The following is a 54061-nucleotide window of genomic DNA, read 5'->3' as shown; positions in this document are numbered from 1 at the left end:
AGGTCGGAGATCATGTCGGCTGCCTCTTCGGGGTGAACCAGCTTTTCAGCTTTGGTTGGCCGACGCAGGTAACCGTTCATCACGTAACTGGTATCGGCACCGCTACGGCGCTCGATACGCTTCAAATCCTCGGGGCACAAACGTACTTTGTCGACGTTCTCCATGTACGGCGCGAGCGTAAAAATCCACGATTCGGATTTGTCCGCTTCGTGCCACAAGCCAGGAAAACGACCTTTGTGAACGTCCGCAAACTGGTGGATTCCCAACCCGATCTGCCGCATGTTATTGGAGCACTGGGTGCGCCGGGCAGCCGCGCGGGCGGCTTGCACCGCCGGCAACAACATGGAAACCAACACGCCGATGATGGCGATCACCACCAACAACTCGACCAGTGTAAACGCTCGGTGAGTACGCATAAAACTCGCTCTACGGTTCGCGACGATACGCTCGTCGCGATGCGCAAAAGCCCTTCAGAAATGGTGCGGAATCCCCGCTGCCAAGGCATCGGCAGCAGAGGCCAAAGACAATCAGACCAGGATGTCCGACACCGGCGGCCCACGAGGAGCGTGAATTAGCAGAAAAGTCGCAGGAACCCGCGACGAATGGAGACATTTTTCAGCCGTGCTGTGGTCGCAAAGTTCCAGCACCATCGGCCCGTCAGGACCACCCAGCTTCACCTTTGCCAGTAGGGCACATACCACGCAGGTGTGAGTGTTGTGGCCCGACTCCGGCTTGCCGAACGCGGGACTGTTGGCCGGCTCGCTGCCAGTGGTCTCCGGCTCGCTGTGGCACAGCCCGCAAGAGCAGTCGTGCGAGGTCGCCTCGGCGACGCAGTCGGGATCGCCACAAGGCAACAACGCATGCAGCCCATGCCCGCCCACGGCCACCAGGCCGTAAGAAAGCACGAGAACTGACGCGATGATTTGCCGGACGCGGGACATACGCTTCTTGCAGGGGAATTTCGACTGAATACCGTAGGTTATCAGGCTGGCAGGGTCGGGTCAATGTTGACAATTGCAACCCTGGGGCGATTCGGGGGAATTGTGCGCCGCGAGAAGCTGGCATGGCTACTCCGATGCGGGTAAGTTCTAGACGTCTCGGCACCCCGCAATGAGGGACACAACTGCCATGCGAATTGCAATTTGGCTGCTGGTGCTACCACTGATCGGATGTTCGCCTCGAGCGGCCGGGCCCGACGTGCGATTGGACCAGTCGCAGCATCAGCACTACCACGTCCACGGGGCCGAGATCGAGCACGGCCATCAGCATGCCGAATATCCCACCGGTGGTCACAGCCACCCCCACACCCACCAAGATTCCCACTCCGACGCGCCATGACCCCTTTGAAACACCCACACCGTCGATCCGCATTTACGCTTGTTGAACTATTGGTGGTGATCGCCATCATTGGCACCCTTGTCGCCTTGTTGCTGCCCGCCGTGCAGGCCGCTCGCGAGTCGGCTCGCAAGGCGTCGTGCAAGAACAACCTCCGCCAGATCGGAGTGGCGATGCACAACTACGAATCGTCCTATCGACACCTGCCACCGGGATACGACTTCGTCGCCGCTGCGGATGGCAACCAGCGCGGCTATTCGTGGGGAGCGTGGCTGCTGCCGTTCATGGAGTTGCAGTCGCTGCGGGACCAACTCGACTTCGATAAGCCCGTGTTCGACTTGGTGAACCAGGCAGCCCGCACCCGGCACATCGAAACGCTGCTCTGCCCGACCGACGATGTCTCGCCAACGGGCTTCGTCCAGATGGGAGACGAGACCTACGCCATGGCCTGCTACGTCGCCAACTTCGGCACGCCCGACCTGGATGACGATCAGGCGCAACAGCGTGGCCAATTGAATCCCCTCGGCCCGTTCGCGCGGAGTTGGGGGCCGTTCTACCGCAACAGCAAGACTAAGTTGCGCGAAATCACCGACGGGCTCTCCAGCACATTGATGATTGGCGAGCGGCAGAACGGACCGTTTCGCACCGCCGGTTCGCACGGCAACCACTTTGAGTACGAAACCACTTGGGTGGGCGCGGTACGGGACATCGACGATCCCACCGATGATCATGGGCACATGGTGCTGTTCCAAACCGGGCACACACCCAACGCCGCGGATAGCGACGACCGCGACGTCTCGGCTCCCCATTCCGGCATCGCCCAGTTCTTGATGTGCGACGGTTCGGTGCACGCCGTGGCGGAAGACATCCAACTGGTGGTCTATCAAGCCATGGGCACGATGAATGTCGGCGAGGTGACCGCCGATCTCTGAACCGGTAGTTTCAGGTATTTTCTTGGAGCCCCATCGGCCATAGTGGCACGCTGGTCCGGTGCGGCCTACACTTCCAAGATACAGACTACTCTCACCGACTCTCACCAGGCTCCAGCCATGCAACTTCACGCGGTACTAAGCTGCCTTGCCCTCTCCATCGCCATGACATCCACCTCGCTGGCAGCCCCGCCAGACACTGCCCAACGACCGGTCACCGACACCTACCATGGCACCAAGGTCGTGGACGAGTACCGCTGGTTGGAAGACTGGGACAACGACGAGGTTCGCGCGTGGAGCGACGCCCAGAACACCTACGCGCGATCGATCCTCGACGCCCTGCCTGGCACTGACGAGCTGCGCAAGCAGGTGACCGCCATCATGACCGCGAAGACCGCGCGGTATGGCGGAGTGTCGTACGCCGGGGGCAACTGGTTTGCGATGAAGAATCAGCCGCCGCTGCAGCAATCGTTCCTGATAGTCGCCGATTCGCCGATGCATGAAGACGACGTGCGGGTGCTGGTCGATCCCAACCAGCTCGACGGGTCCGGTGCGACGACCATCGAATGGTATCGGCCGTCGCACGATGGCAAGCTCGTGGCCGTGTGCCTGTCGATCGGCGGGCACGAGGTGGGCGACGTGCGTGTGTACGAGACTGCCACCGGCAAGCAACTGGCCGACGAAGTCCCGCGCGTCAACACCGGCACCGCCGGCGGCGACCTCTCCTGGGCGCCTGACGATAGCGGCTTCTACTACACACGCCATCCCCGCGAGGGCGAGCGGGCGGAAGAAGACATGAACTTTTACCAGCAGGTCTATTTCCACACGCTGGGCACGCCGACCGAGGAAGATCGCTACGAACTGGGCAAGGACTCGCCCCGCATCGCCGAGACGCGCGTCGAGGTCGACAAGGCGACCGGTCGAGTGATCGCCACCATCCAGTACGGCGACGGCGGCGAATTCGCCCACTACCTCCGCGACACCGACGGCCAGTGGCGGCAGTTCAGCGAGTTCGGCGACCGCATCATCCAAGCCGAGTTCGGCAAGCACAACGACATCTACATGGTTTCCCGCGCCGGCGCGCCGCGCGGCAAGCTGCTGCACATTCCGGTGAGCGAGCTGGGCTCTGCCGAACCCAAGGTGGTGCTGCCCGAAGGCAAAGACACGCTGGTCAGCACCTTCTGGGGCGGCGGCTCACTGCTGGCGGGCGACGACCGCATCTTCGTGGTCTACCAACTGGGCGGCCCAAGCGAGATTCGCGTGTTCGACCTGGCCGGCAAGCCACTGTCGGGCCCCGCCCAACCGCCCATCGCGTCGAGTGGTGGGCTGAGCTGGGGTCCTGATGGTTCGGTGCTGTTCTCATCGGGCTCCTACACCACGGCCAACGCCACCTACCAGTACTTCCCGGAGAGCGGAGTCACCGCGGTGACCGATTTCCGCTACGAGCTGCCAGTATCGTTCGACGACGCCGAGGTGCGGCGCGAATTCGCCACCAGCAAGGACGGCACCAAGGTGCCGGTGAACTTGATCTTCCCGAAGGGCACCAAGCTCGACGGCAAGAATCCATGCATCATCACGGGGTATGGCGGTTACGGAGTGAGCCTCACGCCGCGGGCCAATTCGCTGAATCGCATTTTGCTCGACCACGGTTTCGTGGTCGGCGTGGCTAACATCCGCGGCGGTGGCGAGTACGGCGAAGAGTGGCACCTCGAGGGCAACCTCACCAACAAGCAGAACGTGTTCAACGACTTCGCCGCTGTGCTGGGCAAGGTGATCGACCGCGGTTACACCAGCAGCGAGCACCTGGCGATCGAGGGTGGCAGCAACGGCGGCCTGCTGATGGGCGCGGTGATGACGCAATATCCCGACCTGATGAAGTGCGTGGTGTCGCACGTTGGCATCTACGACATGCTGCGCGTCGAGCTGTCGCCCAACGGGGCGTTCAACATCACCGAGTTCGGCACCGTCGAGAACCCCGAGCACTTCGAGGCGCTGTTGGCCTACTCGCCGCTGCACAACGTGAAAGACGGCACCGCCTACCCACCCGTGCTGTTCCTCACCGGCGCAAACGACCCCCGCGTCGACCCCATGCAGTCCCGCAAAATGGCCGCCAGGCTGCAAGCCGCCAGCTCCAGTGGCGCACCGACGCTCCTGCGCACCAGCAGCGACTCCGGCCACGGCGCCGGCACCCCACTCGACGAACGCATCGAACAGGAGGTGGACGTCTTGGCGTTCGTGTTCAATGAGCTAGGCGTGAAGGTGCGGGACGGAGAGTAAACGTCCGCAAAGAGTAGCCCAATAGCCGACGAGCTCCGCCTCGTCGGGAAAAGTGGCCTCACGCCCGAGCACTTCGACGCCTCCAGCGGACCACCAGGTAGACGATCGTCGCGATCACGAGCAATAGTCCTCCCAGGAAGGTCACGGCGGCTGCCAGGATTCGCTCATCGATCGTCCACGGCCGCCAGTTGGCACGATCCGGGTCGAGTTGGGGTGTGTCGTAGTACTTCGCGGCGAACTGCTCATCGAGATCCAGGCCAGCTGCGGCCCATTGCGCCTCGTCCGTCGCGATCTGCTCGGCAAGCGCTTTGCCATCTGCGATCTCTTCTTTGAGGCTCGCCTCGATCTCTTCGAGGGACCGCTCGCTTTGCAATTGCATCGCGTGCTCCGCCTTCAATCGATAGGCTTCAGCGACTGACGGATCGTCCACTTCGTACGAGGCTCGCAAGTAGGCGCGCGCGGCGAGCATCTTGGCGTCACTGAGGGGGTAGTGTCCTTGCCCTAGCAAGTCACCAAGTGCTTCGAGCAAGACAGGTGAATCGTGGTTGCCAAACCGCATCATTCCTAGCACGCCGTGCACAGCACGTTGCGATTCGCTTGCCTTGTCGTCGCTATCAGCATTCGAGAGTTGTTGTTGATCCAGGACGAAGCGGAAGAATCCGTCGCCCGAATACTCGTCTTCCGAAAGTGGAAGAGAGCTGGGGCGGCCTTCTCTCGCCGCGATCACGTACTCCACCAGCAGCTTCTGATAGATTTCGCGACCAAAGTGGGCGTCGGGATTGATCTCGATGGCCGCATTGATGTGCTCCAAGCCCTCCTCGTACCGCCCGGCGTGGATCAGGAACGTTCCCAGGTTGGCTTGCGACTCGTACTCTCCTTCGTCCGGCCAGCGCTTTATCTTCTCGCGGATGGTCTCCATGGCCGCGTCGTGCTGCCCGAGCTTCTCCTGCGCCACGGCGATGTCGTCGTAGTCGCCGGGTGTCCTGTCCGCTTCGACTTTCGCGGTACGATCCTCGATTCGCCAGCGGTAGTAGGCATCGGAATGGCGGACGAAGTACCCGGCAATCAATTCGTGCGCTTCGGGGAATCTTTGCCGTTCCATGGCCAGCGTGTCGTAGTCCCACAAACACGCCGCACTGGGACGAGCGGCGGCGAGCAACACAATGAAGATCGGAAGCAGAACTCGCATGGCAACATAAATTCAGGAGGAGTCAATTGGCACCCGTCATTGTAATGCATTCGGGTGAGCGGGTTAGACGTATTTCAAATTCGTTCCCACCCATAGAAATAGCCCCGAGCAAAGTTTGCTCGGGGCTACGGAGGTGCGTGTTGTTGGATCGTGAGGATTAGATATCCAGCGCGATCTTCTCTTCTTTGGCCGCCTGGCGGAGCTTGCTGAGCGCCCGCATTTCGATCTGGCGAATGCGTTCCTTGGTCACGCCGAGTTCCGCGCCTACTTCCTTCAGTGTTTGCGGTTCCTGACTATGATCCAGTCCGAAGCGTCCGATGATGATCTTCTGCTCGCGCTCGTCCAGCTTGCGAAGGATCTTCTCGATCTGTCGCTCGCGGTGGTTTTGAGCTGACTCCTCGATCATCGGATTCGCACGCGACTCCTCGGTGGCCGCGAACAACTCGTCGTGGCTCGTGCGGAAGCGGTCGCGGTGCTTAAACTCGCCCGGAATGGTCCGCGCGAAGTTCTTCATGATCGCCCACGTGGCGTACGTGCTGAACTTGTTGCCGCGTGAGAAATCGAACTTCTCCACCGCCCGCAGCAGCGACATGTTGCCGTCGCTCACCAGCTCGAAGAAGTTCTGGTCGGGCGTAACGTGCCGCTTAGCGATCGACACCACCAGTCGCAGGTTGGCCCGCGCGATTTCGTTCTTGGTGCTGACGATCTGGTCGTACAATTCCTCGATCTCGTCGAGCGTGGTGGCCTTGGGGTTTGTTGGGTCGAGCGAATCGCGGAGCCTGGAGGCCTTGAACTTCAAGTAGTTGTACTTGCGGAACAAGTGCGCTTCCTGCTCGCGCGTCAGCAGCGGCATCTCGTACAGGCTCGCCAGGTACGGCGGCAGACCGCTGGGGACTTTCGCCTTACGAGTGGCCTTCTCGGCCTCGGGCATTTCGCCCAGGCAGGCCGCGTCGGCGCCTTTGCGGCTGAACCGCGGGTTGGGGATGAAGTCGAGCGGCAAGTCGGCCACTTCTTCGGCCCGCACCTCGTTGATCACCCGATAGATGGTGGTCTTGGTGCGGCCGTACTGCTTGGTGAGCTTGTCGATCGGCATGCCGCGGCGGTACTGCTGGAACAGGCGCTTCTTCTGCGCTGCGGTCAGCGGGGCTTTGGCATCTGGGAAGATGGCCAGTTGCGGATGCTCTTTGTCGAACTGGCGGATGGTCGAGCGAATCGTCTCGATGCTCCGCCCGGAGCGTTCCGCGAGCCGTCGCGAGATCTCGCTTTGGCACGCACCACCGCTCGCCAGATGGCGGGCGCTGCTGATGATGTCGTTGCGCTGCTCGTCGGTCAGCTGGCTGAAGCGGGCACCGCGCGAGACGCGCTTGCCGTTGGTCTTCACAAACCGATCGACGCTGCTTCGCAGGAAGCCAACTCGCTTGCGGCCGTCGAATACAAATCGGCGGCTCACCAAACCGAGTTCGCGCCACCGCGAGATGGTCTTGGTCGAGACGTTAAACTGCCGCGCGAGTTGCTCGACGGTCAGCACCTGCTCGCCGGCTGCGTCGGCTTCCAGGTCGATGGAGTCCGATAGGTCCTCGACCAACAGGCGCAGGTCGCGCATCAGCGCTTCGCCGCTGATTTTCGCGTTGGCGTCTTCGGCGCCGGTGTCGGGCCGGTAACCGGTCACCCGGTAGCAGACGAATTCGTACGTGTACGTCTTTTCGGCGTCTACGTCGGCAATGAGCTGTTCGGCCGCCTCGACTTGCTGCAAGCGCTTGGCGCGCGGAGCGTACTTCACCTGCTGGTCGCGCAGGCGTCGAATGGCGTCGGATTCATAGTGGCGATGCATATGTCACCCCTTTCTGCTGTCGCCTCCTCGGTCCGTACTCTCCATGCGATCACTCGCAGCTAGTACCTACTTCTCTAGCCGTTGTACGTAGTTCCGATCCGGGTCTCAGGTTCCTTGTATAGGGTTGGGTCGTGGAAAAGGTTCTGGGAAAAATTGGCCACCCGTGGCACAGATGTACTTCGGCGGGGCCGTGACAATCTTGGCCAAACTTGCTCGCGTATTCCGCTAATCCGTAGCGGTCAAGGCTTGCTAGCGAAGTTCAGCCGGTACCTGTTGTACGCATTAAGACGGAATTGGGTCGAGAGAAAGTTCGCGCCATTAACGGTTTTTCTTCCCCGGTGGTTCCTCGGGTTTGCCGCAGAAAAGTCGTAAGGTCTTCTAAAATATACCTTTGCAGCGATTTCTTGGGCGAAAAACATAGTCATTTCGTGTTTGTTCCACAGGCCCCGTAGTCGTCCCATCTTTACAACCGCTCGACTGGGGTCAGGAAATTGAACTTTCTTCCGCTTATTCGTCGATGAACCCGACAGGTTTCCAATGTTCAATCTCCCACTGCCCAGGGATGTCGCAGGATGGTTCAACAACGCTTTCTCAGCTGTTTAGTGATCGCTGCCATTTCGGTAGCAGCCCAGCAGGCACGTTGCGAACAGGCGATCCGCCTCGTCGCCGCCGCACCGACTGGCGCGGTGGAGGCTGTTTCGGTTGAGCTGGAGTTGGGCGGACAGCTCCAACTTCCCTCCACCCAAGAGGAAAGCGTCGAAAACACCCCCCAAATTACAGCCAACGCCAAATTGGAATACGACGAGGCACGTCTGCCGGGCGGGGAGACCCGCAGCGTTCGGTATTACCGCACGGTCGAAGGCACAGCGACCATCGCAGGCCGCGAACGTCCGCTGGCGCTGCGAGACTCGCGGCGGTTGGTGCTCGCCAATGGCAAGTTGCTCACCGGCGTGGAAGGTCCGCTAGACCGCGAAGAACTTGAGCTGCTGCAGACCGTGGCCGACTCGCTGGCCACCGGTGGTCTACTGCCAGGTCGCCAGGTCGAGATCGGCGACACTTGGGATCACGATGTGCCGACCATGGAGGCGCTGCTGGGAGTCGATTCGGTGGGCGTGTGCGAAGTGACCAGCGTGCTGGTCGAAGCCAACGAGCACTACGCCCGCTGTCAGGTGGCTGGCACGGTGCATGGTGTGGTGGACGGTTCGAGCGTCGAACTGGAACTCGACGGCATCTACCTTTACCGCCGCGCGACTGAAGGAATCTCGCACCTGAACCTCGCCGTGCGCGAGACCCGCGCCATTGGTCCCGCCACGCCTGGCTGCACGATGGTCACCAAGGTGCGGATGAAGCGCGACCTGGCCGACGACCCGCAGCTCACCGCCGACCGGATCGCCAAGGCGCAAGCAGCCGGCGCGGGTGCGATCGAAATGGTGCAACTCGCCAGCGACCATTTGGGCTTCACCACTTCGACCGACCACCGCTGGTACGTCACCGGCAGTCTCGGCGATAGCATGACACTCCGCCGAGTGACTCCCGAGGGGCTCGTGGCGCACGGCAACCTGGTGCGGCTCGAGGCCAAGCCTCTCGACGCGCAGGCGGCGCTGGGCGAGTTTCGCCGCGACGTGATGCGGTCGTTGTCGCAGCATTCGGCCGGTCTGAAGAGCGAGTCGCAGTGGGTCAATCGCAACGGCTGCCGAGTGATGGAGATCGTGGCCACGGGAACCATTGAAGACGTCCAGGTCGAATGGCACTGCTACCAGATCGCCCCGCCCGAGGGCGACGAGCAACTGCACCGGCTGGCGTTGTCGCTGATGATCGAAAGCGGGCAACTCGAGCGACTGGCCGATCAGGATCGGGTGCTCGTCGATCAACTCACGCTCCTGCCCCGCGCGCAGCAAGCCCAGCGCCCCACGCGGCAGAAGTAGCGACCACGGCAAGCGATTCTGGTATGCTTGGAGGGAGCGAGCGCCCCTGTTTCCCTCCGCAAGAAGAGTCGCCCCCCATGCCTGGAACCACTGCTAAGAACGTGCTTGGAGAGCCGCTACTCCCCTGCTGCACCGACCCGATGACTGGCTTCTACCGCGATGGCTACTGCCACACCGGCGGCGGCGACTCCGGCGTGCACGTGGTGTGCGCCGAGATGACCGCCGAGTTCCTGGCGTTCAGCAAGAGCCGCGGCAACGACCTGTCGACGCCCATCCCGCAGTACGACTTCCCCGGCCTCGTACCTGGCGACCGCTGGTGCCTGTGCGCGGCGCGGTGGAAAGAAGCCTACGACGCCGGCATGGCCCCGCCGGTGGTCCTCGAAGCCTGCCACATCTCGTCCCTGGAATTCGCCACGCTGGCGGAACTCAGAGAGCACGCAGTCCCCAAGTAGGTCGGCCGTTCCGGCCGACGCCACGTTGTGTCGACCAAGCATCCTTCCCCTTGCAACAGCGCGAACTCAGCATGGAGATTACCTACGCGGTGGAGTCCGAGCTGACCGTCGACGAGTTCATCGACGTCTTGCACCGGTCGACGCTGGCCGAGCGCCGCCCGGTGGACGACGCCGCGCGCGTGGCGAAGATGCTCGAGCACGCCGACTTGATCGTCACCGCCCGCAACGCCGAAGGCATACTAGTCGGCGTCTCCCGGGCCATCACCGACTATAGCTACTGCACCTACCTTTCCGACTTGGCAGTCGACCAGGCGCATCAGCAGCGCGGCATTGGCCGCCGACTGGTGCAAGAGACTCATCAGCGCGCCGGTTTGGCAACGACACTAATTTTGCTCTCCGCCCCCCAGGCGGCGAGTTACTACCCGCACATTGGGATGGAGAAGCACGATTCGTGCTGGAGGGTGGTGGGGGAGTAACTTAAAGCGTACGACGCAGCCGCGTAGCGGTGACCGGCATACGCTTCATCGCTTGTCTTTCGCCTGGCTCGCAGTTGAGTCACCGTCCCACAGCCGGTTGGAACGGGGCGGGGTTAGTATCCGCCTGCTGCTCGCGGAGGAACTGCACCGGGTCGCGCCAGTCGTCGGTCGAAAGGGCGTAGCCGATGATCGGAAAACTCGGAGGCCGAACGTGCCACAGCAGGCTGGCTGGGGCAACCGGTGTTCCGTTACGATCCCGAATCGCGTAGTCCTTGCCACCGACGCGTAACCGCGTCGGGGTATGCATGGTCGGGGGCAGCTGCAGTTCGATTTCCTCTTCGCCCAGCGCTTTCAGGACAATCCCTTCCTTGGTATCGCGGCTGGTTGGCAGCAGCACGGCGCCGACTTCCGCAATCCGCCCCTTCCTTACACCGAAATGCAAGTGCGGATCGTAGTTGCCGTTGACCTGCACGTGCCGCCGCCCGATGGTGCCTATCTGTTGGCCCGCCGTGACGATGTCGCCTGGTTGAACCAGTCGCTTTGTATCGAGGTGGCCGTAGATGGTGGTAGCGTACTCGTCTTGGTCGTTGCGGTGTTCGACGACAATCAGGTTACCCCATTCCAACTGAGCTGCTGAAGATGGACGACGCGAAGGTCGTTTTTCATCGGCGTCCTTCTCCGTGTCCTCCGACTCCTCCAGTCGTGGCCCGCGAGACACCCGGACCACCCCGTCGGCCACGGCGAACACGGGCTCGCCGACCCGCCGCCAGCCAAGGTCGGCACCGACATGGATGAGATTCTTGTCGCCCACCTTGTGGACCACCTTCAAGCCGTAACCACCGTTCGGCTGGTACCGAAAACGCCGCCCGTTGACCATGCCTTGGCTATTCTGCACTTCGTGGAACGTCGACCGAACCGGCGGACAGAACTGTTTCACCTGCGGGTAGTCCAGCACGTACTTTTCAGGCGGACCCTCCGCCTGGGCCGCGGTGGTCGCCACGAGCAACAGGGAGCAGAATATCGGTTTGGTGTTCATGCCTTCCCCGGGGGCGGAACTGGGCGGATTGCAGGTCGCAGCTTAGAGGTCGCTTCGAGAATTAGCAAAGGGATTATTCGCCACGACGATTGGCTTGGTCTGTACCCACATCGCCCGCGCGGTCGACTCGGGCGAGCAAGTTGGGACAAAGCGAAAGTCACCCTCTACCGGGACGATGGCGACGTACCGCGAGCAGTCGTTCGCCATGGCCGGGGGGTTCACGGTACACCGCCGAGCATTCGGGCACCCGCATTTCGGAGCACCACCGCCTTTTGGGTGGTGCTCAAATAAGTGTGCTCCCGCTGAAGAGGGGTTAAAGTCTGCGAACCCTGTTGACCGACAAAGTGTCCTGGCATATAGTACACTTTGGTGCAGGGGGGCCTGTGCAAACAGGAGGTTTCGGTAGACCCCGTAAAAGGAAGTACAGATGCCAGACGAAGAAGCACGGCACCCCCAGGGCCGAGTCGACCTGGGGACGCTTCGTTACCCGGCGCATGTTTTCAGTCCAGAGAGTTTGCTGAATTTTACAGAGTTACGAGGCTTCCAAGCCGACTGGAGTCGCTTGGACTTGAATGTTGAGGATGATCTTGGGTGCCTTCAAGCAGAGATTATGGCCGATCCGCTTGCTGGCGACGTGATACCCGGCACGGGAGGACTTCGGAAACTGAGGTTCTCGCCTCCCAACTGGGATTGCGGCAAGCGTGGAGCGCTTCGTGTTTTGTACGTGTACTTCCCAGACTGCTGGCATGTATTGCTGGTGATGGCGTACGCGAAAAAGCACGAACGGCCATTTGGAGTCAAGGCTAGAAGTGCGATCAAAAGCCTAATCCAAGAAGAGAGGATCATTCTGAGCAAACGACATTTCAAATAATCAAAGGATGGACCTTTATGGCGAGCAACGGCCAAACAAAAACGGAACGAGACATTGAACGCGAGGTAATCGAGCGCCTCGCGGACTTCAACGAATCCTTGCGTCGCGGGGACGACATTTGCAAGGTTTACACGACAAGAAAGGTACACTTGAAGCTAGAGCCAACCCCCTATGATCCGAAGCTAGTCAAGGAAACTCGACAGCTCTTGAAAATGAGCCAGTCACTCTTTGCACAGTTTCTCGGAGTAAACAAGAAAACGGTTCAAGGTTGGGAGCAGGGAAGTCCTGTAAACCCCATGGCCTGCCGCTTCATGGATGAGATTCGCACTTATCCCGATTATTGGCGGCAGCGTCTGTCAGAACTGCTTGTTTCAACCAATGGAAATGACGACGAATAACATCCACGCCCCGCGGGCCGCTCTCTGACATGGAGAGCGGCCCGCGTCTTGGTGGCGCAGCAGTCTTATAAGCTGCCGGAGGGGTCCGGCTATACACGGGTGGGATCGTAACCCCCTCTCTCCGCTCAGCGGTTGCGCCTGCGCGCAGCCCTCAGTAGCACGTCTCTGGCCCACGTAGACGCCTTGCCGTCCGCTGCCGCGTCAATCTCGGCTCGCTCGGCTTCCGTCATTCTCACGCCCAGCAGGACGCTCTTGCGCTGTTCTGGGGGCTTCTCTGGCGCTCCCCGCTTTGGTGGTGTGGCTTTCTTCATGCCACCATTATTTGTTTTACAAAAAATTCCGTCAAGCCTATTGCACGGCGGGTATTTATTGTTTAACATTTAATCAGACACAAAAGAGCCCCGGAAGGACGGCAATCCAACCGGGGCCGACTGAAAAAGGCTTTCGCCTGATTCCAGCCTAGACACCTGAATCATACGCGAAAGCCCCAGCAAATGGGAGCGGATTCGCGATGATTTCTGCCGTATGCCAACATGAGAGACGCCGCAAAAACGGAACAACCAAAACCGGGGCCACCCGCTACCGCTGCAAAGACTGCGGCAAGAGCTGGACCGAGAAAACCGCCACGCTGGGCGGAATGCGGATCGACCTGGACACCGCCGCTATGGTCGTCGAAATGCTGTGTGAGGGCGTTAGCGTCCGTGCTACGTCCCGCATGACCAAAGTGTCCGTCCCTACTATCCTGGACCTGTTGGTCTACGTGGGCGAGCGGTGCGAAGCCTACATGGCTGAGAACATCCGCGACCAGTTCGTGGGCGACGTTCAGGTTGACGAAATCTGGCAGTACGTGTTCTGCAAGAAAGCCACCGCCAAGCAACTCAACTACGTTGGCGGCTGCGGTGACTCTTACTGCTTCACCGCTCTGGACCGCTCGACCAAACTGCTAGTCACCTGGCACATGGGCCGCCGGACTGAGGAGCATTGCCGCCAGTTCGTTACGAAACTCGACCGCGCCACTAACGGACACTTCCACATTTCGTCGGACGGCTTCAAGAGCTATCCCAGCACCATCCGCAACATCTTGGGCCACCGCGTCGATCATGGCGTGCTGGTGAAGATATACGGCAGCACGATTGATATGAACACCCGCCGCTATTCTCCCGCCCGTATACTGGGCGCGTCGAAAACCGCCGTGCATGGTGATCTCTACCAGCAAGAGCAGATATGCACTTCGCATGTGGAGCGGATGAACGGTTCTATCCGCACGTTCTGCAAGCGGATGGCCCGGCTGACCTACTGCTTCTCAAAGAAGTGGACGAACCACAAGCGGGCGCTGGGGCTGTTCTTCGCCCATTACAACTATTGCAGGAAGCATCGCAGCCTGAAGGGGCAGACTCCGGCGATGGCTCACGGGCTGGCTACTGAGGTGTGGACAGCACGTGATTTACTAGAGAGAATCTGTGAGGGCGTATAATCTCCTACTTGGCGAGCCAACGATTGCATGTGGGCCTATGTTGACGAATCCGGCTGCTTGGGAATGAAGCTCGGGCGAGGGTCGTCCCCCTTCTTCACAGTCTGTGCTGTAATCTTTGCCGATCGCAGCCAGACAACTCTATGCCATAGCAAAATCGAAGAACTAAAGAGCACTCTGCGTGTTCGGAAGGATTCAAGTTCAGCAAAACCAACCACGATCAGCGAGTTGGCTTCTTCAGAGAAATGCTGGAGTTCGATTTCAACTACTTTGGCATATCAATCGACAAGGCCAAAATTGCTGGTTTCAACCGTCCTTTTCTTCATAATGCCGAGATGACTGCTTTCTCGCTGCACGCCAGTAAAGTGCATGATGCGACAATCGTGATCGACAAAACTGGCAGCAGCAACTTCCGCAAGATGATGGCAAAGTGCCTGAAGGAGGACTTAAATAGGCAGTACGACGACGGGATGGTCAAAAAGGTAAAAAGCGAAGAGTCCCACAAGCACAACCTTCTACAGTTGGCCGACATGGCGTGTGGGGCGATTTCGCGCTCGTTTCACCCAGAAAAAAAGGGGGAAGAATACTACCGGGACCTAATTCGAAGTCGGGAATGGACTGTATCCAGCTTCCCGTGAGCGCACAAAAAAACCCGCGAAGCCTATCCCAGAAGGGAACGCACACCATTGGGTGACAGTTCGGCTAGCGGGTCATTTGCTTAAATCCTATCGACCAAAGTTGTGGCAGTCAACGACAAAAACTCCAATGCTAGCATTAAAATTGAAATTTTTGAGTTTTACATAAACACTTTACTGCATTGCACTTGCGCTTCGAGTATTGGAGTTAAATGGCCCCTTCAACCCTAAATTGCTCTTGACAACTAGCACAAGAAGCGCCGGCAAGAGCGGACGCAGGGGATATATCGGGCCGGTGGCGGCTGGGTCCACAGGCGGTATCCCCCCACTCAGGGGAGCACACTTATTTGAGCACCACCGCCTTTTGGCACGCGGTTCGCATATACAGAAATCGTCTTCGACACCTAAGGCACTAGCGACCAAGCGTCGCGGGGCCGGAACAGAGAAGAGCTAGGGGTCGGTAAGACGAAGAGGCAACGCAGCGACTTAGTTGGAACCTTCGATTTCTCAAGCACTTAGCGAACTGCTCCCTCCCCCCAATGAGCATTCGCATCCTTCGAAGGATCCAACATTGTGGGCGGGCTGAAGCGACCGGAACACTCCGCTTCAGCCCGCCTGTTGCGTTTTGAGTGTATTAGAATCGAACACGTGTTCAATTCTGCAACACTCCGCCCTCCTCCAACCCGCCTCTGGGAATAGACGATCCAACTTTCCACGAAGAATTTTTTTGCGGCTTGTGGTTGCCGCAACGCCAGGCCGACTCATATCGAGACCACCCGGTGGAAGCCCGCAGCTCAGCAAGCCACGCTAGTTGACTAACCAACCGGGTTGTGCCGAATAAATGTGGACCTTTGCCACCGCTATTGCCCGCAAAACGATACTTGCCACCGCCCAGCGCGGTTAGAATGTTGGCGGGCATCCCCCCAATCACGATGCAACTCATCCAGCGAGGAAGCATGAAGGCCTATCGCTATCTGTCCCCTGCACTATTTGTCGCCTTGGCGATGTGGCTCGTTCCGCTGGCGAGCGCGGCCGGCACTTCCCGCGGCGCGGGCGGCGATGCGGCGGTGAGCGACTTTGGTCTGAAGCAAGTGGCTGAGATCAATCGCCACATGCGCGACGGTTGGGCGGCTGCAGGCGTCTCGCCTTCGAAGCCCGCCACCGACGGCGAATGGTGCCGGCGTGTGTATCTCGACCTGGTGGGCCGCGTGCCGACGGTCGACGAGCTGCACGACTACATGGCGGATCGCGATGAGAACAAGCGCGAGTTGCTGGTCGACAAGTTGTTGGGCGACGAGTTCCTGGAAGAGTACGCACGGAACTGGACCACGCTTTGGACCAACACGCTGATCGGCCGCACCGGCGGTGTGGATCGCGACTCGCTGGCTGTGCGGAGCGGCATGCAGCAGTACCTGCGTCGGGCGTTTCAAAAAAATAAGTCGTACGATCAGCTGGCCGTAGAACTGGTGACCGCCAACGGGAGCTGCCAGCCAGGCGACTCCGATTACAACGGCGCGGCCAACTTCCTGGCCGACAAGATGGCCGAGAACGGAGTGCAAGCCACGGCCAAGACCGCCGAGATCTTCCTCGGCATGGCGGTCGGCTGCACGCAGTGCCACAACCATCCGTTCAACGAGTACAAGCAAAATCAGTTCTGGGAACTGAATGCCTTTTTCCGCCAAACCCGCGTGATGCGCGAGCAACGGCCGGGCACGAACAACCGCCGCTACGCCAAGGTGCTGGATCGCGACTTCGCCGGCGAAGGGGGCGACCCCACGAAGGCCGAGCTGTACTACGAACTTCGCAACGGCAAGCTCAAAGTCGCCTATCCCGTGTTCGTCAATGGCGAGTCGCTCGCCGAGAAGTACGTCGACAAGGGAGAAGACTTCGGCGACAGCGGCTACTTGGAGGACATCAACCGCCGGCAAGAGTTGGCCGAGTTGATTTCGAATTCCGACGAGTTCCCCGTGGCCGCGGTGAATCGCATGTGGAGCCACTTCCTGGGCTACGGATTCACCAAACCGGTGTACGACATGGGCCCGCATAACCCGCCGACGCACCCCGAGCTGCTCGCCTATCTGGCAGACGAGTTTCGCAGTTCGAGCTTCGACATGAAGGAGCTGATGCGGTGGATCGTGCTGAGCGAACCGTACAGCCTGTCGAGCCGCATGACGCGCGACAATCAAAGCGACGATCCGAATCTCGGCGCGCGGCCGATGTTCAGTCATTTCTATCTGCGGCAGATGCAGGCGGAGCAATTGTACGAGTCGCTGCTCACCGCCACGGAGGCTGACGAGACGCTGGCGTTCGACGAGCGGGAGCGGATGAAGACGCAGTGGCTCGCCCAGTTCAACACCGCGTTTGGCACCGACGACAATAGCGAAGCCACCACGTTCAACGGCTCGATCCCACAGGCGTTGATGATGATGAACGGAGGCCTCGTGAAAAAGGCCACCGAGTGCTCGCCCGGCAGCTTCCTGCACACGGTGGCCACCAGCGGCGAGCTGTCGAACCCGCAGCGGATCACCTACCTGTACCAGGCCGCCCTGGCCCGCAACCCGAAGCGGGACGAAGTGGTGATCTGCAACAAACTGCTCGCCGCCCGCGGTGGCAACACCCCCGAAGCCCTCCGCGACATCTGGTGGGCGCTGTTGAATAGTAACGAGTTTATTTTGATTCATTAGAAAAGCTATTAGCTGTCGGCTGTTAGCTATAAGCCCTTGTGTCATTTCGAAGGAGTCTAAGCGACTGAGAAATCTACGTTGCGTGGCGAGCATGCTCTGGGTACTTGGGGAGTTCGGTAATCCAAGCTCCCAGGTCAAACCAATGTCACAGTGCGGCAAACTAGATTCTTCAGTCGCTTAGACTCCTTCAGAATGACACTTAGACCCCCCACCCCGGCCCTCCCCCAAAGGGGAAGGGAGATAACGCCTCCGGAGCTCACCATGATTCCTTACCGCACGCCTGCTGGAATGAACCGCCGTCACTTTATGAGTCACTTGGCGGGTGCGAGCGCGCTGACGCTGCCGGCGATGACGCTCACCAGTAGCGTGAAGGCGGCTTCCGAGACGCTGCGGAAGAATCACAAGAGCGCGATCCTGCTGTGGATGGGCGGCGGCCCGCCAACGATCGACATCTGGGACATCAAGAGCGGTGCGCCGACCGGTGGTCCTTCGCGGGCGATGGGCACCGCGGGCAACGCACAGATCAGCGACAAGCTGCCGACGATTGCCAAGCACATGGACAAGCTGTCGGTGATTCGCTCGATGAGCACGCGCGAGGCCGACCACGAACGGGGCCGCTACTACATGCACACCGGCTATGTGCCGAACCCCAATATCCTGCACCCCAGCTACGGGGCGGTCGTGGCGCACGAGACCGAACACTTGGTGCCGAACCTCGAGATCCCGCTGTTCGTCTCGGTTGGCGGAGCGAGCGAAGGCCCGGGCTTCCTGGGTATGGCTTACGCACCGTTCCAGGTCGACTCGAACGGCCGCATCCGCAACCTCGACATGCGGATGCAGGAGCAACGCTTGGCGCAGCGGTTTGCGCTGCTCGAGACCATCGAAACGCAGTTCATCAACGAGCGTCGCGGCATGGCGGCCGAGGACCACGCCAAGGTGTTGGCCAAGACCAATTCGCTCTTGACCAGCGACCAGATGAAGGCGTTCAACGTCCAGAGTGAGCCGCAAGAGATGAAGGACATGTACGGCAACAGCGGTTTCGGCCGCGGCTGCATGCTCGCCCGCCGATTGGTCGAGTCAGGCGTGCCGTTCGTGGAAGTGAACATGGGCGGCTGGGACCTGCACCAGAACTGCTTCACTTCGCTCGATACCAAGCTGCCGGAAATGGACAAGGCGATGGGCGCACTGATGGAAGACCTCTACCAGCGCGGCTTGCTCGACAGCACCGTGGTGATCTGGATGGGCGAATTCGGCCGCACCCCCCGCATCAACGGCAACAGCGGCCGCGACCACTACGCCAGGGCCTGGAGCGCCGTGGTAGGCGGCGGCCCCATCAGGGGCGGCCTGGCCGTAGGCGAGACCAGCGCGGACGGCACGCAAGTCGAGTCGCAACCCTACTCGTCCGAAGACCTGATGGCCACCGTCTGCCAGGCGATGGGCATCTCGCTGCAAACCACGTTCACCTCCAACAACGGCCGCCCGATGAAAATCGCCAACGGCGGTCAGGTGATCAGCGAGCTGTTTGGGTAGGGGATGAAACTCTACGGCGGAGACTTAATCGCTTCGGTTGTCGCCGAAGACAATCGGCTGGTCAAACTTGTGATCAACGAAGCGGCCGCCTATCTATTCCCAGCCGACATCCAGCACCAGGATGCCACCCAACCGGGGCTCTGCTATCGAGACGACTCGGCCGGCAATGCGCTGGCCGCGACAATCAAATCCGGTCGAATCGAAATCCGCCATCACGACGCGTACTCGGACGAGCGCGTACGGTCGATCATGCGGCAACTCATGAGCTTGCCAGAGTTCAAAACGGATGATGAGCGGCCCGAAGTGTTCTATCAGGGGCGGGAGCTTTGGTAGACGCGACGCAATTTGCGTCACGCCGGTACCAGCGTCCAACGTAGCCGCATTGGCGAGCGGCTCTTGGCCATTTCCCCGGTAGTGCTCCATCGCTGCGCCGGCACCGTATAGCCGAGCGCGTCGAGTTGGAGCTTGTCGACCGTAAAGCACCACGGAGCGACTTTCACTCGCCAGGAGCCCGGCTCATCCGGCGCGCCGTCTGGTGTTACCGTGACAGGCGTGCACGCCAGGTTGCCTTCGGCCAGCGTCATCGCCTCGCAAGGCTTATCGGCTTGGCCGGCGGGGCAGTAGCAGCAGAGCCAGAGGCTGAACCAGTCGAACAGCCGCAGCCACTGAAGGCACTCCTCGGCCAGTTCCGTCGTGTGTACCGGGCGGTTAAGCGATCGCCACTCGGCCAGCCAATCGCTCCGCCAAGCTTCGACCTCTGCGAGCCACGCCTCGCTCAGCTCGCAGTGGGCTTCGTGCGACTCGCGCAGCAAATGAGCAAAATGCCCTCCGACCGCCCAGCCCGCCAGCGGACCGATGGAGTGAGCGCGGAGCACCGAGTCTCGCCACAGCGGCAACGCCTGCGAGCGATGAATCTCCATGAACGACCAAGGCCGGCCATGTTCCGGGTCGAGTGGAGGGCTGGCCTCCCACGACGCCCAACCGTCGTCGTGATGCAGGATGGCCGAAAGCATCTCTTGTCGCACTTCCAGCAGGTGCAGGTTCGAGCTATCGGGCGCACATACCACGCTCGCCAGCGAGCCACCCCACACTTCGGCCAGGTCGGCGCTCACCCGCGCGTGCTCTACTTGCGAGAGCAACAGCCACTTATCGGGCGAGTCAGTGAGGGGGATGTTCCGCCGAATCAAGGTCGTACGTCCCGGCTGGAGAATGCGATAGTGAGTTACCTGCCGACGCTGACTTCGTCGACCGCTTGCTCGCCGCCGCGGCGAGTCCAGTCGCTCCAACTGCCGTAGTAGTTGGCAACCGGCTTGCCGCTAACCAGTTCCATGGCAAACGCCATGACCGACGCCCGACCGCCGCTGCGGCAGTAAGTGACCGTGCGTGTGGTGGGATCGAATTCCACGCGGGCGAGAAGTTTTTTCAGCTCGTCCTTCGAACGTAGCTTGCCGGTCTCGGGATCGACCAGCTCTTGCCAATCGAGAAGCGTGGCCGACGGGATGTAACCCGCAGTGTTTTCGCCTTCGCTGCGAGTATCCACCAGGCATGACTCTCCGCCATTGCCGATGATCTCCTGCATCTGGTCGAACGTTACGAGCCGCTCGGGGTGTGGCTTGGCCGTAAAGTCGCTCGCGTGGTCGGAAGGCCCCCGCTCGCCGGCGACGATTATTCCACCAGCTTGCTTGTAGTCAGCAAAACCACCGTCGAGCACCCGCACGTCATTCACGCCCCAGTATTTGAGAATCCACCAAATGCGAGCGGCCGTGGGAGTGAACTTCTCGTCCAGCACCACTACCGTGGCGTCTTTGTTCTTTAGGACACCGCCAATTCGCTCGGTCCACTCCTCGGCATCCGTGCCGTCTTTGAATGCCTTCTTCCACTCGGCGGCGTCAATGGTGATGGCTCCCGGCGGTTTGACCGTGCGTTGTTTTTTGTCCGCGCGAACGTCGAGCAGCACCAGTGTTTGTGCTTCCCGCTCGTTGCCAGATTGGTCGATGGCCTGGGCATTGAGGTGCGTGACCAGCCAGGGGGCATCGGCGAGCATCGTGGTGTCGGACTTCGGCGCATTGTCGGCCAGTGCCAAAGCGGGGGCGCAGACGAGAACTACAAACAGCACCTGACGCATGGTTCACTCCGTTGTTGAGAGAGAGGATCAACCTAGCTCGCCGAATAGCTCTGTGACCGCCACTGAAAAGCCCGGCACGACGTCTTCGCCCTCCAGCGTGTGCTCTTCGGTCAGCACGCGAATGTTGTCGAGCGAGCGATATACGGCAACCGTCCGGCCTTTGGGATAGACCACCCACACGGCACGCGTGCCGGCGGCCAGCCAGCGACGGGCCTTGGAGTCGACGTCCTCTGCCGTGTCGCTGGGTGAGACTATCTCAATCGCCAGCGCGGGGGCTTCGGGGAAGTACTTGTCGGTGACTCCAACTGCTGCGATGCGATCCTTGCTAACGAACGCCACATCGGGAGCGAGCACCGTATCGGGATCGCGCCCGACGATAAAACCGACTTCCCCGGTAACGACTTGTCCCAGTGAATTCTGTTTCACAAAAGTTGACAACAGTTGAGCAATGAAGAGCTCCAAGGCTCCGTGGCCAAATCCCGTTGGACTCATGAGTAGTACTTCCCCCTCGATCAATTCGCACCGCTGGCCACGATAATCGCGCAGCAACTCGTCGGCTGTTACCAACTTGGCGGGCGCTTCGGATTGGGCTTCGGCAGTGCTCATACCCGCATTCTACCACATTGGTGTCCAAAAACAAAAAAACAGCCGGCACCCAGTGGGCGCCGGCTGTCGAGTTTTCTTGTCAGGCGGTTCGATTAGACCGCAGCGTAGAAGCTTGCGAACTTGTCGATCGAAACCGGCTTGATCTTGTCCGCGTGGCCTGCCTGGCCGAAGGCAGTCATGCGGGCGATGCAGACTTGCTTCATCGCTTCGCGGGCCGGCTTCAGGTAGTCGCGCGGGTCGAACTTCTCGGGCGTCTCGGCGAACACCTTGCGGATGGCGCCGGTGATGGCCATGCGGTTGTCGGTGTCGACGTTCACCTTACGCACACCATGCTTGATGCCCTTTTGGATTTCTTCAACAGGCACTCCGTAGGTCTGCTTCATGGCGCCGCCGTACTTGTTGATGATGTCCTGCAGTTCCTGCGGAACGCTGCTCGAACCGTGCATCACCAGGTGGCAGTTGGGCAGACGCCGGTGGATCTCTTCGATGCGATCCATGGCCAGCACTTCGCCGGTGGGCTTCTTGGTGAACTTGTAAGCACCGTGGCTGGTGCCGATGGCCACCGCCAGAGCGTCGACACCGGTCTCGGCGACGAATCGTTCGGCTTCTTCCGGATCGGTTAGCAGTTGATCGTGCGACAGAGCCTCGGTCGCTCCGTGGCCGTCTTCCTGCTCACCGCCACCGGTCTCGAGCGAGCCCAAGCAGCCGAGCTCGCCTTCGACGCTCACACCTTGCTTGTGAGCGGCTTCGGTCACGGTCTTGGTGACGCTTACGTTGTAGTCGAAGTCGGCGGGCGTACTGCCGTCTTCCTTCAAGCTGCCGTCCATCATCACGCTGGTAAAGCCGTTATCGATCGCGCTTTGGCACGTGTCGGGGCTGTTGCCGTGGTCCTGGTGCATCACGATGGGGATGTTCGGATACAACTCGGCGGCGGCCAGCATCAAGTGCTTCAGGTAATTATCCTGCGAGTACTTCCGCGCGCCGCGCGAAGCCTGCACGATCACCGGCGAGTTGGTCTCTTCGGCCGCTTCCATGATGGCCTGAATCTGTTCCATGTTGTTCACATTAAAGGCGGCCAGGCCGTAGTCGTTCTCGGCGGCGTGGTCCAGCAACAATCGCATTGGTACAAGTGGCATGATTTGGCTCCTCTGTGGAGGTAGGTTAGACGTTGGGCCTGCTGAGCATGTATTGTAGCGCGCGGATCAGACACGGGGGAGGGTCCACAGACGTGCCAGGGCGCGCGCCCATGGGCCAAACCGCACACGCCCGGACCGGCTATTTCCAAGGCCAGGCGTCGTCGTCGTCCGAGGCTAGTACCTCGGATTGCGGTAATTGCGATACCCGCACTAGCAGGTACTTCTGCTCCACGGCTTCGTCTTCCAGCGTATGGTGCAGCAGCGACCCCAGCCGGTGCTTGCTACCCGGTAGACTCGTGACCACCAGCATCTCGCCGGGCGACAGATCGACCTCGGTTTCCAGCTCGGCGAAAACCTCCACGTCGCGCTGCAGCCGCTGGAACATCATGCCGGGCGCAGGGTTTACGAACTTCATCTTGGGCTGGCCATGGTGTAGTTCGGGTAGTAGCCGCAACTTCACCCGACCGGCGGCAAGCTCGCTGACTTCCACGCCGTAGATTCCTTGAGCGGCAGGGAATGCCCTGCCGACCAGGCCCGACTCACCGCCGCGCAGCAGCGTGAATTTGGGTACCACTTCGCTGGCTTGAAGCTCCAGCCGCTTGCCGGGTTGGAGCTGTTTCAAACGCCGGGTGACTTGCGCGGGTTGGGCGGACAGCATGTTCGACTGCTCGTCCGCGGTGTCGAGGTCCGCGCCGGTGGGATTCAGCAGTTCTACGATCTCTTCGCTCGGCGTTCCATCGACCACGCCGGCCCTCAGACCTTCGTCCGCCAAGCGGCAGCGAAGTTCTACCGGAATGCGATCTTCCTGCACCGATTGCCATAGCCGCTCGGAGAACGCGCTGTCGTCCAATGTGGTCCGCGCCCAGTAGATGTCGAGCGTCACCGCATTGGGCGAAGCGGCGGCCGCCTTGAGCAGCGAGTCGCTCGTCAGATCCCCCGCGCCGCCAATCGACTGGCAACCGAGACCGCTGGCCGCAACCAACAGCAATATCAACATCGAGGCTTTGTGCAAATCAGCCAACCGATCGTTTCCCGAACCGAAAAGTACCGCGAAGAGAGAACAATTCGCTGCGTACCTTAGGAACCTCGCCGCCAGTGGTCAACAGCGAACCAGGGCCGCGATGCTAGCACGCTTCCTTCGCTGCCACCAGCTTGGGCGCGGGGTAGCGTTCGCCATACACCTGGCCGTAGCGTTTCACCAGCTGGCGAAAGTTGTATCGCAGGAACGCGTACAGCTCGGCCGGTGGTTCGCTCGCCAGCCACTGGGCGGCCAGCTTCGAAGCGGTGCGGTCGAACTCCCGCTGCGACGGGCCGTGCACGTAGCAGCGCCCCTCGTGCCGGCGGAGGTCGCCGTCGAACTGCTCGCTAATGTGCCACAACTCGTGCACGATGGTCGTGAGCTTCTCGCCCAACGAGTGATCCAAAAACCGCGGCAGGTAGAAGTTCAGCAGGTACAGATACTCTCGGCCACTGGGATCGAAAATCGCCTGGCAGGTGTACCGGCGGCCTCGCACCACACTGTCCCGCGCCCCGTTCTCGAATCGCAGCGGTGTGAGCGATGCTTGCAGCCCGTGCGGCACGCGTTTACGGGCCTGGCAGAACCCGACCGCCACGCGGTCCATGTCGATGTGCGATAGCATCGGCACCCGCTGCGTCATGTCGTCGCAGATAGCACGGATTGCGTGCGTGAAATGCAGTCCTGCGGAGGGTTTGCCAATTTGGGCCATCAATCTGGAGTCGCGGGTGAAAATTCGGCGGGGGTAACTTTATGACCGAAATCGCACCTCAATACCAGAGCAAACCGACTACCTATTCGCCCCCTCGAGTCCCGTTTCAAGCTCGTGATTTGCCAACCCCGACTCGACGCCCAATGGCCACCGCCATTGCGATTGCCAGTAGCCACATTGCCGACGGTTCGGGTACCGCGTGGCGCGGTCCCAGCTCGATGTCGGAGATGGATCCCGGGAACGTGACGATGGGCGTCGCGATGCCGCTTCCATCGGCAGCGAGTGTGTTAATCTCCGATCCGATAGTGGACGTTCCGGAGAAGTAGAGCAGGTCCTTGTCGGCGTCGAGCGCGACCGCCCACGTTGGGCGTCTGTGGCAGGCGACTTTCGCACCCGGCTTCCACGACGTGTCGGGCACCGTCACGGTGCTGGATGAGGACACGCTGCAGTTCGACAATTTCACCTACGACGGTGGCGGAATCTTCGTTCTGTTCTACCTGGGCGAAACCGACTCGACCGACAGCTTTTTGAATGGCCTGCCGGTGGGAGACGATCTGGTAGGCACCGCGTACGACGGAACGCAACCCGCGTTCACCGTCGACCTGCCAGCCGGCACGACCATCGACGGGTACCACGCCATCTCCGTGTGGTGCGTCGACGTCGGCGTGTCGTTTAGTTCCGGCACCTTTCAGCCACAACCGGTGCCCGAACCCGCCACCTGTGTGCTGGCCGTAGTGGCCGTCGGCTTGGGTTGGATGCGCTGGCGCGCCAGCAAGTAGGTCGGTCGTCCCGGCCGACCACTACTCCGCCTTGGGCTCCGAGTGCCCGAGCGTTTTGTCCGGCGCGATGGCGTCGCGAACCAGTCCCTTGAGCACTTTGATATCGGGGAAGCCGCCATCGTCGGCCCGCGACCACAGACGCTGGCCTTCGGCGTAGATCTCGAACACGCCCCCGGTACCAGGCACGAGGGCCACTTCGCCGATTTCTTCCTGAAACGTGGAGAGCAGCTCCTGCGCCATCCACGCCGCGCGGAGCAGCCAGCGGCATTGCGTGCAGTAGTGAATTTCGACGCGGGGAGTCATGGCGCGTGCGACCTGGTATCACTCGGAGGCCAGCTCGATTTGCATCTCGTTGTCGCCCGGCTGAACCTGTAGTTGTAATCCACTTGTCGCGGTCGATTGGAACTTGGCGGGGACGCTGGCTTCTTTGTCGTTTTTCCCTTTGATCGTGACAGTGTACGTGGCAGTCGCCATCTGCTTGGGTTGGAGTGTGAAGCGGCCATCTTCGTTGAGCTTCACGCGGTGCGAAGCACTCTTGTCATCAGCACTAAATTCCACCTCGCCGCCCGACAGTGGCTTGCCATCCAAGGTCACCAAACCCGATACCTTCGGCGTGTTGCTGGCGCTCTTGATGGGCGTTTCCTTGTCGCCATCGCGGATGAACGGGTCGCGCGCTTGCACGCCGTGGGCTGGTTTGAACTCGCGAACCCAGATGTTGCGGAAGCGCACCGGATTGCCATGGTCCTGCAGGGAGATAGGTCCCTTGGGGCCGTGGGCGGTGTAGCTTGGTGGGCGGTGGTAGAAGGTGTTGCCCTTTACCTCCAGGTGGTTGTGGATCAGCACTCCGTTGTGCATCACCGTGATGTAAGCCGGCGAGACCAGTTCGCCCGACTCGTCGAAGCGGGGGCAGGTCCAGAAGATGTCGAACGAGTTCCACTCGCCCGGCTTGCGCATGACGTTCACCGCTGGCGGCTTCTGCTTGTAGACAGCGCCGGCCTGACCGTCGTGGTAGGTATCGCTTGAATAGGAGTCGAGCACCTGCACCTCGTAGATGCCCATCAGGAACACGCCGCTGTTACCGCAACCCTGGCCACGACCCGTGGGAGGATCGGGCGAGGACCACTCAATGTGCAGCTGGCAGTCGCCGAACTCCTGCTTGGTACTGATGCCGCCGCCGCGGACCGTGGCCACGCCGTCTTCGACTTTCCACTTGTCGCCGTTGTTCCAGGCGTCAAGGTTCGTGCCGTCGAACAGCACCACCGCGTCGGACGGGGGATCGCTGTCCTTCTCGCCTGGCGTGACCTTGGGCGGTTCGTCCCAGGCGATTCCATTCAGGTACTCCTCGGCCACCGCTGGCAGCACGAACGCCGCGAGTAACAAACCGCCAACAATCAACGACAACTTACGCATATTCAGTGTTCTCCACGCAAAAAGGAAAGGCGGCCGAGGGCCGCGCGATGGCCAGGAAGCAGCCATCCATTTTAGTGGCCAGCCCGGCGGCTTGCCACACTTGCGGTGAAGGGCTTCTTGCGACGAAAATACTGATTCCCGTAACGCTTGCGAGCGAAGGAGACGCAAAATGCTGGCAGAGATGGTCGAGCAGCAGAAATCCGACTTCACCGACAAGTACGTTTCGGTGGCGAGCGACCGACCCGAACTGGCGCGGTTCGCCGGGTTGGTGGGGCAGGTGAAGACCGTGAATATGAGCGGGCGAGCGCTGGTCGAGTGGCTCGACTACCATCACAACATCGGCTGGTACGACATCGATCTGGCGGACCTCAAGGTGGTCGACAAACCCGCCGGGCTGGAAGAGAAGAAGCCGGCCGCCAAGAAACCAGCAGCCAAAAAACCGGCGGCCAAGGGTCTGTCGCCACTAGAGCAATTGCGCCAGCAAGGCGCGGCCAAGGACAAGAAAGCCGCCGCCCCGCCCAAGGCCAAGCCGGCCGGACTATCGCCGCTGGAGCAACTACGCCAGGCCGGCGCAGGCAAAGCCAAACCGGCCGCGCCCGCCGAGCCAAAGACCGAGGGCCTCTCGCCCATCGAGATCCTCCGCCAGCAGGGCGCCGGCAAGGCGGCCAAGCCTGAGAGCAAACCCGAGCCCCAGACCGAAGGTCTTTCGCCGATCGAGATCTTGCGGCAACAAGGCGGCGCGAAGAGCGTCAAGCCGGCCGAGGCAGACAAGGAGGGCACCGAAGGTCTCTCGCCCATTGAGATCCTGCGTCGGCAGGGCGGATCCCTGGGCAAGAAGACCGAACAGCCAGACCCGCCAGCGGAGGAAAGTACTGAAGACCTTTCGCCGATCGAGATTCTTCGGCGGCAGGGTGGAAGCAAAGGCAACAAGCCGGAGCCGCCGGCAGAAGCACCCAAGCCCAGCACCGAGGGCCTCTCGCCGATCGAGATCCTGCGTCAGCAAGGTGGCACCAAAGGCAAGGCGCCGACCAGCGCCGCCGAGGAACCGGCAGCCGACCAACCAGTGGCGGATCCTTCGAAGATGACCACCGCTGAGATTATCGCCCACTTGCGATCGCAGGGTGGGTAATAGTCGTCACACCACCAGCAGCTTCTCTTCCGACGGCTGCGGAGCAATCGTCAGTTGCGTCGGACCATCGTCGGTCACCGCAATGGTGTGTTCGAAGTGAGCGCTCGGCTTGCCGTCGGCGGTGACCTGCGTCCAGTGATCTTTGAGCATCTTCACGCGCTTGGTGCCCATGTTGACCATCGGCTCCACGGCGATCACCAGACCGGGCTCGATGCGGAAGTCGCCACTGCCGCGGAGCGCGCGGCCCAGGAAGTTTGGCACCTGCGGGTCTTCGTGCATCTTGCGACCGATGCCATGCCCCACGAAGCACTCGACCGTCGAGAAGCCATGGTCCGAGACATACTCGGCCATCTCGCGGGCGATCTGGCTCCACTTGCTCTTGGAGTGCATCAACTCGAAGGCCAGCCCGAGCGTTCCTTCGGTCACGTCCAACAGACGTTGTACGTCGGGATCGATCTCGCCCACTGCGTAGGTCACGGCCGCGTCGCCGCACCAGCCATTGATTCGCACGCCGGTGTCGAGGCTCAGGATGTCGCCTTCCTTGAGCGGCCGCTTATTGGGAATGCCATGCACCACCTCTTCGTTGAGGCTCATGCAAGTGACCGCCGGGAAGCTGGGCTTGCCGCGATTGTGGTGCGGGTAGTTCTTGAACAGCGGTTCGCCACCCAGCTTGTCGAAGTAGGCTTCGATCTCGGCGTCGATTTCGGCGGTCGTTACGCCGGGCTTCACCATCCGCCGGGCGATCTGGTGGGCTTGCCAGACGGCCAGACCCGACCGTCGCATCTTGGCAATTTCGCGTTCGCTCTTGAGATGAATCACCGGTTGATGGGGGGTGGAGGTCGGCAAAAGCCAACCGAGTTTTAGTGCTCCTCGACAAGCTTACTTGTCGTGTCTATTCACCAACCGCTTTCACGGCCGCTTGAATCGACTCGTAGACGCTATCCATCGAGCCGTAGGCATCGATCGATTGAAGCAGCTTGCGCTCCGAATAGTACTTCACCAACGGCGCCGTCTGGTTTTCGTAACTCTGCAGGCGCTGTTGGATAGTCGCCATGTTATCATCACCGCGGCCACGTTTCATCAGTCGCTTAAGCAACTCGCCCTGCTCGATCACCAACTCGACGACGATGTCCAGTGGCGTGTGCCGCTCGGCGAGCAACCGGTCGAGTGCCTCGGCTTGTGCTAAAGTACGAGGAAACCCGTCGAAAATGCAGCCCGGCTGGCAGTCGTCCTTCAAGGTGCGGTCCGCCACAATCTCCAGTACCACCTGATCGGGCACTAGCTGCCCGTTATCCAGATAATCGGCCACCAACAGGCCGAGGTCGGTGCGCCGGGCACGCTCGCCACGGAGCATTTCGCCGGTCGACAGGTGGGCGATACCGAGTTCTTCGGCCAGTCGCTGCGACTGCGTACCTTTACCAGCGCCAGGGGGACCCAGGAAGACAATCCGCATGGTTGACTTGTCCTCCAGTGGTGGGCGAATTGGCCTCGAGTGCCGGTCGACCGATGGTGTGACAGCCGACGCCCAGCGCGCCCGCAAAGTGGACCTCTGGGTCAATTACCCTCGAGCAGACCTTTGTAGTTCCGCATCACCAGGTGGCTGTCGATCTTCTGCACTAGGTCGAACGCCACGCTCACGGCAATCAGCAGGCTGGTGCCTCCATAGAACATGGCGATCGTGTAGTCGACCTTCAATGCCGCGGAGATCACCGTCGGAATAATCGCGATCACGGCCAGGAAGCCCGCACCCACGTACGTGATGCGAACCATCACCTTCTCCAGGTAGTCGGCCGTGCGTTTACCAGGACGGTAGCCTGGAATGAACGAGCCAAAGTTCTTCAGGTTGTCGGCCATGTCCTTGGGATTGAACGTAATGGCCGTCCAGAAGTAGCAGAAGAAGTAAATCAGGATCAGGTAACACAAGTTGTAGAAGAACTTGTCCATTTCCAGGGCTTCGTTGAGCCACAGAACGGCCTGTCTAAACCAGTTGGTCTCTTCCCAGGTTGCCACCATCGAATTGAACTGCTGGATGATGATCTTCGGGAAGAGCAACAAACTCGAGGCGAAGATAATTGGCATCACGCCGGCCTGGTTCACCTTGAGCGGCAGGTACGACTTTTGACCACCCATGGCTCGGCGGCCACGGATGTGCTTGGCGCTTTGCATCGGGATGCGCCGTTGGCCCAGCGTGATAAACACCACGCCCACTACCACCGCCACAAACATGGCAGCCATGAGCAGTAGTTTCTCAGGGCCGATGCCGTTGGTGGAGCCCAACTGGGGTTTGAAGTCTTGCAGCAACCGATAGCCAGCCATCGGCATGTTGGCGAGGATGCCCGCCATGATGATCAGGCTGATACCGTTGCCGATGCCGTACTCGTCGATTTGTTCGCCGATCCACATCAGGAACACGGTGCCGCAGGTCATGGTCATCACGGCCACAATCTGCCAACTGAATGGCAAGTACATGTTGCCGTTGGCATCCGTCATCAGGAATGACTTATCAACATACTCCTGGCCTACGACGAACGAACGCAGGAAGAACCAACTTTGGAAAACGCATAACGCCACCGTAGCGTAACGCGTGTACTCGTTAATCTTCTTTCGCCCGGTCTCGCCTTCCTTCTGCAACCGTTCGAGCGAGGGGATCACGCTGCCAAGTAGCTGAAAGATAATCGAGGCCGAAATATACGGCATGATGCCCAGGCCGAAGATCGTAATCTGGTCGAGGCCGGCGCCGGAGAAGGTCGACACCGTGGCCATCAACTGTCCCAATCCGCCTTCGGTGCCTTGGGCCACCTTAGCGGGATCAATGAACGGCAATCGGATCTGGAAGCCAAGCCGATAGACCGCCAGCATTCCGATGGTGAACAGAATCTTGCTGCGGAGTTCGGGAATCGTCCAAACGACACGTAGTTTCTTCCACATGGCGGTTCTGCCTGGGTGGGGTAGCGGTGGATGGTGGTGCTTTGGGTGGCCGCTGAGTTGGCAGGCCGAAGCCGTAACTATCGACGAATAAACAACTAACTGCAAGACCACCTGGAAACCGTGAGCCGAAAGCGGCAGCGCCCGGAGGGCCTTGGTGGCACTCCGGGCGCTATTGTTTCCGGCTCACTCGGGGTCGTATTTTACTTCTTGTTGCTCTTGGCCTGGGCTTGCTTCTCGGCCACCGGGGTCTTGCCCGGCAGCGTCACGGCCTCGGCGCCAGCTTTCTCGATCTTCTCCAGCGCCGACTTGCTGAAGCGGTGGGCGCTGATCTTCACCTTCTTGGTCAGTTCGCCGTCGCCGAGCACCTTGAGGATGTCGAAGCGGCCCTTGGCCAGGTTCTTGGCGGCCATGGCTTCCAGCGTCACTTCGGCCCCGGCGTCGAACGCTTTGTCGATCTCGCCCAGGTTCACCACCATGACCTTCAGGCCCCAGCGGTTGTTGAAGCCACGCTTGGGCACACGCCGCACCAGCGGCATGGCTCCACCCTGGAAAGTCGGCTTGCGCGAGTTACCCGCACGCGAACCTTGCCCCTTGTGGCCCCGGCCAGCGGTCTTGCCTTGTCCCGAACCCGGGCCGCGGCCCAATCGCTTGCGTTTGCGGTACTTCTGTATGCCGCGATGGACGTCGTCCAAAATCATGATAGGGTCACTCCTCGGAGTCGCTCAACTTCCATCCGCGGACGCAGCTGCTTGAGGCCGGCGATGGTGGCCTTCACTAGCGAAACGGAGTTGTTGGAGCCAAAGCTCTTAGTCAGGATATCGTGGATGCCGGCCGCTTCGCACACCGCTCGCACGGCCGCGCCGGCGATCACACCAGTACCAGGCGAAGCAGGCACCAGCACCACCTGGGCGGCGCCGAACTTGCCGATCACCTGGTGTGGGATCGTGTCGCCGTCCATCGGCACGGCGGTCATGTTTCGCATGCCTTCCTTGCGGGCTTTCTCGACGCAGGGGGGCACTTCGTTGGCTTTGCCGTAGCCCCAGCCAACTTTGCCTTGGCCGTCGCCAACTACCACCATCGCAGCGAAGCTGAAGCGGCGACCACCTTTCACCACGGCGGCACAACGCTTGATCTTCACCACGTGTTCATTCAATTCGCCGCGTTGGCGTTCTTCTTGTACTTTAGCCACGCTAAATTGCTCCACGGTTGGGAGTAAGTAGGTGAGTAAGTTAGTAAGTGAGTAGGTATCCAGTCGCCAACCTACTCACTTACTCACCTACTCACCGAAGTTTCCAATATCACTTGGTTCACTAGTGGCGGGTTGCCCACCACAAAATCACTAAAATTGCAGTCCGGCTTCGCGAGCCGCGTCGGCCAAGGCGGCCACTCGGCCGTGGTACTTGTAGGAACCACGATCGAAGCACACCGACTCGATGCCAGCCGCTTTGGCCCGCTCGGCGATGGCCTTGCCCACCGCGGTGGCCGCGTCGGTGTTGCCACCGTACTTCAGTGCTCCCGACAGCTCCTTGTCCATCGTCGAAGCGCTGGCCAGCGTCTTGCCCGCCAAGTCGTCGATCAATTGAGCCGACATGTGCTTGTGGCTGCGAGTAACGCTCAGCCGCGGACGCTCGGCACTGCCACGAAGGCGCTTGCGAACGCGAAACCGCCGGCGATTGCGCTGCTTGTAAATGGCTTTACTGTGTTCCATGGATCAAACCTGGATAGGGATCGCTTGTCTCTTGTTTCAAACCGCCCGAAGGCATGCTCACCTAATTTTACTTGGCGCCAGCCTTACCAGCCTTGCGGCGGACCTGCTCACCTTCGTAGCGAATGCCCTTGCCCTTGTAGGGTTCCGGCTTCCGTACGGCGCGAACTTCGGCGGCGAACTGCCCCACCTTCTGCTTGTCGGTGCCTTTGACCACGACGTGCGTCTGGTCGGGGCAGGTGACTTCCAGTTCCTTGGGAATCTTCTTGTGAATCTCGTTGGCGAAGCCGACGCGAAGCTGCAGCGTGTCGCCGGCGATCGCACCGAGGTAACCGACCCCGTGAATCTCGAGCTTCTTCTCGTACCCGTTGGTCACGCCTTCGATCATGTTGGCGATGATCGAGCGGGTGAGGCCGTGGTAGGCGCGGACCTCGCGGATGTCGCTCTGGCGCGAGCAGACGACTTCGTCGCCGTTGACCTCGATCTGAATCTCAGGACGGTGGTCGTAGGTGAGTTTGCCGAGCTTCCCCTCGATGGTCACCGTGCCGTTCGACACGTCGACCTTCACCCCACTGGGAATCGCAACCGGTTTCTTGCCAATTCTGGACATGATTAAAAGCTCTAAGCTATTGGCTTAGAAGCTGCTGGCTTACAGCCTACAGCTCGCAGCCGACAGTATTCTTACCAAAGTTCACACAGTACTTCGCCGCCCAGTTTGCGTTGGCGGGCTTCTCGGTCGCTGATCACACCGCGGCTGGTGCTGATCACCGAGATACCCAACCCGTTGAGCACCGGCTTGAGCGACGTCGCACGGGCGTACACTCGGCAGCCAGGCTTGCTGATCCGCTTGATGTGCCGGATCACACGCTCGCCGTTGGGGCCATATTTCAGGTCGATGTGCAGCTGCTTCTGGGGGCTCTCTTCAGAGTCTTCTTCGTGCCAGTCCCAGATGTAACCTTCGCGCTTCAGCACTTCGGCCAGGCCACACTTCACTTTCGACACCGGTAGCGTCACCGTAGGCCGTTCGATGCGAACAGCATTACGAATGCGGGTGAGCATATCGGCGATCGGATCGGTCATCATCGCGCCACGGGCTCCAGGGTTAAAGGCTTTCAGCTATCGGCTGTCAGCTCTCAGCTATGCTTTCATTCAGACCAACAGCCATCGCGGCTATCGGCCATGGGCCAAATTACCAACTTGCTTTGCGGACGCCAGGAATCTGGCCCTTGTCGGCCAGGTTCCGGAAGCAGATCCGGCAGATTCCAAACTTGCGATACACAGCACGAGGACGGCCACAAATCTGGCAACGGTTCTCGCGACGCGTGCTGAACTTCGGCTCGCGATTGGCTTTGGCGATTTTGGATTTACTTGCCACGAAACTTAGGTCCTTAAGAGGAAATCTCTTGGTAAGGATACAGGTCTATTGTTCCAGGTCGGGTCGCTTGAACGGGAAGCCAAACGCCTTGAGCAACTCACGCGAGTCATCGTCCGAGTGACCGGAGAAGCAAATCGCGATGTTCATACCTTGGCTGCGGGTGTACTTGTCGGGGTTGAGTTCCGGGAACACCAGGATTTCGCTCAAGCCCAGGCTGTAGTTGCCGTTGCCATCAAACGCGGTGTCGCTCAGGCCGCGAAAGTCACGCACCCGAGGCAGCACCAGCGAAATTAGCCGGTCGAGGAACTCGTACATCCGTGCGCCACGCAGGGTGACCTTCGCACCAATCGGCATGCCCTGGCGAAGCTTAAAGTTCGCCACGCTCTTGCGAGCCTTGCAGATCAGCGGCTTTTGGCCGGTGATCTCGGTCAGCGCGCTCACGGCGTCTTCCAGGTTCTTCTTGTCGCTGATCGCGCTGCCGACGCCCATGCTGACGACGATCTTCTCGATCTTCGGAAGGGAGTGCGGATTCTTGCGATCCAGCGACTCGGCAAGCGCCGGGCGGATTTCCTTTTGATAGGTCTCCGCCAAGCGAGGTAAAGTTGCAGTGGCCATAGGTCGTTAATTGGCTGTTTGTGCGTGAGCCGGGTCGTCCTCGACCCTGGCAAAATAAACTTGTCTTACTTCTTTGCGTGACTGGCTCGCGGGGGTGCGATCTGTCCGGCCGACGAGCCGCACTTCTTGCAGAAACGCTCTTTGCTGCCATCGTCCAGGAAGCGGGCACCGAGGCGGACGCCTTTGCTGCAGCTCGTGCAGTAGTACATCACATTCGAGATGTCGATCGGCATCTCCTTCTTCAGCCGGCCACCCTGGGGATATTTCTGGCTGCGACGAACGTGCTTCCAAACGAAGTTCACGCCCTCGACCAGAGCCTTGCCGCTCGAGCGGTCGACCTTGATCACCGTGCGTACATCGTCCATCCGGTCGTTACCGGCGATTACGACGACGCTGTCACCTGCTTTGATCAACATGGGATTGTCAGTTGTTAGTTGGTTGTCGCTTAAACTACTTCGTTGGCGAGGCTCACGATCTTCATGAACCGGCGATCTCGCAGTTCGCGAGCCACCGCACCAAAGATACGTGTGCCACGGGGGTTGCCGTCCTTGTCGACCAGCACCACGGCGTTCGAGTCGAACCGCACGTAGCTGCCGTCGGCGCGACGCGTGGGGCTCTTCACCCGCACGATCACGGCCCGCACCACCGACTTCTTCTTGACGTCGCTACCGGGGATCACGCTCTTGACGCTGCAAACAATGATGTCGCCCAGACCGGCAAAACGCCGACGGCTTCCGCCCAGCACTTTGACGCACATCACTTCCTTCGCGCCGGTGTTGTCGGCAACATTCAGCCTGGTTTGCATCTGGATCATGGTTCACTCGCTCGATCGCGCCGTCGGGAAAAATAGGACGGTCTGTGCTACTTGTTCTCTTCTGCTTCGTGCTCAGCCTTCTGGGCTGCACGCAGTGCCGCCAAGTCGACTTCCTTACTCTTCGACACGACCCGCACCAGGTTCCAACGCTTGGTCTTCGACTTCGGCGGGCACTCAATGATCTCCACCGTGTCGCCCTGGCCCGACTCGTTGTTCTCGTCGTGCACGTGGCACACCGTGCGACGCTTGATGAACTTGCCGTACTTCGGGTGCCGTTCCATCCGCGAGACTTCCACGCGGCGCGACTTGCTCATGCGGTCGCTGGTAACGACGCCGATAACTTGCTTCTTGGGCATGGTTAGGAAACTGTGTGGGGACTTGGTGTTCAGCGAGCCGGGTCGTCCTCGACCCCGGTCTCACCCAGTGTGGGGTTACTTTGCCGCCGCGGCTTCTTTCTCAGCCGCCTTGGCTCGCTCGGTCTGAATGGTCTTCACCCGGGCGATCAACCGGCGGTTGATCCGCAGTTCGGTCGGGGCGTCGAGCCGTTCGGTCTGCGACTGAATACGCAGGCGGAACAGGTGCTCGGCGGCATCCTTCAAGGTGAGCTCGAGTTGCTCGTCGCTCATCTCGCGTAGTTCTTTGGCGTCGGTCATGATCTTGCTACCGGCGGTTAGCTTTAGGCTTCTCGTTTAATCATTCGAACGCGGACTGGCATCTTGTGAGCCAGACGGGCGAACGTCATTTTTGCTTGTTGCTCGCTCACGCCGGATACCTCGAACAGCACGGTGCCGGGCTTTACGGTGGCGGCCCAGTAATCGGGCTCGCCTTTACCCTTACCCATACGTGTTTCCAGGGGAATCGACGTAATCGACTTGTGGGGGAAGATGCGGATATAAAGCCGACCTTCACCACGGATGTACTGTTGGGCGGCAATACGACCGGCTTCGATCGTCTGCGCGCTTACCCAGCCACCTTCCATTGCCTGTAGGCCAAAGTCGCCGAACACCACGGTGTTACCGCGGGTCGCGTTACCTTTTATACGACCTCTTTGGCTTTTTCGATGTTTGACCCTCTTGGGCATCAGCGCCATCGGTGTCGTCCTCAAACATGCCTTGGTTAATCCAAACTTGGACGCCAATGTGCCCTTGGGCAGTCTTGGCTTCCACAAAACCGTAATCGATCTTTGCGCGGAGCGTGCTCAGCGGAATCGAACCGGTGATCTGCTTTTCGCGACGGGCCATTTCGGCACCGCCCAGGCGTCCTGCCAACTCGATCTTGATGCCTTTGGCACCCGCTTCCATGGTTTGCTCCATCGCCCGCTTGATCGTGCGACGGAAGCTCGCCCGCTTCGCCAACTGCTCGGCGATGTCCTCAGCAACGAGGTGCGCCTGCAGTTCGGGGCGGGAGATTTCTTCGATCTTGATGTTGATCCGGCGACCGACCAAGTTCTGCAGCTCGTCCTGCAACTGCTCGACCTGCTGGCCCTTGCGACCGATGATCACGCCAGGCCGGGCCGCGTGCAGCACGACCTTCACCTCGTCGCGAGTTCGCTCGATCTCCACTTTGGGAATGCCGGCGAACTTGTACTTCTTGGTCACGTAGTCGCGAATCTTCTTGTCTTCCAACAACAGCTCCGCGAAGTCCTTCTTCGAGGCGTACCAGCGGCTCTTCCAGTCGAGCATGATGCCGGTGCGGAAACCAATTGGATTGACTTTTTGGCCCATGATGTATTGGGGGTCGGGGGTCAGGGGTCGGGAGTCAGGGACTCGCCGGTAAGACTATTCCACGGACACGATTATGTGGCTGAACTTCTTCTTGATCACGTGGGCCATGCCGCGGGCGCGGGGGCGGAGACGCTTGAACATCGGGCCGCCGTCGACGCGGGCTTCCACCACACGCAGGCCGCCCAGGTTCGGGGCGCCGCGATCTTCGGCATTCGCCCGAGCGCTCTTGAGCACCTTCTCCAGCATCCGAGCACCACGATGGGGCTGGTACTTGAGAATGGCCAAGGCCTCGTCCACTTCTTGTCCACGAATCAAATTCGCCAGCGGCCGCACTTTCGTGGCGCTGATGCGAGCGTGTTTGTGTATTGCTTGGTATGCCATGTGAAGCTCTCGGCTATTAGCTGTAGGCTTTAGGCTTTTGGTCTCTGGCTTCGAGCCTAGAGCTTACAGCCTATAGCTTCCTTTACTTCTTGCCCTTGGCGCTGTGGCCGCGGAAGTTTCGGGTGGGGGCGAACTCGCCCAACTTGTGGCCAACCATGTCCTCGGTCACGAACACCTTCATGTGGATCTTGCCGTTGTGCACCATGAACGTGTGTCCCACGAATTCGGGGATGATGGTGCAGGCGCGGGCCCACGTGGTGATCGGCTCCTTGCGGCCCGACTCGTTCTGCTTGTCGACCTTCATGTACAACTTCGGGTCGACGTAGGGGCCTTTTTTCAGTGAACGCGACATGTTTAAAAGCTGTTGGCTCTAGGCTATGGGCTATAGGCTGCTTGACGGTCTTGGCCGATAGCTTACAGCTAACAGCCAACAGCCAGTTTGTTACTTCTTTACCAACTTCTGCACGCCGTAACGCTTGCTCTTGCGACGACGCACGATCGCGGCATTCGACGGCTTGCGACGCTGGCGGGTCATGCCGCCCTTGGCGCTCTTGCCAGTCGGGCTTACCGGGTGACGGCCACCCTTGGTGCGACCTTCACCACCACCGTGCGGGTGATCGATCGGGTTCATCGCGGTGCCACGGACGTGTGGGCGGCGACCGAGCCAACGCTTGCGGCCGGCCTTGCCCAGCACGATGGCGCTGTGGTCGCCGTTGCTGGTCGATCCAATCGTCGCCCGGCAGGCGGACGGAATACGGCGGATTTCGCCACTCGGCAGCGAGATCTGAGCCCAATCGGCTTCGCGGGCCATCAGCGTGGCGCTGGTGCCGGCACTGCGGCACAGCTCGCCACCGCGGCCAGCGCGGAGTTCGACGTTGTGAATCACGGTGCCCAGCGGAATCTTGCTCAAAGGCAGGCAGTTGCCGACCTTCGGTTCGCACTCCGGGCCACTCATCACTTTGTCGCCAGCTTTGAGGCCGGCGGGGGCGATGATGTACCGCTTCTCGCCATCGGCGTAGTGCAGCAGAGCAATGCGGGCGGTGCGGTTGGGGTCGTACTGAATCGAGTCGACCTTGGCCGGAATGCCGTCCTTGTTGCGACGGAAGTCGATCAACCGGTAGCGACGCTTGTGGCCGCCACCGCGGAATCGCACCGTGGTGACGCCCTGGTTGTTGCGGCCACCGGTCTTGGTGATCGGACGCAGCAAGCTCTTCTCAACCTTCGCACCAGGCGTCAGGTCCTTGAAGTCGCTGACCGAAGCGCCGCGGCGGCCCGGTGTGGTCGGTTTGTATTTGCGAATGCCCATTTGATTGCTCTTGGCTGTTAGCTATTGGCTGTTTGCTGAACGAGTGACAGCTAACGGCTTAGAAAAACTCGATGGTGTGTTCTTTGTTCAGGGTGACGATGGCCTTCTTCCAGTCGCCGGTGTAGCCGTAGTGCATTCGAGTGCGGCGCGGCTTGCCTTTGCGGTTCTGGATGTGGACCTTCACGACCTTTACGTCGAACAGCTTCTCAACCGCTCGGCGAACATCGGTCTTGGTGGCCAGCTTGTTGACCTCGAAGGCGTAGGCGTTGTACTTCACCGACTGATCGGTGCCCTTTTCGGTCACCAGCGGCTTGAGCAACACCTGATGCGGCTCGAGCTCCAGGGTCGTCTTTTGGGGAATATGGCGTGGCATAACAACCAACCTTTGCTTGACTAACTCTTCGACTCAATCCGCCTATTCGGCCGACTCACTCGTCTCTTGTTTCTTACCAGCAGCCTTGTCCCGCAGGGCGTCGAGCGCCGCTTTGGTGACCAGCAGCCGGCGGGCCGACAGCACGTTCAAAGCGTTCAATTCCGCGGCGGGCGAAACCGAAACGCGATCGATGTTGCGGCCACTCTTGTACACGTTCACGTCGTAGCCGTCGGTGGCTACCAGCAGCGAATCGTCCTGCACGCCCAGGTGCTTGAGCACCGAGACCATGTCGCGAGTCTTGGGCTGCTCGAACGACAGCTCGTCGATCACCACCAGCTCGTCGTCCTCGATCTTCGAGGCGATTGCCATCCGCGTGGCCAACTGCAGGGCCTTGCGGGGCAGGCTGTACGAGTAGTCGCGCGGCTTGATGGCGAAAATGTGACCACCACCACGACGCACACCACTGCGGCGGTGACCAGCGCGGGCGTTGCCCGTGCCCTTTTGGCGGTACAGCTTCTTGGTGCTGGCGGCCACCTCGGCGCGGGACTTGGTTTTGTGGCTGCCCTGACGCTTGTTGGCCTGGTACATCACCACGGCGTCGTGCAGCAGTTGCTTATTGATCGAAGCAGCAAAGTCGGAGGCCTCGACATTGTAGGTGCCGACCTTGTTGCCTTTGCGATCGTGTACGGTGAGCTTTGGCATTTTTGTAGTCGTAAGTCTTGAGCCGTGAGTGCTTTAGAACCTACGTCCTGCTTGTCTAAACCTTGTTCGTTTTCTTGACGACGACCAGTCCGTTGCGGGGGCCGGGAATGCCGCCGCGGACCAAAATCAGGTTGTTTTCAGCATCCACCCGCACGATCTTCTGGTTGCGGATAGTGGTGCGTGCGTTGCCGTATTGCCCCGGCATGCGAACGCCTTTGAACAGGCGACTGGGGTAGGCACTGCAGCCGGTGCCACCCAGATGGCGGTGACACTTCTTCACGCCGTGCGTGGCACGTTGACCGGAGAAGTTGTGACGCTTCATGGCGCCACTGAAGCCGCGGCCCTTGCTGGTGGCCACGATGTCGACGGCCGGCACATCGGCAAACGCTTCGACGGTGACTTGAGAGCCGGGGGCCAGATCGCCCGCGGCGCCGCGGATTTCGCGGATGAATCGCTTCGGTTCGCAGTCGGCCTTGGCGGCCAGTTCCACTCCGGCGGCACTGCGAGCCTTGGAACGCTTGCTATCGAGTTTCGCCACATGACCTCGCTCGCTACGGCTTGCCAGCCGCCGCGGCTTGTCGAGAAAGCCAATCTGCACCGCTTCGTAGCCGTCCTTTTCGGCGGTACGAACCTGAAGCACGTCGCAGGGGCCCGCCTGAACTACCGTTACCGGTACGACTTGGCCCGATTCGTCATAAACCTGTGTCATCCCGATCTTGCGACCGAGAATGCCCACAGCGGGTGCTGGTTGAGACATCTCGTTCTCGCCCTGCCACTTGGTCGCAGCGTGGGGCGCCTTCTAATTGGTCATGTTGGCTTGTGAATCGGGAGACACGCGGCTCGCCCGCTGTGCTGGAGGCCTTTCGACCTGTCAGACACCGGGGCCCAACCCCGGCTTACCCAATTCCACTTCCGAGCATGCGTTGTTGACTCTTGGGGGGTTCTCGTGCTTCGGCTCAGCCACCTGGCGAAGCCGAAAGTCTGTTTATCTCAGCCTGTGGTGGCCTTGATCTTGATGTCCACACCAGCGGGCAGGCTCAGTTTATTGAGTGCCTCGATGGTTTTGGCCGTAGCCTGGACAATATCGATTAACCGCTTGTGAGTGCGGATTTCGAACTGTTGACGCGATTTCTTGTCGACGTGGGGACCACGCAGCACGGTGTACCGCTCGATCCGGGTCGGCAGTGGAATCGGCCCATGAACAATGGAGTTGGTCCGCTTGGCGGTATCAACGATTTCCGCCGCACTCTGGTCGAGCACCGAATGATCGTATGCCTCCATCCGAATCCGAATGATCTCCTGCGTGGCAGCCACGGTGCTCGCTCCTCAACTCGTTACCCCTGCTGGTGGTCGGAAAATGGCCACCGGTCGAAGGGTTCATTGCCCAAGATTTCAAACAACTACAGTCGTCTCCCTCGAAGTGAGGGGGAATCAGCGAATTTACCCCTAGTGGAGAAAACCGTCAACCGCCGCTACGTGGGTTTTTCAAGGGAATCTCGGGTCCACTGGATGGGCGTGGTCGGAATTGCCAGCAAGGTTTGCCCCAGTCGCATCAACGCCCGCCCATGGCCACCATCTCGACGCGGTTCCCCGAGCCCGCTCACCGGTGGTCAGTCGATCGGCCATTCAGCCCGCGATTCAGTGTAAACTTGACGGGGACACCTGTTTTCGCCGCGCAATGGAAAGATAAGTCGATGAACCTGCTCGCTCGATACCTGCTGGCAATCTCGGCGCTTTGGCTCGCCCAGGGCCATATTCGGGCCGCCGAAGGGCCTGCGAACATCGTGGTCTTCTTGTCCGACGACCACACGCTGGTCGACTCGTCGCTGTACGGCTCCGAGGACTTGGCGACGCCCAACATGGAGCGAATTGCCGGGGAGGGCATGACTTTCAACAATGCCTTCGTAGTCTCCCCCTCCTGCGCTCCCAGCCGTGCGGCCCTGCTCACCGGGCTGATGCCGGCTCGGAATGGGGCGGAGCAAAACCACTCGCGACCCCGCAAGAAGCTCAAAAAGCTGCCCGCCTACCTGCAGGAGCTGGGCTACGAGGTGGTCGCCTTCGGCAAGGTGGGCCACTATGCCCAAACGCCCGAGTATGGGTTCGACCTGGCCAAGTTCTACAAATACCACGAAGACCAGTGCGTGGCCGAAGCCTTGAAGTGGCTCGAAGAGCGTGAAAGCGACAAGCCGCTCTGTTTGTTCGTGGGCACCAACTGGCCGCACGTCCCCTGGCCCGAGCCCGAGGAGATCGATCCGCAGACGATTCGGATTCCCGGGCACCATGTCGAAACTCCCGAGACCCGTGCAGCCCGGGCGCGCTACTATCAGGCGGTCAAAACCATGGACCGCGAACTTGGCCAGGTCTACGACGCGGCCTACGAGAAGCTCGGCCGCAACACGCTGTTCCTGCACACCAGCGACCATGGCGCGCAGTGGCCGTTTGCCAAGTGGAACTTGTACGACGAGGGCATCCGCACGCCGATGATTGCCGTGTGGCCCGACCAGATTGAGCCCGGCTCGCGGAGCGAAGCCATGGTGTCGTGGGTCGATATTCTGCCGACCTTAGTCGAAACCGCCGGCGGTTCGGCCGGTTACGGGCTCGATGGAAGTTCGCTCCTGCCGGTCATGCGAGGCGAGACCGATACCCACCGCCAGCGGATCTTCGCCACCCACTCGGGCGACGGCAAGATGAACGACTTCGCTTCGCGGGCGGTCCGCGACCGCCAATTCAAGTACATCCGCAACCTGGAACACGACCACGTGTTCACCTCGCACGTCACCCAGCAGCCAGCCAGGAGCAAGTACTGGCCCACTTGGGTGGAAAAGGCCAAGACCGACGAGCACGCCGCCCAAGTAGTTCAACGCTACCAGCAACGTCCGCCCGAAGAGCTGTACGACCACCAAGCGGACCCCAAGGAACTAAACAACCTGGTCGACAATCCGCAATACGCGGGCGAGCTCAAGCGGCTTCGCAGCGAACTCGACCAATGGATGGCCGAACAGCGCGATCGGGGGAATTGAGAGATGCGTGATCGATATCGCAAGTTATACGCGGGCATGGTTGCTTGGCTGCTGCTAGCAGGACAAAGCCATGCCGCCAATACGGAGCGCCTGATCGACGCCCTGACCGACGTCGAGCACTCGCTGGCCCATCGCTACCAGGCCAAGGACGATAAAGGTCGGTCGCTCGATTGCCTCAACCCTTGCCAGGACCAGAGCGGAAACCTGCTGGGCGTGTACCACTACATGGACGAGGGGGTGTTCCGCCTGGCGCTCGGCGAATCGGACGATGGCCTCCACTGGCGGTGTGTCCGGCTGCTCGACAGCCACGCCTCGCAGGGGCAGCTATACCCCCTGGCCGATGGGCGGTTCTTGCTGGCGAGCGAGAAGGACGCCCCCAACAGTTGCTGGATCCGGCTGGCCGAGTACGCCGACCTCACGGCACTTCGCAGCGGCAAGCCAAGTCGCTCGATCGACCTCGAGCGCTCGCTCGCCCCCACGGCCGAAGGCACGCCGATGGTCGATCGCATCGGCCGAGAGGAAGGTCGCGACGTGATCGACCTGCGAATGCACTATTATCGTGAGGCCCAAGTCGACCGCCTGGCGCGAGGTCAGCTCGTCGACTTCGAACAGTGGACCGCCACGCCAGACGACGCGCTCAACCAAAGGTTCAGCAAACTGGACGCCCACGGTAACTTTGGCAGTCGCGACCTGCTGCAGTGGTCGGGCGGGGAGCACTCGCTACAGGAAATCCAGCTCCGCCCCCGCGACTGGGCCGCATGGCGGGTATGGCTATGCGAGCGCGATGGACAGCCGATTCGCCGGCTCGACTTCCGCACGCACGGCGGCTCGCGCTCGTTCGCCAACCCTCACGCCGAGCGAGTTAAGTTCGACGACCAGGAACCGGCGATTCTCGTCACCCTGTTTCTTCCTAGCGAAGGCGCCGCGCCGGGCGAGGCGGGCGAGTTGATCTACCTGGTCCGCGATCCTGGGGAGTGAGCCAATGCCAGGCTCGCAGATTATTGGTGGATAACCACCAATGTGCCGGAAAAACACGCGAACACATCGGCAGTCTGCTAGTATAAGTGGCGTGTTCCGGTTCTCTTTACTCGATGTAGCTTGACGGCTCGCGTGCGTGCAAGGTGGGTGCCGCCAAGTTGCAGCTTTTCAGAAAGCTACTCACATGGCCCTCAAGTTGAAGTGCCCGTGTGGCGAGCGGCTCGTTGCGCCCGAATCCGCCATTGGCAAGCGAGGCAAGTGCTCGAAGTGCGGCCGCTCGTTCGTGATTCCCGATCCCAAGGCCCCGCGTGCGAAGACCGCCAAAGCGGCTACGCCCCACAGACAGTCCGCTGCCAAGGCTCAGGCAGCGGCTGAGCCAAAGGTGACCGCCCATGCCAAGTCCGCCGAACCGGGCCTCGACGATTTGCCTGAGCTGGATAGTGGCATCGCCGACCCGGTCAGCGAACTGCCCGACCTGGGAGGCCTCGATAGCGGCGGCGGACTTAGCGCCGACATGGGCAGCGAACTCGACGACTTCCTGAACGAAGAGGTCACGAATCCATTTCAGTCGCCTGCAGCCAGTGCAACCGCCCCGCCTGCAAAGAGCGCTAGTGTCACCGCCCCCGATAAAATGAACACCCTGGCCAACGGCATCAAACTGGTGTTCTGGGGAACTGCCCTGATCATCATTGCCTGGACCACGGCGGCAATCGGCGCACTGTTACACCCGTTCGTAGCGATCGCTGGCTTGGGCCTATTGGTTTTGAGTGCGCTACTCTCGACGGTGGGTCGAGTAGTCTGCCTGGGAGGTCCGAAGGATATCGCTGGCAGGTGGCTGCTTATCGCTGCTGTGATTTGCGACTTGGGGAACCTCGCACTTACGGTGTCTGTGATTGCCGGAGTGGTCGGTCCTTACGGAAATCTACTGTCGCCTTTGTTGGGCCTGAGCACCTTCATCCTATTCCTGTTGTTCATCAGGGCAGTTGCCGATTCCATCGACCAACCCGATTTGGCGCAAGACGCGAAGGCCGTGCTCGTGTTCCTCGCCTGCACGTTCGTGACGATCATCGGCGTTCCCTTCATAGCGATGATCTCTCCGCTATTTCTCATTCCCGTTTTGCTGGTGCTGATCGTGATGGGGGCAATCGCGTTCTCCAAGTACCTGAATGTACTGCAGTTTACGGCCGAGGCCGTGCGACGATTTTGACCGACAACGAGCAGCGTTAGCCGCGGAGGGCTCCCCCGCGGTGGGGCCGCTTGGCGGGGGGTGGCTGTGCGAGCCCGACGGAAAGCCCATCCACCGGCTCGATTTCCGCGGGCGCGCCGGGCGAGGCGGGCGAGTTGATCTACCTGGTCCGCGATCCTGGGGATAGATGAGTCGCTCCTCCACTATTTCGTGGCAAACCACCAATACTGCTGAAAAGTGTGCGAATGGAGTGTTGGTGTGGTAGTATAGACCTCGTGTTCCGGTCCTCTTTACTCGCTGCAGCTTGAGCGTTAGCAAGGTGGTCGCCGCCAGATTGCAGCAATTCAGAAAGCACCTCGCATGGCCCTGAAGCTCAAGTGCCCGTGTGGAGAGCGTCTCGTTGCGCCCGAATCTGCCATTGGCAAACGCGGTAAGTGTTCGAAGTGTGGTCGCTCGTTCGTGATCCCCGATCCGAAAGCCGCCAAATCCTCCTCGTCTCACGGCCAGCGGGCCGCCAAGCCCAAGGTGTCGGCTAAGGCAAAAAAAGAGGCCGAACCAGACCTACCAGATTTACCTGACTTGGGGAGTGGCTTCCCCGACCTGGGAAGCGAACTGCCGGACCTGGGCGGCGACCTTGCCGCGCCAGGCGGCCTGGGCAGCGGAGGTGGACTGGGCAGCGACATTGGCGACGAACTCGACGACTTTCTGAACGAAGAGATCAGCAACCCTTTTCAGTCGCCAACCACCACGGCCAAGCCCGCCGCCGCGCCATCCAAAGCCAGCGGTAGCACTCGAGGCCAACGCAGCACGCTGGCCAACGGAATCAAGCTTGTCTTTTGGGGTACCGTGGTGGCTTTTCTCGCCAGCGTGACGTCTTCACTCGGCGGCAACTTCGTCGCCGAGTTGGCAGTCATCGGCTTGGGAGTCCAGCTAATCGGCAACTTGCTATCTACTGTTGGCCGAGTTGTATGCTTGGGCGGCCCCAAGAACACAGGCGGTCGAGGGTTGTTGATCGGCGCCGTGATTTGCGACTTAGGCTCGATTGCACTAACTGTCTTGACCCTGGTAGGGGCGATTCCACAGGAGATGTTAATTGTCAGCGCCTTGCTGGGCCTGGCGACACCCATCCTATTCATCCTCTACCTCAAGGCGGTAGCCACGTGGATTCGCCAGCCGTCGCTTGCTGAGGATGCTCGAACGATCATCATTGCGATCTTGGTGTCGATCGCATTGCTCATTGGAGCCATCCCTGCGGCGTTTATCACTCCGATTCTCTCGTTGGTGATGATCCTTGGCTTCTTCGGCACCCTGATTTATTCCTTCTTCAAGTACCTGAGCCTGCTGCAACACACGGCCGAAGCCGTGCGTCCGTAACCACACACTCGGCCAGACCGCGAGGCAATGGCGCTCGCGGTCGCGGCCGGTGTAGACCTACTTCAGCTATTCGCGGCAGACCAGCAGGTACAGATCTTCGGAGTCCGAGGCCTTTTCGCCTTTGGCGATACGCATCAAGAACGCCTGGCCTTTGGTCAGGGCGAATGCGGTGTCGATCTCTCGCTTGTGTTCGCCAAGTCTCACGCTCGCACGTGCTTCAAATACGACTTGCTTGCCACTATGCCAGTTCAATAGTTCCAATTCGATCCTGCGAGGGGGATCCGTCTGATCGCTATCCACGCGGAACGTCGCCACCTGCCCGTTGACCGCCTGGATCCTTGGCGACTCAAGCACCTCGGACAAACCGTTCTTGGCGAGCACGCTCAGCAGGCCTTCCAGTAGCTGCGACTCGCCGGTAATTGAGATGCCTTTATCGAGCCCCTCGACACTGCGAAGGTTCTGCTTCGGATCGGTCACCAGGCGGATGCGCGCCTTGGTGATCCGCTGGTCGCCTTCGGCCGTGGGTCGAGGCCGCAGTTGGGGGGTAGGAGCCACCTCGGGTGGGGCCGAGTTCGCATTCTTCAGGGGCTTGAAAAGCCCCCCAGGAGTTCGCCGCAGCTTGGGAATTGCCTTCTCCTCCACTTCTTCCTGCGGCTCCGGAAATCCTATGGGTGTCCTGCCCGGATCCACCGCAAACTCGATGCACACCCGATCGCCCGGCCTGATGGGGTAGTTGGTTTCGTTGTTCCCGCCAGCGATGGCATTCCAGTCGACTGATTTGACGACTTTCTCTTCAACATTCTCACGAGACCGCTCGATCCAGACTTTGGTGTCGACTTCAAGCTCGCGATATGGCGACAGAACATCCATCACGGTGGTAGGCCCCGTAAGGGCGCTGGCTAGCTGGATGCGGCGCGTGGGAGTTCTCCAAACGAGAATGTATGCCTTGTGAATGGAAGTGTCGGCGCCATCCGTTTCTGTCTTCGCCGCTGGCCGTTCATAGGCGTAGTAGCTCGGAAGGTCTGCCTCTTCTACGGAAACAGGCTTCTCCTTCACTTCCTCCGGCGGAGCGGGCTGCGAGTACCGATCCGTGGGATCCGGCTGTGGGCTTGCTTCCTCTGGGGCGGCGGGCTTCGATGGTTCTGGGTACTCAATGAATAGCCGATCGCCGGGAAGGAGTTGATAGTTGGTTGCACTACTCTTGCCTCTCGTGATCGCGTCGTATTCGACAGGCAAGATCTGTTCTGCACCGCCTTGGGGTGCTGGCCGCGCAATGAAGATCTTCGCAGTCGAAGAATTGCGCAAACCTCCAATCGCCGCGATAGCGTCGAGCACCGTGTCGTTGCCGGTGATCGGCGCGGTGACGATGTTGTCGCCGAACCCTTCGCCCTTGGTAATGATGTAGTACTTCTTACTGTTGTAGGAGAAGACATCTACGATCACCTCGGGGTCCTCGAGATGCTTCGATAGGTGCTTCTCCAAGGCTCGCTTCGCCTCGGGCAGCGTCATGCCGGTGACATACACCGATCCATAACTGCCCAGGTTCACGCGGCCATCGGGACCGACAAGGTGCTCGCCGATAACCTGCTGGGCTCCGCCAGCGGTTGCGAGCGACACCGACATTTTTGCCTTGGGGTGCTTCTCCGCAAGGTGCTCACGGACCACTTCATCCGCCTTGTCGAGCCCGATCCCGGCCATGTGAACCTTGCCATAGTTTGGTCCCAGGTCGATGTCGCCGTCGGGGTCCACAAAGTAGGCGTTCTGGATGGGGTGGTTCTCGTCGACGCCCTCGGCGCGGATCAACAGGCCATCGAACGGTTCGATCTTGTGCGGCATCTTGGGGACCAGCTTTGTCGCATCGATCAACAGAATGTCTGGCGGCTCGATCACGTACGGCGGCAGCGGTTGTTTTGTCCACTCATTTCTGATCGTCTCGTGCGTCGCTTCAGACGGTGTAGGAGTAACGGCCGGCGGCGCAACCGGCTCGTCGGCCTGCACCCGCTCGATACGCACCGCTTGAAACAGTCCCACTACAACGAACAGCACTGGAAGAATAAAACCTCTCATCTCCCGAACCTCCTTGTTTGGTACATGAAGCAGTCGTTTAACGCGTCTGGATAGCACGCCGCTGGCCATGCCGGCGGCGCCACAGGGAATGTGAGTTGTGTAGTCGGCCACGCTCAGCAACACGCGGGCATACTCGGTTGCCGAGTGGTCGGTGGCGTTGCCGCCGGAGCTTTTAGCGACCTGTTCGTCGCAGGCCCACTCGCCGGCTTCCTCGAACCGCCGCACCGCCATCCACACCAGCGGGTTGAACCACTGTGGCAAGGCCAACAGCCGCACGACGAGGTTCTTCCACAAGTCGCCCCGCTCGCAGTGAGCCAGCTCATGCCGCAAGATGGCTAGCCGCTCGCCGCGAGCCAGGTTCACCCACAGCGACTTTGGCACCAGCACTAATAGCACCCACGGAATCCAGCACACCAAGGGGCCCGTGTTCCGCGTGGTGCGCAGCTCGGTGCGCGATTTGGCTTTGCTCTCGCGGCGGACCTCGTTCCACTCCGAAAGCCACTCGGCGTTGGTGACCATCTCACCCGGCCGGCCACTTACAAACAGCCGCGCGTAACGCGCCAGGCCGACGAGCACCAACACCACTGCGCCAGTCACCCACAGGGCGAAGGCCGAACTCAGGCCAATCACCGCCCAGTCGATGGTCGGATACGGCCTGGAACCAGGCAGCGCTTTCGCTTGGAACAGGGGAGGCGAAGTCGCGATCTCTGCGGGCGACTCGTCGATGACGACGATCGCCTCGACCGGTTCTACCTCCATCCGCCAGGTGTACGGCCACAACAGCCACCCCTGCGCGATCACCAGCAGCCACACCAGGCGGTGCGTTTTCGCGCTGCGGATTCGCAGCATCCACAACAGCGACACGGCCGCGGTTGCCGCGACGCTGGTGACCAGCGTGGTTCGCAGCAGGGCCATGGTGATGGTTTCGAAGGAGCCGTTCATCGTTTGCCTCCTTTCGTTTTGCGCTCCGCCTGTTCGATCAGCGTTTTCAGTTCGGCGATCTCCTCAGGCGAGATGTCCCGCCGATTGATGAGATGCGCCACCAGCGGTACAACCCGCCCGCTGCTGACGCGTTCGACGAGCGTTTCGAGGTCGCGCTCGCGAACCTCTTCAGGCGTCACGGCGGCGGAGTAGTGCGCGGGCCGCGTCTTGGACTTCTTCGCCAGGCCTTTTTCAACCAACCGGTTGAGCCGTGTCTGCACGGTGGTGTAACCAATCGGCTGGCCCAGTGCTGTCTGTGCCTGCTGAATGGTGACCGCCGACTCGCGCCATAGCATCTCGAGAATCTCGATCTCCCCCTCGGGCAGCCGAGGCACCTTCCCACGCTTCTTCGCCATCACACGGTCCTCCTGATTGACTGACGACGGGCAGTATTACGACAAATGTCGTAATTGGCAAGAGGAGTTTTTTGGGGAAGATCTCCTACTCTGGAGCCTTGCGGCTGAGCCACTTTTGCGGATCGGAAGATCCATGCAGCACACCATAGACATGAATCCAGCCATCCGTGTGCTCTTCAAACAGAACGACGTATGGGAAGCGTCTTACGCGTGCGAAGCGATAGCGATCCATCGCGGTCCCATAGAGTGATGGACGGCGAACGATGTCGTCTAGCACGGCATTGATGGCGTTTCGGAAACGATTGCCAAGTTCGACAGAAATGTTGTCGTACCAAACGGTGGCAGCCTGCAAATCGTCGGCGACCAAGGGATGCAAGCGGAGTCGTTCATCCATTGTGAGCGTCGACCCGCTTCCACATCTCCTCACGAGAAATGCCGATCGTGGGATCAGCGGTCATCTCCGTTGCACGTCGCCCGATTTCAGCAGATTGTTCAGGACTTAGCACGAGCGGTTCCCCCGATTCGCTCAGGTTGTCCCACAGTGCTTCGACGATGGCCAGCTTTTCGGCTGCAGGTAAGCTCAGCAGTTGGTCGAGTGAAATGCTCATACCCAAATTATACCCCGCCCTAATTCTTAATGGCAACCAATATTGGAATCTTACACCCATATGCGACAATGGGAGTGCCCCAGAATAGAGCCATGAAACAACCGCTTCGTAGCGACCGTTGCCAGACGGTGGAGGCCTGACCGACGACGCCCTGCATGCGTTCTTGGTGGGGCGTCCACGCTCTGGGCGAGCGTAGCTACGTGCGCTGATTCGCGGAGCGAATCGCGACTATCGTTTTGCCCCACCGAAGAACATGCGGGGAACAACGCGTGGGGTTTTGTCGCACCCCCCGATTGGTTTACTCGATAAAGCAAGGAGTTTTTGAAAACGATGTGGACCAAAACGTTTGGGGTTTTGGGCCAATGGATCGAGTGTTGGGGCAAAACCACAGTTTTGGGCCCACGGGAACGTGTGCCGAAAAATCCGCTGGCTGGTGATAAAATCGATGTACTAGCACCAAGGCTCGCAACCCGCGGGCGAGGATCCACCTTTGAGGACTAATCGATGACTTCGTTTTCCAGACGTTCGGCGCTTAAGGTACTCGGCTCCGTGGCGGCCACCTCCAGTGTGGGCTCCGCGGGCGTGACAAGGGCGGAGGATCAAGCCGCGCCGGCCAGCGGACATTGCACCTGGGGTAAGACGCACGATCGCGTGTGGCTGGGTGCGGCCTACTGGGCCAATCCGATGGAGGACTGGCGCGTCAAGCAAGGTGGCATCGAGTGCACCCACCGCGGCGGCGATCGCAACGTGCATTTGTTGACGCATCAGTTCACCAACCCCAGTGGCAAGCTCCTGATGACGGTCCGCGTGAAAGAACTCGATGCGGGAACCAGACCATCGGGCGCGGGGTTTCGCGTTGGCATCCGTAGCGATATCAACGAGTACAAGAGCAACGCGTTCGCGAAGAATGGCATCGCGTGCGGCGTGGTGGGCGACGAGCTAGTGATTGGTCAGTCGAAGAGCAAGCTGGCCAAAGGCACCGACACCTCGGATCTGAAGCTCAACCTCTTGGGCGCACCCGCCGGCAGTTCGTACAAACTCACGCTTACCGCTTTGGACCCTGACGACAACCAAGTCGGCAGCGTCGAGCGCACCGTGGCAGCCAATAAACTCTTGGGCAACGTGGCGGTGGTGTCGAACTTCGACGGCTCGACCGGGCCGAAGCAAGGTTCGCTCTATCGCTTCGAGGACTGGGGAGCCATTGGAGACGCATTCACCGTCTCACCTGAGCACCAGTTCGGGCCGCTGTTGTGGTCGATGTATACGCTGGACGATTCGTGCAGCAACGAAGGGTTCATCCTGAAGTTCACTGCGCTCACGGGACCTTTGGGCGAGAAGGACAATCACACGGTAGAGCTGTCGTGCGAGCAGCAGGGCGAGTGGGTCGACTATACGACCAATCTCGATACCGACGCTTGGACCGCCACGTTCAAGGTAGCTAACTGGGACGCATCGCAGGACACGCCGTACAAGCTGTCGTATCGCGAGAAGCATACCGATAACTCACAAACGATTCTCACCCGCACCGGCACGATTCGCGCAAATCCCTCCGGTCGGCCGCTGCGACTCGGCGCGCTGACGTGCCAGAACGACTACGCGTTTCCTTACGCTCCGGTGGCGGAGAACCTGGCGAAGCTCGACCCCGACATGCTGTATTTCTCGGGCGATCAGCTGTACGAAAACCACGGCGGCTACGGCATCGTCCGCCGGCCGGCCGATCGGGCGATCTTGAACTACCTGCGGAAGTACTACCAGTTCGGTTGGGCGTTCGGCGAAGTGATGCGCGACCGGCCGACCGTGGTGATTCCCGACGACCACGACGTGTTCCAAGGCAACATCTGGGGCGAAGGCGGCGCGCCGATGGGCCAAGGGAGCGCCAGCGACACCGGCGGCTACGCCCAGCCAGCGCGGATGGTGAACGTGGTGCATCGCACCTGCGCGAGCCACCACCCGGATCCCTGCGATCCAAAACCCTGCCAGCAGGACATCAGCGTGTACTACACCCGTTTGGTGTACGGCGACGTGAGCTTCGCCATCCTGGCCGACCGCCAGTGGAAGAGCGCGCCGACGCGGGTCGACACCGGCCCGGGCCGCGCCGATCACATCACCAGCGCCACGATCGATCCCAAGCAACTCGACGGGCCAGAGCTGGTGCTCTTGGGCGAGCGGCAGGAGGAGTTCCTCGACCAGTGGGCCAACAGCTGGGACGGGCACAAGCTCAAAGTCGTGCTCAGCCAGACCGTGTTTGCCGGCGTGGCGACGCACCATGGCAGCTTCGGCGGATTCTTGCATGGCGACCTCGACTGCGGCGGCTGGCCCCACTCGGCCCGCAACCGCGCGATCGAATTGATGCGGCCCGGCATGCCACTGCACATCAATGGCGACCAGCACCTGACGACCATGGTGCAGTACGGAGTCGACGAGCAGCGCGACAGTCCGTGGTCGTTCTGCACGCCAGCCATTGCGGTCGGCTACCCCCGCTGGTGGCGGCCCGACGACGTGGACATGCCACACGAGAACCGCCCTCAGCACGGCTTGGCGAACACCGGCGAGTACGTCGACGCGTTTGGCAACATGGCGTACGTGTACGCGGTCGGTAATCCCGAAGTAGGCCGCAAGCGCAACCGCTACGAGCAGGCCCATCAGAAAGGAAGCGGCTTCGGTCTGGTGACGATCGACACGGCGGCCAAGACCTACAAGTGCGAGTCGTTCCGATTCCTCATCGACGCTACCGATGGCAACACAGAGAACCAATTCCCTGGCTGGCCGGTGGTGATTCACCAACGCGAGAACGGAGGTGAGAACGTGATCTCATAGACTTGATCGTAGCTGGATTCGCAAGAATTCAGACGTAATGATTGTGCTCTGAATTCTTGCGAATCCAGCTACGAATGGCTTTCCCCCAGCACCGCAGGTCGCAACTCCGCGGCTAAGAAGAACGAACCCGTGATGCAGATGAGCCCAGCGGTGGGAGTGATCTCCTTCGCACGACTCCAAGCTGCCAGCGGATTCGTAACCACTTCGATGGCCACGTTGGGCGAAACGGTGCGGAACACTTCGGCAAGCTCCTCGGCCGGCACCACGCGGGGGTTGGTTTGGTACTCGGTGATGATCACCCGCTCGAACACGGGAACCAGCGACTCGGCGATCGCGGCGAAGTCCTTGTCCTTGCTGCACGAGACCACCAGCGTGCGTGGCACCTCGCACCGCGCGGCGAGCGTGGCGGACAGGGCGGCGGCGCTCGCAGCATTGTGCGCGGTGTCGATTACGGTGACCGGCTCGCCGGGCACCAGTTCCACGCGGCCGGGCACGCGGACTGTGCGGAGCGCATCGCGGCGGGCAGTCTCCGGCACTTGCCAGCCTTGGTGCACGAGCTCGTCGATCACCGCCAGCGACACCGCCGCGTTGGCCGCCTGGTGCTCGCCGGTGAGCGCGAGCCCGACGTTGTGGAGCGGAGGTTCGCCGGCGACCAGATAGTCGAGCGAGTCGCCCTTTTTGGAAGGATGGTAACGATACTCAAACTCCTGGCCCAACTCGATCAGTCGGCAGCCGTGGTTCAAGGCCACCCGGGCGATCACGTTGCGCGGCTCGGTGGGTACCACGCCCGAGACGACCGG

Annotated in this window: 63 protein-coding genes and 2 pseudogenes (1 of these 65 only partly in view); 22 read left to right on the top strand and 43 right to left on the bottom strand. The window is 60.5% G+C overall.

The annotated features are described in order from the left end of the window. Window positions 1-158: 158 nt before the first annotated feature. Both ACQK2L_RS04525 and ACQK2L_RS04520 read right to left on the bottom strand, forming a co-directional pair. Window positions 159-416, bottom strand: a pseudogene (locus ACQK2L_RS04525) (type II secretion system protein); the annotation flags it as partial. Between the two features lie 111 nt (window positions 417-527). Beyond that, window positions 528-941 carry a hypothetical protein gene (locus tag ACQK2L_RS04520; protein ID WP_425395735.1) on the bottom strand — a complete coding sequence of 138 codons (414 nt, stop codon included), beginning with the start codon at window positions 939-941 and terminating at the stop codon, window positions 528-530. Between the two features lie 187 nt (window positions 942-1128). Here ACQK2L_RS04520 and ACQK2L_RS04515 point away from each other — a divergent pair, with 187 nt between their 5' ends. The 3 genes from ACQK2L_RS04515 to ACQK2L_RS04505 all read left to right on the top strand — a co-directional run bounded on the left by ACQK2L_RS04515 (window position 1129) and on the right by ACQK2L_RS04505 (window position 4541). Further along, window positions 1129-1338 carry a hypothetical protein gene (locus ACQK2L_RS04515; protein WP_425395734.1) on the top strand — a complete coding sequence of 70 codons (210 nt, stop codon included), beginning with the start codon at window positions 1129-1131 and terminating at the stop codon, window positions 1336-1338. Beyond that, window positions 1335-2267, top strand: coding sequence for a DUF1559 domain-containing protein (locus ACQK2L_RS04510; RefSeq protein WP_425395733.1), 933 nt, complete (start codon window positions 1335-1337; stop codon window positions 2265-2267). Before ACQK2L_RS04515 ends, ACQK2L_RS04510 begins: the two co-directional genes overlap by 4 nt. A gap of 117 nt (window positions 2268-2384) precedes the next feature. Then, on the top strand, window positions 2385-4541 hold the full coding sequence (locus ACQK2L_RS04505) for a prolyl oligopeptidase family serine peptidase (RefSeq protein WP_425395732.1): 2157 nt from the start codon (window positions 2385-2387) through the stop codon (window positions 4539-4541). Between the two features lie 58 nt (window positions 4542-4599). On the opposite strand, the gene ACQK2L_RS04500 is transcribed toward ACQK2L_RS04505, so the two are convergent. Together ACQK2L_RS04500 and ACQK2L_RS04495 are read right to left on the bottom strand one after the other, a co-directional pair. Further along, on the bottom strand, window positions 4600-5730 hold the full coding sequence (locus ACQK2L_RS04500) for a hypothetical protein (RefSeq protein WP_425395731.1): 1131 nt from the start codon (window positions 5728-5730) through the stop codon (window positions 4600-4602). 157 nt (window positions 5731-5887) lie between these two features. Then, entirely contained in the window at window positions 5888-7561 is a 1674-nt protein-coding gene (locus tag ACQK2L_RS04495; protein ID WP_425395730.1) for a sigma-70 family RNA polymerase sigma factor, read from the bottom strand. Window positions 7562-8133: 572 nt separating this feature from the next. Between ACQK2L_RS04495 and ACQK2L_RS04490 the strand changes: the two genes are divergently transcribed. The 3 genes from ACQK2L_RS04490 to ACQK2L_RS04480 all read left to right on the top strand — a co-directional run bounded on the left by ACQK2L_RS04490 (window position 8134) and on the right by ACQK2L_RS04480 (window position 10414). After that, the gene (locus tag ACQK2L_RS04490) at window positions 8134-9486 is read left to right on the top strand and encodes a hypothetical protein (protein ID WP_425395729.1); all 1353 of its coding nucleotides are present in this window, start codon (window positions 8134-8136) and stop codon (window positions 9484-9486) included. A gap of 77 nt (window positions 9487-9563) precedes the next feature. Continuing rightward, on the top strand, window positions 9564-9938 hold the full coding sequence (locus ACQK2L_RS04485) for a DUF2237 family protein (protein ID WP_425395728.1): 375 nt from the start codon (window positions 9564-9566) through the stop codon (window positions 9936-9938). Between the two features lie 50 nt (window positions 9939-9988). Then, complete coding sequence (locus tag ACQK2L_RS04480) at window positions 9989-10414, top strand: GNAT family N-acetyltransferase (protein WP_425395727.1); 426 nt, start codon at window positions 9989-9991, stop codon at window positions 10412-10414. Between the two features lie 79 nt (window positions 10415-10493). Here the strand turns inward: ACQK2L_RS04480 and ACQK2L_RS04475 are convergent, their stop codons facing one another. Further along, complete coding sequence (locus tag ACQK2L_RS04475; RefSeq protein ID WP_425395726.1) at window positions 10494-11450, bottom strand: peptidoglycan DD-metalloendopeptidase family protein; 957 nt, start codon at window positions 11448-11450, stop codon at window positions 10494-10496. Window positions 11451-11492: 42 nt separating this feature from the next. Next, entirely contained in the window at window positions 11493-11657 is a 165-nt protein-coding gene (locus ACQK2L_RS04470; protein ID WP_425395725.1) for a hypothetical protein, read from the bottom strand. Between the two features lie 220 nt (window positions 11658-11877). Here ACQK2L_RS04470 and ACQK2L_RS04465 point away from each other — a divergent pair, with 220 nt between their 5' ends. From ACQK2L_RS04465 to ACQK2L_RS04430, 8 genes are all read left to right on the top strand, one after another. After that, window positions 11878-12321 (top strand): hypothetical protein, encoded by a 444-nt coding sequence (locus tag ACQK2L_RS04465; RefSeq protein ID WP_425395724.1) that lies wholly within the window; start codon window positions 11878-11880, stop codon window positions 12319-12321. A gap of 17 nt (window positions 12322-12338) precedes the next feature. Continuing rightward, window positions 12339-12719, top strand: a complete 381-nt coding sequence (locus ACQK2L_RS04460; RefSeq protein WP_425395723.1) for a helix-turn-helix domain-containing protein — start codon at window positions 12339-12341, stop codon at window positions 12717-12719. A gap of 511 nt (window positions 12720-13230) precedes the next feature. Continuing rightward, window positions 13231-14193, top strand: coding sequence for an IS1 family transposase (locus tag ACQK2L_RS04455; RefSeq protein ID WP_425395722.1), 963 nt, complete (start codon window positions 13231-13233; stop codon window positions 14191-14193). Window positions 14194-14220: 27 nt separating this feature from the next. Then, window positions 14221-14529: a DUF3800 domain-containing protein gene (locus tag ACQK2L_RS04450; protein WP_425395721.1), complete on the top strand. Its 309-nt coding sequence runs from the start codon at window positions 14221-14223 to the stop codon at window positions 14527-14529. Continuing rightward, window positions 14436-14828, top strand: a complete 393-nt coding sequence (locus ACQK2L_RS04445; RefSeq protein WP_425395720.1) for a DUF3800 domain-containing protein — start codon at window positions 14436-14438, stop codon at window positions 14826-14828. The genes ACQK2L_RS04450 and ACQK2L_RS04445 overlap by 94 nt, the downstream gene beginning before the upstream one ends. Before the next feature lie 929 nt (window positions 14829-15757). After that, complete coding sequence (locus ACQK2L_RS04440; protein WP_425395719.1) at window positions 15758-17509, top strand: DUF1549 domain-containing protein; 1752 nt, start codon at window positions 15758-15760, stop codon at window positions 17507-17509. A 264-nt stretch (window positions 17510-17773) separates the two neighbouring features. Next, on the top strand, window positions 17774-19039 hold the full coding sequence (locus ACQK2L_RS04435) for a DUF1501 domain-containing protein (RefSeq protein ID WP_425397417.1): 1266 nt from the start codon (window positions 17774-17776) through the stop codon (window positions 19037-19039). Window positions 19040-19042: 3 nt separating this feature from the next. Then, window positions 19043-19372 (top strand): hypothetical protein, encoded by a 330-nt coding sequence (locus ACQK2L_RS04430; protein WP_425395718.1) that lies wholly within the window; start codon window positions 19043-19045, stop codon window positions 19370-19372. Window positions 19373-19389: 17 nt separating this feature from the next. Here ACQK2L_RS04430 and ACQK2L_RS04425 read toward each other — a convergent pair whose 3' ends face one another. From ACQK2L_RS04425 to ACQK2L_RS04395, 7 genes are all read right to left on the bottom strand, one after another. Beyond that, window positions 19390-20226, bottom strand: coding sequence for a DUF3891 family protein (locus tag ACQK2L_RS04425; protein WP_425395717.1), 837 nt, complete (start codon window positions 20224-20226; stop codon window positions 19390-19392). A gap of 35 nt (window positions 20227-20261) precedes the next feature. Then, a complete protein-coding gene (locus tag ACQK2L_RS04420) occupies window positions 20262-21164 on the bottom strand; it encodes a sulfurtransferase (protein WP_425395716.1) in 903 nt (300 codons plus the stop codon). Between the two features lie 27 nt (window positions 21165-21191). Continuing rightward, window positions 21192-21770 (bottom strand): Uma2 family endonuclease, encoded by a 579-nt coding sequence (locus ACQK2L_RS04415; protein WP_425395715.1) that lies wholly within the window; start codon window positions 21768-21770, stop codon window positions 21192-21194. Between the two features lie 92 nt (window positions 21771-21862). Next, a complete protein-coding gene (fba, locus tag ACQK2L_RS04410) occupies window positions 21863-22906 on the bottom strand; it encodes a class II fructose-bisphosphate aldolase (protein WP_425395714.1) in 1044 nt (347 codons plus the stop codon). A 139-nt stretch (window positions 22907-23045) separates the two neighbouring features. Continuing rightward, a complete protein-coding gene (locus ACQK2L_RS04405; RefSeq protein WP_425395713.1) occupies window positions 23046-23903 on the bottom strand; it encodes a hypothetical protein in 858 nt (285 codons plus the stop codon). A gap of 127 nt (window positions 23904-24030) precedes the next feature. After that, window positions 24031-24633, bottom strand: a complete 603-nt coding sequence (locus tag ACQK2L_RS04400) for a hypothetical protein (protein ID WP_425395712.1) — start codon at window positions 24631-24633, stop codon at window positions 24031-24033. A gap of 106 nt (window positions 24634-24739) precedes the next feature. Beyond that, window positions 24740-24802: a hypothetical protein gene (locus ACQK2L_RS04395; protein ID WP_425397416.1), complete on the bottom strand. Its 63-nt coding sequence runs from the start codon at window positions 24800-24802 to the stop codon at window positions 24740-24742. On the opposite strand from ACQK2L_RS04395, the gene ACQK2L_RS04390 reads away from it, so the two are divergent. Both ACQK2L_RS04390 and ACQK2L_RS04385 read left to right on the top strand, forming a co-directional pair. Then, window positions 24777-24959, top strand: coding sequence for a hypothetical protein (locus ACQK2L_RS04390; RefSeq protein WP_425397441.1), 183 nt, complete (start codon window positions 24777-24779; stop codon window positions 24957-24959). The two genes, ACQK2L_RS04395 and ACQK2L_RS04390, sit on opposite strands and share 26 nt — an antisense overlap. A gap of 9 nt (window positions 24960-24968) precedes the next feature. Then, a complete protein-coding gene (locus tag ACQK2L_RS04385) occupies window positions 24969-25412 on the top strand; it encodes a DM13 domain-containing protein (RefSeq protein ID WP_425395711.1) in 444 nt (147 codons plus the stop codon). Window positions 25413-25433: 21 nt separating this feature from the next. Here the strand turns inward: ACQK2L_RS04385 and ACQK2L_RS04380 are convergent, their stop codons facing one another. Together ACQK2L_RS04380 and ACQK2L_RS04375 are read right to left on the bottom strand one after the other, a co-directional pair. Further along, on the bottom strand, window positions 25434-25715 hold the full coding sequence (locus ACQK2L_RS04380; RefSeq protein ID WP_425395710.1) for a SelT/SelW/SelH family protein: 282 nt from the start codon (window positions 25713-25715) through the stop codon (window positions 25434-25436). Between the two features lie 318 nt (window positions 25716-26033). Further along, window positions 26034-26822 (bottom strand): annotated as a pseudogene (locus ACQK2L_RS04375) (3-keto-disaccharide hydrolase); the annotation flags it as partial. A gap of 169 nt (window positions 26823-26991) precedes the next feature. Between ACQK2L_RS04375 and ACQK2L_RS04370 the strand changes: the two are divergent. Next, window positions 26992-27951, top strand: a complete 960-nt coding sequence (locus ACQK2L_RS04370) for a hypothetical protein (protein WP_425395709.1) — start codon at window positions 26992-26994, stop codon at window positions 27949-27951. 6 nt (window positions 27952-27957) lie between these two features. On the opposite strand, the gene map is transcribed toward ACQK2L_RS04370, so the two are convergent. The 23 genes from map to rpsJ all read right to left on the bottom strand — a co-directional run bounded on the left by map (window position 27958) and on the right by rpsJ (window position 41188). After that, complete coding sequence (gene map, locus ACQK2L_RS04365) at window positions 27958-28770, bottom strand: type I methionyl aminopeptidase (RefSeq protein WP_425395708.1); 813 nt, start codon at window positions 28768-28770, stop codon at window positions 27958-27960. 73 nt (window positions 28771-28843) lie between these two features. Then, entirely contained in the window at window positions 28844-29404 is a 561-nt protein-coding gene (locus ACQK2L_RS04360; RefSeq protein ID WP_425395707.1) for an adenylate kinase, read from the bottom strand. Between the two features lie 101 nt (window positions 29405-29505). Further along, window positions 29506-30879, bottom strand: coding sequence for a preprotein translocase subunit SecY (gene secY, locus ACQK2L_RS04355; RefSeq protein WP_425395706.1), 1374 nt, complete (start codon window positions 30877-30879; stop codon window positions 29506-29508). Window positions 30880-31079: 200 nt separating this feature from the next. Beyond that, complete coding sequence (gene rplO, locus ACQK2L_RS04350; RefSeq protein WP_425395705.1) at window positions 31080-31577, bottom strand: 50S ribosomal protein L15; 498 nt, start codon at window positions 31575-31577, stop codon at window positions 31080-31082. After that, on the bottom strand, window positions 31574-32068 hold the full coding sequence (gene rpsE / locus ACQK2L_RS04345) for a 30S ribosomal protein S5 (RefSeq protein ID WP_425395704.1): 495 nt from the start codon (window positions 32066-32068) through the stop codon (window positions 31574-31576). The genes rplO and rpsE overlap by 4 nt, the downstream gene beginning before the upstream one ends. 150 nt (window positions 32069-32218) lie before the next feature. Further along, window positions 32219-32587, bottom strand: coding sequence for a 50S ribosomal protein L18 (gene rplR / locus ACQK2L_RS04340; RefSeq protein WP_425395703.1), 369 nt, complete (start codon window positions 32585-32587; stop codon window positions 32219-32221). Window positions 32588-32654: 67 nt separating this feature from the next. Continuing rightward, window positions 32655-33194: a 50S ribosomal protein L6 gene (rplF, locus tag ACQK2L_RS04335; protein ID WP_425395702.1), complete on the bottom strand. Its 540-nt coding sequence runs from the start codon at window positions 33192-33194 to the stop codon at window positions 32655-32657. A gap of 71 nt (window positions 33195-33265) precedes the next feature. Continuing rightward, a complete protein-coding gene (rpsH, locus tag ACQK2L_RS04330) occupies window positions 33266-33667 on the bottom strand; it encodes a 30S ribosomal protein S8 (protein ID WP_425395701.1) in 402 nt (133 codons plus the stop codon). 106 nt (window positions 33668-33773) lie between these two features. Then, a complete protein-coding gene (locus ACQK2L_RS04325; protein ID WP_252854177.1) occupies window positions 33774-33959 on the bottom strand; it encodes a type Z 30S ribosomal protein S14 in 186 nt (61 codons plus the stop codon). 45 nt (window positions 33960-34004) lie between these two features. Then, entirely contained in the window at window positions 34005-34574 is a 570-nt protein-coding gene (gene rplE / locus ACQK2L_RS04320; RefSeq protein WP_425395700.1) for a 50S ribosomal protein L5, read from the bottom strand. A gap of 65 nt (window positions 34575-34639) precedes the next feature. Beyond that, window positions 34640-34990 carry a 50S ribosomal protein L24 gene (gene rplX, locus ACQK2L_RS04315; RefSeq protein ID WP_425395699.1) on the bottom strand — a complete coding sequence of 117 codons (351 nt, stop codon included), beginning with the start codon at window positions 34988-34990 and terminating at the stop codon, window positions 34640-34642. Window positions 34991-35019: 29 nt separating this feature from the next. Continuing rightward, window positions 35020-35388, bottom strand: coding sequence for a 50S ribosomal protein L14 (gene rplN, locus ACQK2L_RS04310; RefSeq protein ID WP_425395698.1), 369 nt, complete (start codon window positions 35386-35388; stop codon window positions 35020-35022). Between the two features lie 47 nt (window positions 35389-35435). After that, entirely contained in the window at window positions 35436-35744 is a 309-nt protein-coding gene (gene rpsQ / locus ACQK2L_RS04305) for a 30S ribosomal protein S17 (RefSeq protein ID WP_425395697.1), read from the bottom strand. A gap of 75 nt (window positions 35745-35819) precedes the next feature. Continuing rightward, complete coding sequence (gene rpmC / locus ACQK2L_RS04300) at window positions 35820-36041, bottom strand: 50S ribosomal protein L29 (protein WP_425395696.1); 222 nt, start codon at window positions 36039-36041, stop codon at window positions 35820-35822. A gap of 23 nt (window positions 36042-36064) precedes the next feature. Next, window positions 36065-36469: a 50S ribosomal protein L16 gene (rplP, locus tag ACQK2L_RS04295; RefSeq protein WP_425397415.1), complete on the bottom strand. Its 405-nt coding sequence runs from the start codon at window positions 36467-36469 to the stop codon at window positions 36065-36067. Next, complete coding sequence (gene rpsC, locus ACQK2L_RS04290) at window positions 36417-37112, bottom strand: 30S ribosomal protein S3 (RefSeq protein WP_425395695.1); 696 nt, start codon at window positions 37110-37112, stop codon at window positions 36417-36419. The genes rplP and rpsC overlap by 53 nt, the downstream gene beginning before the upstream one ends. A gap of 54 nt (window positions 37113-37166) precedes the next feature. Continuing rightward, a complete protein-coding gene (gene rplV, locus ACQK2L_RS04285; RefSeq protein ID WP_425395694.1) occupies window positions 37167-37493 on the bottom strand; it encodes a 50S ribosomal protein L22 in 327 nt (108 codons plus the stop codon). An 82-nt stretch (window positions 37494-37575) separates the two neighbouring features. Next, window positions 37576-37845: a 30S ribosomal protein S19 gene (gene rpsS / locus ACQK2L_RS04280; RefSeq protein ID WP_425395693.1), complete on the bottom strand. Its 270-nt coding sequence runs from the start codon at window positions 37843-37845 to the stop codon at window positions 37576-37578. A 90-nt stretch (window positions 37846-37935) separates the two neighbouring features. Further along, window positions 37936-38799 carry a 50S ribosomal protein L2 gene (gene rplB, locus ACQK2L_RS04275; protein ID WP_425395692.1) on the bottom strand — a complete coding sequence of 288 codons (864 nt, stop codon included), beginning with the start codon at window positions 38797-38799 and terminating at the stop codon, window positions 37936-37938. A 58-nt stretch (window positions 38800-38857) separates the two neighbouring features. Then, window positions 38858-39172, bottom strand: coding sequence for a 50S ribosomal protein L23 (gene rplW / locus ACQK2L_RS04270; RefSeq protein WP_425395691.1), 315 nt, complete (start codon window positions 39170-39172; stop codon window positions 38858-38860). Window positions 39173-39214: 42 nt separating this feature from the next. Next, entirely contained in the window at window positions 39215-39874 is a 660-nt protein-coding gene (gene rplD, locus ACQK2L_RS04265; protein ID WP_425395690.1) for a 50S ribosomal protein L4, read from the bottom strand. Window positions 39875-39929: 55 nt separating this feature from the next. After that, the gene (gene rplC, locus ACQK2L_RS04260) at window positions 39930-40583 is read right to left on the bottom strand and encodes a 50S ribosomal protein L3 (protein ID WP_425397414.1); all 654 of its coding nucleotides are present in this window, start codon (window positions 40581-40583) and stop codon (window positions 39930-39932) included. A gap of 281 nt (window positions 40584-40864) precedes the next feature. Beyond that, entirely contained in the window at window positions 40865-41188 is a 324-nt protein-coding gene (gene rpsJ, locus ACQK2L_RS04255; RefSeq protein WP_425395689.1) for a 30S ribosomal protein S10, read from the bottom strand. Window positions 41189-41568: 380 nt separating this feature from the next. Between rpsJ and ACQK2L_RS04250 the strand changes: the two genes are divergently transcribed. The 4 genes from ACQK2L_RS04250 (at window position 41569) to ACQK2L_RS04235 (ending at window position 46432) form a co-directional block, all read left to right on the top strand. Further along, the gene (locus ACQK2L_RS04250; protein WP_425395688.1) at window positions 41569-42894 is read left to right on the top strand and encodes a sulfatase family protein; all 1326 of its coding nucleotides are present in this window, start codon (window positions 41569-41571) and stop codon (window positions 42892-42894) included. A 3-nt stretch (window positions 42895-42897) separates the two neighbouring features. Further along, the gene (locus ACQK2L_RS04245; RefSeq protein WP_425395687.1) at window positions 42898-43872 is read left to right on the top strand and encodes a hypothetical protein; all 975 of its coding nucleotides are present in this window, start codon (window positions 42898-42900) and stop codon (window positions 43870-43872) included. A gap of 184 nt (window positions 43873-44056) precedes the next feature. Beyond that, complete coding sequence (locus tag ACQK2L_RS04240; RefSeq protein ID WP_425395686.1) at window positions 44057-45079, top strand: hypothetical protein; 1023 nt, start codon at window positions 44057-44059, stop codon at window positions 45077-45079. Window positions 45080-45418: 339 nt separating this feature from the next. Continuing rightward, window positions 45419-46432 (top strand): hypothetical protein, encoded by a 1014-nt coding sequence (locus tag ACQK2L_RS04235; protein ID WP_425395685.1) that lies wholly within the window; start codon window positions 45419-45421, stop codon window positions 46430-46432. 66 nt (window positions 46433-46498) lie between these two features. Here the strand turns inward: ACQK2L_RS04235 and ACQK2L_RS04230 are convergent, their stop codons facing one another. The 4 genes from ACQK2L_RS04230 to ACQK2L_RS04215 form a co-directional block, all read right to left on the bottom strand. Next, window positions 46499-49441: a M56 family metallopeptidase gene (locus ACQK2L_RS04230; RefSeq protein WP_425395684.1), complete on the bottom strand. Its 2943-nt coding sequence runs from the start codon at window positions 49439-49441 to the stop codon at window positions 46499-46501. Then, the gene (locus ACQK2L_RS04225) at window positions 49438-49836 is read right to left on the bottom strand and encodes a BlaI/MecI/CopY family transcriptional regulator (RefSeq protein WP_425395683.1); all 399 of its coding nucleotides are present in this window, start codon (window positions 49834-49836) and stop codon (window positions 49438-49440) included. Before ACQK2L_RS04225 ends, ACQK2L_RS04230 begins: the two co-directional genes overlap by 4 nt. Window positions 49837-49921: 85 nt before the next feature. Then, window positions 49922-50230, bottom strand: coding sequence for a type II toxin-antitoxin system RelE/ParE family toxin (locus tag ACQK2L_RS04220; protein WP_425395682.1), 309 nt, complete (start codon window positions 50228-50230; stop codon window positions 49922-49924). Continuing rightward, window positions 50223-50444, bottom strand: coding sequence for an addiction module protein (locus tag ACQK2L_RS04215; RefSeq protein ID WP_425395681.1), 222 nt, complete (start codon window positions 50442-50444; stop codon window positions 50223-50225). The genes ACQK2L_RS04220 and ACQK2L_RS04215 overlap by 8 nt, the downstream gene beginning before the upstream one ends. Before the next feature lie 504 nt (window positions 50445-50948). Between ACQK2L_RS04215 and ACQK2L_RS04210 the strand changes: the two genes are divergently transcribed. Beyond that, window positions 50949-53261: an alkaline phosphatase D family protein gene (locus ACQK2L_RS04210; protein ID WP_425395680.1), complete on the top strand. Its 2313-nt coding sequence runs from the start codon at window positions 50949-50951 to the stop codon at window positions 53259-53261. Window positions 53262-53329: 68 nt separating this feature from the next. On the opposite strand, the gene ACQK2L_RS04205 is transcribed toward ACQK2L_RS04210, so the two are convergent. After that, on the bottom strand, window positions 53330-54061 hold the 3' portion of the coding sequence (locus tag ACQK2L_RS04205; protein ID WP_425395679.1) for a bifunctional folylpolyglutamate synthase/dihydrofolate synthase. The gene runs 654 nt beyond the window's last position; only the last 732 of its 1386 coding nucleotides appear in the window; the start codon falls outside the window, past its right edge — the gene reads right to left on this strand; it ends in the stop codon at window positions 53330-53332.

It is taken from the genome of Aeoliella sp. (assembly GCF_965227375.1).
Lineage (GTDB): Bacteria > Planctomycetota > Planctomycetia > Pirellulales > Lacipirellulaceae > Aeoliella.
This window is presented reverse-complemented; position numbering and strand designations above follow the sequence as displayed.

What these genes read in the sequence shown, in the direction of transcription:
- ACQK2L_RS04520 (WP_425395735.1), bottom strand. Translation starts at nt 941, where the DNA reads ATGTCCCGCGTCCGGCAAATCATCGCGTCAGTTCTCGTGCTTTCTTAC.
- ACQK2L_RS04515 (WP_425395734.1), top strand. Translation starts at nt 1,129, where the DNA reads ATGCGAATTGCAATTTGGCTGCTGGTGCTACCACTGATCGGATGTTCG.
- ACQK2L_RS04510 (WP_425395733.1), top strand. Translation starts at nt 1,335, where the DNA reads ATGACCCCTTTGAAACACCCACACCGTCGATCCGCATTTACGCTTGTT.
- ACQK2L_RS04505 (WP_425395732.1), top strand. Translation starts at nt 2,385, where the DNA reads ATGCAACTTCACGCGGTACTAAGCTGCCTTGCCCTCTCCATCGCCATG.
- ACQK2L_RS04500 (WP_425395731.1), bottom strand. Translation starts at nt 5,730, where the DNA reads ATGCGAGTTCTGCTTCCGATCTTCATTGTGTTGCTCGCCGCCGCTCGT.
- ACQK2L_RS04495 (WP_425395730.1), bottom strand. Translation starts at nt 7,561, where the DNA reads ATGCATCGCCACTATGAATCCGACGCCATTCGACGCCTGCGCGACCAG.
- ACQK2L_RS04490 (WP_425395729.1), top strand. Translation starts at nt 8,134, where the DNA reads ATGGTTCAACAACGCTTTCTCAGCTGTTTAGTGATCGCTGCCATTTCG.
- ACQK2L_RS04485 (WP_425395728.1), top strand. Translation starts at nt 9,564, where the DNA reads ATGCCTGGAACCACTGCTAAGAACGTGCTTGGAGAGCCGCTACTCCCC.
- ACQK2L_RS04475 (WP_425395726.1), bottom strand. Translation starts at nt 11,450, where the DNA reads ATGAACACCAAACCGATATTCTGCTCCCTGTTGCTCGTGGCGACCACC.
- ACQK2L_RS04470 (WP_425395725.1), bottom strand. Translation starts at nt 11,657, where the DNA reads ATGGCGAACGACTGCTCGCGGTACGTCGCCATCGTCCCGGTAGAGGGT.
- ACQK2L_RS04465 (WP_425395724.1), top strand. Translation starts at nt 11,878, where the DNA reads ATGCCAGACGAAGAAGCACGGCACCCCCAGGGCCGAGTCGACCTGGGG.
- ACQK2L_RS04460 (WP_425395723.1), top strand. Translation starts at nt 12,339, where the DNA reads ATGGCGAGCAACGGCCAAACAAAAACGGAACGAGACATTGAACGCGAG.
- ACQK2L_RS04455 (WP_425395722.1), top strand. Translation starts at nt 13,231, where the DNA reads ATGATTTCTGCCGTATGCCAACATGAGAGACGCCGCAAAAACGGAACA.
- ACQK2L_RS04450 (WP_425395721.1), top strand. Translation starts at nt 14,221, where the DNA reads ATGTGGGCCTATGTTGACGAATCCGGCTGCTTGGGAATGAAGCTCGGG.
- ACQK2L_RS04445 (WP_425395720.1), top strand. Translation starts at nt 14,436, where the DNA reads ATGCTGGAGTTCGATTTCAACTACTTTGGCATATCAATCGACAAGGCC.
- ACQK2L_RS04440 (WP_425395719.1), top strand. Translation starts at nt 15,758, where the DNA reads ATGCAACTCATCCAGCGAGGAAGCATGAAGGCCTATCGCTATCTGTCC.
- ACQK2L_RS04430 (WP_425395718.1), top strand. Translation starts at nt 19,043, where the DNA reads ATGAAACTCTACGGCGGAGACTTAATCGCTTCGGTTGTCGCCGAAGAC.
- ACQK2L_RS04420 (WP_425395716.1), bottom strand. Translation starts at nt 21,164, where the DNA reads ATGCGTCAGGTGCTGTTTGTAGTTCTCGTCTGCGCCCCCGCTTTGGCA.
- ACQK2L_RS04415 (WP_425395715.1), bottom strand. Translation starts at nt 21,770, where the DNA reads ATGAGCACTGCCGAAGCCCAATCCGAAGCGCCCGCCAAGTTGGTAACA.
- fba (WP_425395714.1), bottom strand. Translation starts at nt 22,906, where the DNA reads ATGCCACTTGTACCAATGCGATTGTTGCTGGACCACGCCGCCGAGAAC.
- ACQK2L_RS04405 (WP_425395713.1), bottom strand. Translation starts at nt 23,903, where the DNA reads ATGTTGATATTGCTGTTGGTTGCGGCCAGCGGTCTCGGTTGCCAGTCG.
- ACQK2L_RS04400 (WP_425395712.1), bottom strand. Translation starts at nt 24,633, where the DNA reads ATGGCCCAAATTGGCAAACCCTCCGCAGGACTGCATTTCACGCACGCA.
- ACQK2L_RS04390 (WP_425397441.1), top strand. Translation starts at nt 24,777, where the DNA reads ATGGCCACCGCCATTGCGATTGCCAGTAGCCACATTGCCGACGGTTCG.
- ACQK2L_RS04380 (WP_425395710.1), bottom strand. Translation starts at nt 25,715, where the DNA reads ATGACTCCCCGCGTCGAAATTCACTACTGCACGCAATGCCGCTGGCTG.
- ACQK2L_RS04370 (WP_425395709.1), top strand. Translation starts at nt 26,992, where the DNA reads ATGCTGGCAGAGATGGTCGAGCAGCAGAAATCCGACTTCACCGACAAG.
- ACQK2L_RS04360 (WP_425395707.1), bottom strand. Translation starts at nt 29,404, where the DNA reads ATGCGGATTGTCTTCCTGGGTCCCCCTGGCGCTGGTAAAGGTACGCAG.
- secY (WP_425395706.1), bottom strand. Translation starts at nt 30,879, where the DNA reads ATGTGGAAGAAACTACGTGTCGTTTGGACGATTCCCGAACTCCGCAGC.
- rplO (WP_425395705.1), bottom strand. Translation starts at nt 31,577, where the DNA reads ATGATTTTGGACGACGTCCATCGCGGCATACAGAAGTACCGCAAACGC.
- rplR (WP_425395703.1), bottom strand. Translation starts at nt 32,587, where the DNA reads ATGGAACACAGTAAAGCCATTTACAAGCAGCGCAATCGCCGGCGGTTT.
- rplF (WP_425395702.1), bottom strand. Translation starts at nt 33,194, where the DNA reads ATGTCCAGAATTGGCAAGAAACCGGTTGCGATTCCCAGTGGGGTGAAG.
- rpsH (WP_425395701.1), bottom strand. Translation starts at nt 33,667, where the DNA reads ATGATGACCGATCCGATCGCCGATATGCTCACCCGCATTCGTAATGCT.
- rplE (WP_425395700.1), bottom strand. Translation starts at nt 34,574, where the DNA reads ATGGCCACTGCAACTTTACCTCGCTTGGCGGAGACCTATCAAAAGGAA.
- rplX (WP_425395699.1), bottom strand. Translation starts at nt 34,990, where the DNA reads ATGTTGATCAAAGCAGGTGACAGCGTCGTCGTAATCGCCGGTAACGAC.
- rplN (WP_425395698.1), bottom strand. Translation starts at nt 35,388, where the DNA reads ATGATCCAGATGCAAACCAGGCTGAATGTTGCCGACAACACCGGCGCG.
- rpsQ (WP_425395697.1), bottom strand. Translation starts at nt 35,744, where the DNA reads ATGCCCAAGAAGCAAGTTATCGGCGTCGTTACCAGCGACCGCATGAGC.
- rpmC (WP_425395696.1), bottom strand. Translation starts at nt 36,041, where the DNA reads ATGACCGACGCCAAAGAACTACGCGAGATGAGCGACGAGCAACTCGAG.
- rplP (WP_425397415.1), bottom strand. Translation starts at nt 36,469, where the DNA reads ATGCCCAAGAGGGTCAAACATCGAAAAAGCCAAAGAGGTCGTATAAAA.
- rpsC (WP_425395695.1), bottom strand. Translation starts at nt 37,112, where the DNA reads ATGGGCCAAAAAGTCAATCCAATTGGTTTCCGCACCGGCATCATGCTC.
- rplV (WP_425395694.1), bottom strand. Translation starts at nt 37,493, where the DNA reads ATGGCATACCAAGCAATACACAAACACGCTCGCATCAGCGCCACGAAA.
- rpsS (WP_425395693.1), bottom strand. Translation starts at nt 37,845, where the DNA reads ATGTCGCGTTCACTGAAAAAAGGCCCCTACGTCGACCCGAAGTTGTAC.
- rplB (WP_425395692.1), bottom strand. Translation starts at nt 38,799, where the DNA reads ATGGGCATTCGCAAATACAAACCGACCACACCGGGCCGCCGCGGCGCT.
- rplW (WP_425395691.1), bottom strand. Translation starts at nt 39,172, where the DNA reads ATGCCACGCCATATTCCCCAAAAGACGACCCTGGAGCTCGAGCCGCAT.
- rplD (WP_425395690.1), bottom strand. Translation starts at nt 39,874, where the DNA reads ATGCCAAAGCTCACCGTACACGATCGCAAAGGCAACAAGGTCGGCACC.
- rplC (WP_425397414.1), bottom strand. Translation starts at nt 40,583, where the DNA reads ATGACACAGGTTTATGACGAATCGGGCCAAGTCGTACCGGTAACGGTA.
- ACQK2L_RS04250 (WP_425395688.1), top strand. Translation starts at nt 41,569, where the DNA reads ATGAACCTGCTCGCTCGATACCTGCTGGCAATCTCGGCGCTTTGGCTC.
- ACQK2L_RS04245 (WP_425395687.1), top strand. Translation starts at nt 42,898, where the DNA reads ATGCGTGATCGATATCGCAAGTTATACGCGGGCATGGTTGCTTGGCTG.
- ACQK2L_RS04240 (WP_425395686.1), top strand. Translation starts at nt 44,057, where the DNA reads ATGGCCCTCAAGTTGAAGTGCCCGTGTGGCGAGCGGCTCGTTGCGCCC.
- ACQK2L_RS04235 (WP_425395685.1), top strand. Translation starts at nt 45,419, where the DNA reads ATGGCCCTGAAGCTCAAGTGCCCGTGTGGAGAGCGTCTCGTTGCGCCC.
- ACQK2L_RS04230 (WP_425395684.1), bottom strand. Translation starts at nt 49,441, where the DNA reads ATGAACGGCTCCTTCGAAACCATCACCATGGCCCTGCTGCGAACCACG.
- ACQK2L_RS04225 (WP_425395683.1), bottom strand. Translation starts at nt 49,836, where the DNA reads ATGGCGAAGAAGCGTGGGAAGGTGCCTCGGCTGCCCGAGGGGGAGATC.
- ACQK2L_RS04220 (WP_425395682.1), bottom strand. Translation starts at nt 50,230, where the DNA reads ATGGATGAACGACTCCGCTTGCATCCCTTGGTCGCCGACGATTTGCAG.
- ACQK2L_RS04215 (WP_425395681.1), bottom strand. Translation starts at nt 50,444, where the DNA reads ATGAGCATTTCACTCGACCAACTGCTGAGCTTACCTGCAGCCGAAAAG.
- ACQK2L_RS04210 (WP_425395680.1), top strand. Translation starts at nt 50,949, where the DNA reads ATGACTTCGTTTTCCAGACGTTCGGCGCTTAAGGTACTCGGCTCCGTG.